The following is a 57,220-nucleotide window of genomic DNA, read 5'->3' as shown; positions in this document are numbered from 1 at the left end:
CTGATCGAGCCGTTGGCCGCCGTCCGGTACGCCCTCGGCCTGCTGGCCGCCGGCCGTCCCCGGACCCTGGTGGTGTACGGCGACGGGACGATCGGGCAGCTCGCCGTCCGGGCCGCCCGCCGCCGGCTCGGCGCCGACGTCCGCGTCCTGCTCGTCCACCACACCCCGGACGGGCTGGCCTGGAGCGCTGAACGGGCCTTCCCCGGAGCGGAGTTGACGCTCAACCCGGTGCCCCCGGTGGGCTCCGGGCCGGTCGCGGCCCTGCTCGCGACCCCGCGCGACGGGACCCTCGCCGCGCTCGCCGCCGCCCTGCGGCTCGGCGGCCCCGGACTCTCGGACCACCTCGACGACGACGCGACCGGCGACCTGACCGTCGACCTGTTCGGCGGCCTCCCGCCCGGCGCCGCCGTCACCGAACTGCCCGGCGTCGACCTGGCCGCCGTCCGGGCCGCCAACTGCGCCGGGCACCCCGTCCCGTACGCCTTCACCACCACCCGCACCGCCGACGGCCGACGCGTCCGGCTGACCGGCCACCGCGGCGTGGGCAACGACCACCTCGCCGAGGCCGCCGCCGAGCTGTGCCACCACCCGGAGGCCTACCGCGACCTGGTGACGCACGTCGTCGGGCCGCCGGAGGCCGCCCGGATCATGACCGGGCTCTCGGCCGGCGGCGGACGCAGCGTCGCCGGGAGCCGGCTCGTCAAACTCGCGGTGCGCTTCGCCCCGGCGCCGCCCACACCCCTGGAGGCCCAGTGACCGCGCCCGACCGCACCCGCCGCCGCGCCCTGGTCGTCGGCGGGTCCACCGGCATCGGCCGTGGCGTCGCGGACGCCTGGGCCGATGCCGGGCTGGACGTCACCGTGCTCAGCCGCTCGCGCCCGGCCGGCCCCGGGGCCGAGCGGCTGCGCTGGGCGGCCACCGACCTGACCGACACCGACCGGGTCGCCGAGAACCTGTCCCTGGCCGGCGCCGAACCGCTGCACGCCGTCTGCTACTCGGCCGTCCACTACGGCGACCGGCGGACCCTCTTCCGCGAGTGCACCGAGGCCGAGTGGCGCCGCCAACTCGACGTCAACCTGCACGGCCTCTGGCTCACCCTCTCCTGGACCGTCCCGGCCCTGCGCCGCCCCGACCGCCCCGGGGTGTTCCTCGGCATCTCCTCCGAGGTCGTCTACAACGCCGGGCCGGGCCGCTCCGGCTACGCCGCCACCAAGGCGGGCGCCGCCGCCCTGCTCGACTCCGTCGCCCAGGAGGAGGCCGCCGAACCGCCGGGCACCGAGGCGCTGCGGATCGTCCAGGCCCTGCCCGCCGGCATGGTCGACACCCCCGGGATCCGGCGCCGGCGCCCCGACGGCTTCGACTACACCGCGTACATGCGCCCGGCGAGCTTCGCCCCGCTGGCCCGCGAGCTCGCGGCGACGGCCGGCGCCGGACTGCACGGCGCCCACCTGGTGGTGGACCCCGAGGGCGGCTGGCGCCCGGTCGGCGAGGGGCTGCCGCTCTCCCAGAGCCGCCCCGTCCCGGCCACCGCCACCGCCACCGCGAGGGCCGCCGCCGGCGCCGCCTCGTGACCGCCGCCCCGCTCCTCGGGCTGGCCGGCTGGCGCCTGCCCGGCGACCACCTCGACGCGGTCCGGCTCACCCACCGGGCCGGCGCCGACGGCCTCCAGCTCGACCTCGGCGGCCCCGGCCGCGGGCCGTGGCTCGACGCGCCGGGCACCGTCGAGCGGATCCTGGAGCACTGCGCCCGGCTCCGGGTCCGACCGCTCGCCGTCGCGGGCAACACCCTCAACGACATCGGCCTGCACGCCCCGCCGGGCGGCCGGGACGCGCTGCGCGTCCGACGCGTCCTGATCCGGGTGCTGGACGCCGCCCACGCCCTCGGCGCCCCGCTGGCCTTCGTCCCCAGCTTCCGCCGCAGCGCCGTCACCGACCGCGCGGAACTGGACCGCACGGCCGCCGTACTGGCCTGGGCGGCGGCGGAGGCCCGGGCCCGCGGGCTGCTGCTGGCCAACGAGAACGACCTCGACCCGGCGCGCGCCCGCCGCCTGGTCGACCAGGTCGCGGCGGACGGCTTCCGGCTGCTGCTGGACACCTACAACCCGCGGGTCGCCGGGGTCGACGCGGTGGCCCTGGTCGAGGCCGTCCACCCCTGGCTCGCGCCCCACGTCCACCTCAAGGACGGCACCGGCGGCGTGGTGGCGCGGGACCTCCTCGGCGACGGGGACGGCCCGGTCCGGGAGTCCCTCGCCGCCCTCGCCGCGCACGGGTTCCGGCCCGAGGCGCTGGTCCTGGAGAACGACCACCGCGACGGCGACCCCGTCCGCCTCGCCCTCGACCTCGAACGCGCCCGCGACCTCGCCCGCACCCACCAGCCGTCCGCCCCCCACCAGCCGTCCGTCCCCCACGAGCCGTCCGCCTCCCGCCCCTGAGGAGCCCCCGTGCCCCAAGCGCCGAACCTCCCGGCCGAGTACGCCACCACCACCCTGCGGGACGGCGTGGTGAGCCTCGGCACCCGCCCCTTCCCCCACGACGCGCTCCGCGCCGACACCGTCCTCATCAAGCCCCACCACCTGGGCATCTGCCGCGCCGACGCCAAGGAGGTCGTCGGCTCGCGCGACGTCCCCGAGGACCGCGGCCCGCTCTTCGGCCACGAACTCGTCGGCACCGTCGCCTTCGCCGGCGCCCGGACCGGCTTCCGGGAGGGCGAACTCGTCACCCTCAACCCCAACATCACCCCCACCCGCACCACCGGCTTCGCCGAGTACGTCTTCGTCCACGGCACGGAGGCGCAGCTGGACCAGGCCGTGGTGCGCGTCCCCGAGACCGGCATCCGGGACGCCGTCTGGATGCCCGAGCCCTTCGCCTGCATCGTGCACGCGCTCCGCAGACTGCTCGAACTCACCGCTCTCACCGACCTCCGGGGCCGGCGCGTCGCCGTCCTCGGCGCCGGCTGCGCCGGCCTCACCTTCGCCCTGTACGCCCGCCACCTGGGCGCCTCGCCCACCGTCTTCAACCGCGGCGAGGCCCGGCGCGCCTTCGCCCGGCAGCAGGGCCTGCTCGCCGCCGAGGAGATCCACCCGCTGACCGACGCCAAGGCGCCGCAGCACCAGGACCGGTACCACGTGGTGATCGTGGCGACCACCGTATCGACCACCGAACTCCTGGACACCGCCAGCGACTTGGCCGCCGACGGCGCCGTCCTCTTCGTCTACGGCGGCACCCGCCGGGGCGACACCTACCCGCCCGGCCGGGCCGACGTCGACACCATCCGCCGCGCGGAGCTCATCGAGCCGGTCGAGCACCACGGCAAGCGGCTGCACCTCGCCGGCGCCTACGGCTGCCACCGCGAGGACTACGAGGAGGGCTTCCGGCTGCGCGCCGAACACCCGCTCGCCTTCCCCCTGGAGAAGCTGACCTCCCTGCGGATCGGCCTGGACGACTTCCCGCGCCGGGTGACCGACATCGCCGCCGAACGGGAGGACCACCCCGGCAAGGTGATCATCGACCTCGCGCCCTGACCCCGACCGGACGGGCGCGCGCACCGGCTTCGCACCCGGGGCCGGTGTACGCCTGGTGGCGTGACGCGGGGATCCGGCACCGCGTCGGACGGGCGCGGCGGGAAGCCGATCGGACACGATCCTCCCTGTCCCACCAGGCGATCCCGAGGAGCCGGCATGGCGGCGGAGCAGACCGCACCGATGACACCCCAAGTGGCGATGACCCTCGCCGCGATCGCGGCGACCGCCGCCACCCCGCGCCCGTCCGGGGAGACGGTGCCGGAGCAGTTGAACCGGGTGTTCCTGGGCATCACCCGGCAGTTGGCCGACACCGACCTCGCCACCGGCGCCGACTGGAGCCTCCGGTGGCTGGCGCTGGCCCCCGACAACGCCAACCTGGCGTACCTGGCGGCCGACCCCTCCTCCAGCAGCTTCGCCGTGGTCCTCCGCGGCACGGTCGGCAACGTGACCGACCTGCTGGAGGACCTCGACGTCGGCACGGTGGTGCCGTTCACCGCCGTCGGCGCACCGTCCGCCCCGGTGTCCGTGTCCCAGGGCGCGATGGCGGCCTTCACCCAGGTCGTGTCCATGAGCAGCGGGGGCGTGACCCTGGTGCAGGCGCTCACCGAAGCCCTCGCCGGGGCCGCGCAGACCCCCACGGTGTACGTGATCGGCCACAGCCTCGGCGGCTGCATCGCCACCATGGTCGCGCCCTACCTCCAGGCACGGTCCTGGCCCGGCGCCACCCCGCAGTTCGGCCTCTGCACCTTCGCCGCCCCCACCGCCGGCGGCCCGGACTTCGCCGACTACGTCGACTCCCTGCCGTGGATCGTCAACGCGCGCTACTACAACCCCTACGACGTCGTGCCGCTCGCCTGGACCTCGCTCGACGACGCCGAGGGCTGGTACCCGACTCCCCCCGGACCGGCGGCGAACGACGAGGTGGACGCCGTCATCTCGGTGATCGCCGGTCTGCCCGGTCCCCACCCATACGCCCAGCCCGGCCAGGCCGTGCCCCTGGCCATCGACTACGGCCGGACCCACGACCCGGACTTCGTCAAGAGCTCACTCGCGGACTTCCTGGGCCAGGTCGCCTTCCAGCACGCCAACTCCACCTACCTGGGCCTGCTCGGCGCCCCCGACGTCCTGGCCGGCCCGGTGGTGCGGGCCCTCTCCACGAACTCCGGGGAGGGCGGCACCGCACTGGCCGTCGCCGGCAGCGGCTTCGGCCCGGGCGCGGCCGTCGACTTCGGCCCCGTCCCCGGCCAGGACCTCGCGGTCAGCGGCGACGGCCTCGCGATCAGCCTCCACGCGCCTCCCGGAGTCGGCGTGGTCGACGTCCGGGTCACCACCGAGCTGGGCACCTCGGCGGCCGTCCCCTTCGGCCGGTTCGCCTACGGCGGCCCCCCACCGGTGATCACCACCGGCCTCTTCCCGGCCACCGGCCCCGAGGGCACCTCGGTGACCGTCACCGGCGTCAACTTCGGCGCCGACGCCCAGGTGTTCTTCGGTACCAACCCCGCGGCGTCGCCGCAGGTCCAGCCGCCCTACGAGATCGTCGTCGACGCGCCCGCCCCGAGCACCGGCTTCGGCAGGCCCAGCACCGTCAACGTGACCGTGGTGTCCAACGGCTACTCGTCCCCGGCCGGGCCGGCCAACGAGTTCACCTACCTGAAATCGTCCCCGGAGTCATGACGGCCGAGTCATGACCGCCGAGTCATGACCGCCGAGCCCTGATCACCCCGCCGGCGGCCTGGTCGCCGGCGGCTGCCCGTCCTCCCGCACCCAGGCGCCGACACCCAGCCGCCCGGTGGTGCCCAGGTCCAGCTCCGGCACGACCGTCACCGGCGCGGCGCCCGGCATCACCCGGACCCGCACGTACGGGGCGTTCACCGCGTCGCCCGCGCCCGCCTCGGTGGTGTTGCGCCACGCCAGCGTGGACCGTGCCCCCTCGCCCGGCTTCAACGCGAGCGGCCGCGGCGGGTCGTCCGCCCCGGTGCCGCTCGCGATCTGCGCACCCCCGTGCAGGAGCCGCACGCCGTCGACCGGCCGGTGCCCCACGTCGAGGAGTTGGAGGTCCGGGTAGCCGTTGAGGTTCACCGTGGCCGTCCCGCAGTTGCGCAGGTGCAGCGCCACCACCCGCAACCCCATCGCCGCATCCCCGTCGTCCGCGCTCACCCGCACCCCGGAGGCCGGGCACGGCCCGTCCGGGCGCGAGGCCTCGGCGCTCGGCACGCTCCGCACCTTGACGACCGTCAGCACCGAGCCCTTCCCGTCCAGTTCCACCCGCCCCTTCCCGGTCGCCCCCGGTGCGAGATCCCTGACCGTCCTCGTCTCGTTGCCCAGCACACCCCCGGCCGCCCCCGACCGGCCGAACACCACCGTCACATCGGCCGCCTCCGCGCCCGGGTTGGTCACCTCGTACTCCGCACAGGCCGCACTCGCCGCCGTGATCCGCACCCCGTCCTTCGCCACCGGCCCCGGCGAGGCCGACGCCACCCCGCACGGCCCCGCACTGCCGGAGCCGGCGACCGAAGGCCCCCCGCCCTCCCCGCCCGCCCCGGCCACCTGGCTCCCGCACCCCGCGAGCAGCACCACCGCCGCCGCCACCGCACCCACCGCACCGACCCCGCGCCTCACCGGCACCACCCCACCCGTCCCGAACTCACCCATCCGACCATCCGATCACGAACCACCCCACCCCACCGTGACCGCCGTCACTCCCCCTGCAACAGCCCCGCAACGCCGCCGCCGGTGGAGGATGATCTCCGGATGCCGGAACCCAGCCCTGCCCTCGAACGACTGGTCGCCAACGAGAACAGCTTGAGCGACCTGCTGGCCTTCCTGTTCGAGCGCGATCCCCAGCCCCTGATCGACCTGCTCGGCCTCGCCCCCGGCCCGTACCGGTGTCGACGCGAGGTCAAACAGCCTGCCGGCCGCCTGGACCTCGTGGTGTACCGGCGGTCGGACGACCGTCCCGTGGCCGTGCTGGAGATGAAGGGCGCCTCCGACGAGCACGGCGATCAGTTGAACCGCTACCGGGCCTGGGCCGAAACCCTCGACCCCGTACCGGCCCTGTTCTACTGCACCTTCGACGCCGCCCGGCCCACCGAGCCGTGGCGATCGCTGCGCCTCGTCACGCTCTTCCAGGCGTGGCACTCGGCCGCGGATCCGCACGCCGCGTGGCTCGCGCACGGGACCACCGACGTCCTGCACAGCTGGGAAACGGAGGCCGACGGTGCGATCGGGAGTTCCTCCGGCTGGTACGTGCCGGACGTGGTGAGCCGTCGTACGGCCCTCGCCCTCGACGACGCGCTGCGCCGCGACCATCCGGGCTCAGCCGAAGCGAGGGCCATGAGCACCAGCGGCGGCAACCCGATGGTGATGGCCTGGCGACACCACCCCTCCGGCTCCGACCACGCCTGGATCGCCGTGGACCTGCGCTGCCCCGGCCGTGGGATGCCCAGCCAGCCCTGGCTGTTCCGGCCGTGCGTCGACGTCCTCACCGGTGCCAGGCCGACGGTGGAAGCCGTGCTCGAAGCCCACGACCTGGCCGTGGAGCTGCAACCGGCGATGGCACTGTCCTCGATCCAGGAGGGCCTTCGCCGGCGGGGCCGTCCGGAACTGGCCGCGGCGCTCCGCGCCGACAAGCACGACGGCCTGAACGGCCCCGCCGATCCCGAGGTCCTGGCCGGCTGGCGCGACCGGCTCGCCAGCGGCGCGAGCACACCCCGGCTGCATCCGGTCTTCTTCCACGACCGGCAGCGGCGCCTGGCGACCCAGTTCCGGCTCGACGTCGGCTCGCTCACGCGGACCGACCTCGCGGACCTCACCCTCGCGGTTCTCGACCACCTCGTGGAACGGGCGGACGCTCTCCGGTCCGACCGGGCCGTCTCGGCTCACGCGACAACAGGGCCGCACGACTCAGGGGCAGGCGACCCAGGGGCGGGCGACTCAGGGGCGGGCGAGGATCTGCCGTAGTACGTCGAGGAGTTGGGTCGCTTCGGCGGCCGGGTGCGGGGCCTGCCAGGCGATGTGGCCGTCGGGGCGGACCAGGGTGGCGCCGGTGGGTGGGAGGGTGAGCGGCCGCGTCAGGTCGGCGGGGAGGAGGTGGAGGGTGACGGGGAGGCCGGCGGCCGTGGCGGTGTCGGCGTGGCGCTGCCAGGCGGCGTCGGCGGTGAGGAGGGCGAAGCCCGGGCCGACCAGGTCGAGGGTGGAGCCGGTGGGGAGCGGCAGGTGCGGGAGGCGGGTGCCGGGGGCGGGGTCGGGGTGGGCGCCGTCCGGGTCGAGGGGTGGGCGCGGCGCCGGGGTGGCGGGGAGGACGGCGGTGGAGGTGTAGGCCGCGGTGAGCAGCAGTTCGTCGTCCATCCGGTAGCTGGTGCGGGCACGGGAGTTGGCGAGGGAGATGTCGATGACCTGGCGGGCCACGGGGCGGCGTTCGGCCTCGTAGCTGTCGAGCAGCGCGTCGCCGGCCGTGCCGGCCGTGACGGCGGCCAGCTTCCAGGCCAGGTTGTCGGCGTCGCCGATGCCGGTGTTCATGCCGTGCCCGCCGGTCGGCGGCGTCACGTGGGCCGCGTCGCCGGCCAGGAGCACCCTGGACTTCCGGTAGCTGTCGGCGAGTTGGGCGTCCATCCGCCAGGTGGTGGTGTCCAGGACGGTCACGGCCAGGCCCGGCAGCCCGGCCGCTTCGCGGATCAGCCGGGCCAGCCGCGGGTGGTCGGCCCGCAGGGCGGTGGTGTCGTCGCGGCCGGGGTCGTACGGGTGCTGGTAGATCCAGCGCCGGTCGTTGTCGACGGCGAGGAAGCCGCCCCGGCCGGGCTCGGTGAGGAAGTAGGAGGCGCTGGCCCGGTCGGCGACGACCTCGCCGAGGGGCGCCTCGAAGCGGACGCCGAGGAAGTGGCCGAGGCCGGTCGGCCCGGCCATGGCGATCCCGGCGGCCGCGCGGACGGTGCTCGACGCGCCGTCGCAGCCGATCAGCCGGTCGGCGCGGACGGTGTGCCGCTCACCGCTGCCGCGATCCTCCAGGACGGCTTCCACGCCGTCGGCGTCCTCCGTGTACGCCACGAGCCGGGTCGCGAACCGGACGGCCTGCGGGGCGAGTTCCCGGGCGCTCCGGGCGAGGACGGCCTCCAGGGCGTCCTGGGAGCAGATCAGCCCGGGGGACGGGGTCCGCTCGGGGCCGTCCGGCACGGCGACCCCGGTGCGCACGAAGTCCGGGTCGACCAGGGTGCGGCCGCGGTAGAAGTACACCTGGGAGGGCGGGAGGCCGGCCCGCCGGATCTCCGGCTCCAGGCCGCAGCGCCGGAACACCTCCATCGAACGCGCCGACACGCCACGGGCCTTGGGGTGCCGGGAGGTGTCGGGGTGCGCCTCGACGAGCAGGTGGTCCACGCCGTGGCCGGACAGCAGGAGGGACAGCGTCAGGCCGACGGGGCCCGCGCCGACGATGAGCACGGAGGTCGTTGCCGGGAATCGCATGCCACTCCTTCGTAACGGCTATTCGAGATTTTTGACGTTACCATGGTGGCGGCAGAGAGCACCCAGGAGACGAGGACACCCCGACCCCATGCCCCGGACCCCCGACCCGACACCCGAAGCCCCCGGCCCCTCCCGAGGACCCGAGGACAACCCCCGCGGCCTCCACTTCCTCGCCGACCTCGCCAACACCGTCCGCGCGAACCCCGACACGGGCACCGCCGAACTCCAGGCCCTCCTGGACCGCCACGGCGGTCCGCCGTTCCACCTCACCGAGGCCGACGCCCGGGAACTGTGCGAGGCCACCGCCCCCGTGATCGCCGTCCTCGACACCGACGACCCCGACCACGCCGCCGAGGCGATCAACGCCCTCCTCGACCGCTACCCGCCCCGCCCGCACCTCGTCCGGCTCCCCGGCCGCCCCTGGTCCCTGCACACCCGGGCCCCCGCCGACGCCGGCCTCACCCACTGGCTGCTCTCCACCGCCGCCCTCGCCCTCGGCCTGTGGCTCAGCGAACGCGGCACCTGCGCCTGGGGCCGCTGCGCCGCCCCCGGCTGCGGCCGCCACTACATCGACACCGGCCGCCGCACCCCCCAGCGCTACTGCACCCCCCGCTGCGCCACCCGCGTCCGCGTCGCCACCCACCGGGCCACCCGACGGACCGGCGCCTGAGCCCGCGCATCAGGCCTGCGGGGGCGGGCAGGTATCAGGGGTCGTCCGGCTTCGGGGCGGGACGACCCGGCCCGGCCCCGGAGGCGGCCGGGAGGGCGTGGGAGGGACGGCGGGCATGGGCGAGCTGGACGGCAGGACGGCGCTGGTGACGGGTGGGTCCCGGGGGATCGGGCGGGCGGTCGCACGGCGGCTGGCCGAGGACGGGGCGCTGGTCGCGGTGCACTACGGCGGCAACGAGGAGGCCGCCGCGGAGACCGTGAAGCTGATCGAGGGGGCGGGCGGCCGGGCGTTCGCGGTACCGGCCCGGTTCGACCGGGGCGACGGGCCGGACCGGCTGTTCGAGGGCCTCACCGCCGGGTTGGCGGAGCGCGGTGAGGACGGCCTGGACATCCTGGTCAACAACGCGGGCGTGCACCTGGCCGGTTCGATCGGTGAGATCACCGAGGAGGACTTCGACCGGGTGATGGCGGTCAACGTCCGCGCGCCGCTCTTCGTGATCCAGCGGACCCTGCCGCTGCTGCGGGACGGCGGCCGGATCGTGAACGTGGCCTCGGCGGCCGCCCGGATCCCTCGCCGCTCCAGATCGGCTACACGGTCAGCAAGACGGCCCTGGAGGCGCTCGCCGCGCCGCTCGCCAACGACCTCGGCCGGCGCGGGATCACCGTCAACACCGTCAACCCGGGCGTGATCCTCACCGACATGACCTCCGCGTGGACCAGCGCCCACGAGGCGATGGCCGGGCTGGAGTCGATCACCGCCCTGGGCCGGATCGGCACGCCCGAGGACGTCGCGGACGTGGTCGGCTTCCTGGCGGGCCCGCACGGCCGCTGGGTGACCGGCCAGACCGTCGACGCCTCCGGCGGCACCTACCTGGGGCCGATCCCGCCGGGCGCGCCTCGCGCTGCCGAGACGGACGGGCCCGGTCCGGCGGAGGCCTGACGGGCCGCACGGGCCGGCACGACGACGTAGCGGGGGGCGCGGCGGGAACCGGAGGTCGGCCGGACGCGTGATCATGGGGCATGAGCACACATCTCCCCGAGGAGCCGGCGACCCCCGCGCTGGTCGTCGACGCCGATGTCATGGAGCGCAACATCGCCCGGATGAGCGCGGCGGCCCTCGACGGCGGCTTCGCGGTGCGCCCGCACGCCAAGACCCACAAGTGCCCGGAGATCGCGCGGCGCCAGCTCGACGCCGGTGCGGTGGGCCTGAGCGTGGCCACCGTCGGCGAGGCGGAGGTCTTCGCCGCGAACGGCGTGTCCGACCTCTTCATCGCCTACCCCCTGTGGGTCGACGACGCCAAGGCCCGTCGGCTGCGCGCCCTCGCGGACTCGGTCGCCCTGCGGGTGGGGGCGGACTCCGTGGAGGGTGTCCGGCGGCTGGGGCGGGCGCTGCGGGGAGCGGCGGCCCCGGTGCAGGTGATGATCGAGATCGACTCCGGCCACCACCGGACCGGAGTCGTTCCGGCCGACGCGACCGAGATCGGCCTCGCCGCCGTCGACGCCGGGCTGGAGGTGGCGGGCGTCTTCACCTTCCCCGGCCAGGGCTACGGCCACGACCCCCGCGCCCGCGAGCACGCGGCCCGCGACGAGGAACGGGCACTCGGCGAGGCCGCGGAGGCGCTGCGGGCCGTGGGCATCGCGGTGCCGGTGGTGAGCGGCGGGTCGACGCCGACGGCCGGGCAGTGGCGGTCCGGCGCGGTGAACGAACTGCGCCCGGGGGTGTACGTCTTCAACGACGCGACCCAGCTGGCCATCGGCAGCTGCACCGCGGACGACCTCGGGCTCTACGCACTCGCGACCGTGGTGAGCAGCCCGGGCCCCGGTCGTTTCGTACTCGACGCGGGCAGCAAGGTGCTGGGCTCCGACGCCTCGCCCTGGGTCCGCGGTCACGGCTACCTCCCGGACCACCCGGATGCGGTGGTGGCCTCCCTGTCCGAGCACCACGCCACCGTCGTGCTGCCCGAGGGCGGGCCCACTCCCCGCCTGGGCTCCCGGGTCGCCGTCGTCCCGGTCCACGTCTGCACGCCGGTGAACCTGGCCGACACCCTGGAGGTGGTCCGGGCCGGGGAGGTCGTCGACCGCTGGACGGTGGCCGCTCGGGGCGCCAACAGCTGAACGGCGGCTGACCGACGACCGGGCGGGCGGGTTCGGGCGGGTTCGGCACCCTCCCGCCCGAACCCGCCCGACCCCTGCCGACCGGCGCCGGGCCCGGGTCAGAGCTCGCCGTGGGCGAGCTGTTCCAGCGCCTCCCGGATCAGCGGTTCGTGCTGGTGCGCCGCGAGCCGACGGTGGTACTGCCGGGCCAGGCCCTGCGGAAGGGTGCCGGAGACGCCGATGGCGCAGGACGTGGCGCGGACGGCCTGCGCCGCCTCGCCGAGGGCGAGGTAGGTGTCGACGACGGACAGCAGCATCCGGCCGGTCAGCGGCGGGGCGAGCACCGGCTCGGGGCCGTCCAGCCAGTCGAGCAGCGCGGCGGCGTGGGGTTCGGCCCGTCGTGGATCGGCCGCGTGGAGCCAGGCGTCGGCCCGTACGGAGGTCAGGAAGCGGTCGTCGACGGTGAACGGGAACCCGGGCCGGTGCCGGTGCTTGTGGTCGGAGGCGACCGGGGTGTCGGCGGCGAGGGTGTCGGCGGCGAGGTCGAGCGCCCGCGCCGTGTCACCGGACCGGCCGAGGCGGGCGAGGGCCAGCGCCTCCCTGGTGTGCAGCACGACAGCCACGGCGGGGGCCGGCTCAGGATCGGCGGCCCTGGCGGCCCGCACGATCATCCGCGCGTCGGCCGCGTCACCCACGATGAGGTGCCGGGTGGCCAGTTGCGCCATCACGACGCCCGCTGCGGCCCGGTCACCGGTGGCGACGGCGGCACGGAGTGCGGCGAGGTTGTGCCGCTCGGCTCCGGTCTCCTCGCCGAGGGCGCTGCTGAGCCAGGTGCAGAGCAGGGCGGTGCGGGCCGCGAGCGGGAACAGCCGCCGTGGTCCCGGACTTTCGACGCCGCCGCTGGTCCCGGCGCCGGTTTCGGTGCCGGTGCGGGCACCGCTGAGCAGGTTGCCGACGACGAGCCGGTGTTCGGCGTACGCCACGCCGTACAGGGCCGCGGCGGGCATCAAGGTGCCGGCCTCCTGCTGTTCGAGAGCAGTGGTGCGGGCCTCGCTCCAGCGCAGGCGGTTCCCGACCAGGCCGGGAACGCACCCGGCGGCCGAGCGGGTGGTCCGGCGGGTCCAGCCGGTCCGGCCCGGGTCGGCGAGCTGTGTCAGGGCAGCACCCAGGTGGGATGCCAACTCACGCCCCCTCAGGGTGAGTTCAGGTGAATGCCGAGCCCCGGAGAGGTCCACGACGGCGCGCAGGGCGAGGACCGCACCGTGGTCCGTGTAGGGCTGGTCGAGCAGGGTGGCGTCCCCGGTGGCCAGGTGGAGCCAGTGCGGCCAGCCGAGTTGGCGGACCTCGCGGGCGGGGATCCCGTGGATGTGCGCCATGGCGAGCTGGGCGGTGTGCTCGGGGACGGAGCGGGCGGCCTCCCAGCGGGAGACCCTCTCCCGGCGGGCCGCCGTGTTCCCGAGCGCGAGCGCGGTGTGGGTGCGCGCGATGAGCTTGGCGTACTCGGACTGGGACAGGCCCATGCCCTCGCGCAGCCGGGTGAGGGGGTGGACGTGGACCATGTCGCCTCCGAAGGGGTCATCGCGTCATCGCCGTTACGGGATCGGCCGGTTGGAGCGGGAGCCCTCGTCCAGGCGCTCCAGGACCTGCCGGACGGCCGGCTCGTTCTCGTGCCGGGCCAGCCGCGCGCGGTACTGGAGGTCGAGTCCGGGCGGGAGCCTCCCGGTGACGTCGACGGCGCGGTGGACGGTGTCGGCGACACGGTCGAGCTCACCGAGCGCGAGGTGCGCGTCGGCCGCGTAGAGGAGCCAGACACCCGTCTGGGGCGACGGGACGGCGCTCTGCGGTGCCAGCAGGGAGTCGGCGAAAAGCTCGAAGTACGGCTTCGCGCCCTGCGGATCCCCGAGGAACAGCGCGGCCTGGGCCCGGCTGACGGTGACGCACCGCTCGACGACCCCGGGACCGACCCCGGCACCCACCCCCGTACCGGCCACTGGACCGGCACCCCCCGAGGCGGCGCTCGCGGCGGCCCGGTCCAGCGCCCTCGCGGCGCCGGTGGCGTTCCCCAGCCGGGCCAGGGCGAGGGCCTCCGCGCAGTGCAGGATGCTTTCCGGACCGTACGAGGACCCGCGCTGTCCGGACTGTCCGGACTGACCGGGCTGCCCTGCGCGGACGGCGGCGGCTGCCCGGACGAGCGCCAGCGCATCGGCCGGGGAGCCGGCGGTGAGGTGGCGACGGGCGAGGTGGGCCATGGCCGCCGAGGCCGTCCCGGGCGCGGCAGCAGCGGCGGCGGCCCGGATCGCGGTGAGGTTGTGGCGCTCCGCCCGGGTCTCCTCGCCGACGGCGCTGCTCAACCAGGTGCAGAGCAGCGCCGTGCGGGCAGCGAGCCGGAAGAGCGGGCGGGCGGCCGGGGCGTCGCGGTCACGGCCGTTGAACAGGCCGACGACCAGCCGGTGTTCGGCGTGCGCCGCCCGGTAGAGGGCCTCGGCGGGTATCAGCGAGCCGTCCTCGTGCCGTTCGAGCGCGCCGGTGCGGGCCTCGATCCAGTGCAGCTGCTCGGCGAGGGCCTGGGACCGGCCCGGCACGTCACCCCGGCCGGGGCAGGCGTCCCGGCCGGCGCGGATTCCCCCACCGTCCGCCGCGATCTGGGTGAGCGCGGACCGCAGTTGGGCGGTGAGCGCCGGCCCACGCAGCAGGAGCCGCGGGGAGCGTGGCGCCTTCGGCAGGTGGAGCGCGCTGTTCAGGGCGAGTTCGGCGCCGGCGGCCGTGTAGGGCTGCTCCAGCAGGGTGGTGTCGCCGATGACCAGGTGCAGCCAGTGGGGCCAGCCGAGACGGCGCACCTCGCGGGCGGCGACTCCGTGGATGTGCGCCATCGCCAGTTGCGCGGTGTGCTCGGGGACGGTCCGTCCCGATTCCCACCGGGAGACCTTCTCCCGACGGGCCGCCATCTGCCCGAGGCCGAGCTCGACATGGGTCCGGGCGACGAGACGGGCGTATTCGGGGTGGGAAAGGCCCTTCGCGGACCGCAACAGGATGAGTGGGTGCGCCATGGATGCAGTCTTGAGATGTCTCTGTAGATCGTGGGGGAACCGAGACCGGCTCCGGACCGGCTTCGGTACCGGATCCTAGAAAAACCGATACGGAATTCGCCAGACGGAGAGGCACTCCCCGAGGCACTGCCGACGGCATTGCCGGAACGGGAATTGACGCTTTCAGTCGGACCGGGGCTCGAAGCTGCGCCCGGGCCCGAACCCGCCCCCGGGTTCGCGGCCGCCCCCGGATTCGAACCCGGTCCGACGCTGCGCCACGGACCGATCGTCCAGGTGGTCGAGGAGCTCCCGCACGCCGGGGTGGTCGGCGTGCGGCGCGAGCCGGCTGCCGAACCAGTGGGCGAGCCCCGGCGGCAGGGTCCCGGCCCGGTCGACGGCGCCGCGGACGGTGGCGGCCGCCTCGTCGACCTGCCCGACCGCCAACTGGGCCTCCACCAGCGGGCGCAGCCGGGCCACGGCGTGCGGCGAGGGGGGCCGGGCCGTCGGCGCGCCGCCGGTGCGCAGGCTCCGGTAACTGTCCAGGGCCCGGGCCGGTTGCCCCAGACGCAGCCAGGTGTGACCGCGGGCGAGGTCGAGGTACTCCTCGTCGATGTTGCTGCCGGTGGGGTCGGCCTGTGCGTCCCAGCCCGGCGCGGCCGCCGACAGGGCGCTCTCGGCGTGCTCCAGCGCACGCAGGCCGGCGGCGGGTTCGCCGAGCCGGGCCAGGGCGCGGGCCTGCCGGGTGTGCAGGATGACGGCCAGCCTGGGGGTGGGGTGCGGGTCGACGGCCCGGGCGGCCCGGAGCAGGGCGAGGGCGTCCCGGGGGTCGCCGCGGCGCAGGTGCCTGATCGAGAGCAGCGAGAGGTAGGCGGCGGTGTGCCGGGGCGCCCCGGCGGCGGCCGCGGCCCGGATCGCGGCCAGGGCGTAGCGCTCGGCGCGGCCCTCCTCCCCCAGGGCGCCGCTGGTCCAGGTGCACAGGGCCGCGCTGCGTGCCGCGAGCAGGAACAGCCGGGTGCCGGTGGTCCGGTCGTACCGGTGGCGCGCCAGGAGGTCACCGACGAGCCGGTACTCGGCCCGGGCGGCGGCGTGGAGCGCGTCCTGCGGGATCGGGCTGCCGGCCTCCAGTTCTTCCAGGGTGCGGATGCGGGTCTCGGCCCAGCCGAGCGTTCCGGGGCCGATCCGGGGGCCTTCGTGCACGGGCGGGCACGGGCCGTCGGCGAGTGCCGCCACGGCGCCGCGGATCTGGGCGGTGAGCGTGGCACCGGTGGCGATCAGTGCAGGGCCCGGGCCGGGATTCCCCGGCCCGCCCGCGGCGGCCCAGGTGATGTCGACGGCGGCCTGCGGATTCCACGGCTGCCGCAGCAGTGCACCGTCGCCGCCGGCGACGAACAGCCACTGCGGCCAGCCCAGGCGCAGCACGATCTCCCGGTCCACCTGGTGGATACGGGCGATGGCGAGCTGGGCGCCGAGTTCCGGAGCGATCCGGCCCGATTCCCAGCGGGAGACCTTCTCGCGCCGCGCGGCCATCGGCCCGTAGCCGAGTTCCGCGTGCGTACGGGCGATCAGCTGGGCGTACGCGGACTGGGAAAGGCCGATCGCGATTCTCAGCACGGCCAGGGGGTGCGTCGTCATGTCATGGCTTCGATTCCTCCCAGCGGCCTTCCGTCGTTCTTCGCGACGGCATTCGCGGCGGTGGGGGGTTTTGTCGAATGATCAATCAAGACTCATTTGATCGTAACAGCGCGACTTCGCAGCGTCAAAGCCGGAAGCGAATTCCGCAGTTCCTGAATTCCGGCGGAATGGCATTTCCGCGAAGCCTCCCGCCACCCCGGGCGTGTGCAGGCATGCGTGCTACGGCGCGAGGTGGTCCGGCAGCGGCACCGCGTGCAGGCAGGGGTGCCGCCCCATGCCGTCCGGGGCGGACAGGACGGTGGCGACCTCGCCGATGATCTCCACCCGGAGGTCGCCGGCGCGGTTCGTCCAGACCGGTCCGCCGCCGGGGCCCACGGCCTCGGTGACGCGGACCACGACGACTGGCGGCGGAGCGTGCCCGCCGATCGACCCGGGCAGGGTCACCGCGTAGCGGCGTTCAAGGCTCTTCATGGCCGGCCTCCTCGTCGGACTCCCCGCCCGGTGGCGTCGATTCTCCTCCGAGGTCGGGCCGTCGCATACGAACGGTGACCGTCTTCGCAGCACCCTTCGGCCCGGCACGGTGCCGGGCCCCGGAATCGATGGTTACCCGGGCACCTACCCGGCCGGGGCCGATGCACACGCCCGCACGCACCCGACGGACCGGGCGGACGGACCGGCCGGGCGCAGGCCCTGGTGCGAGCGGTCCGGACCGGGCAGGCTGCTCCTGCCCGCTCCGGTCGTCCGGACCGGGCGCAGCCGCCCGGCCTCCCAGCCGTACAGCCGCGCCACCGCCCCTCCGCCGCACCGCCCCGCCGCCCCGCCGTACGAAAGCGAGACCGTGACCGTGACCATGAGCGACGACCCCCGAGCCGGCACCGTCGACGGGCTGCTGCGCCGGAGCGCCCGCCGGGCCCCCGACCGCGTCGCCCTCACGTTCGCCGACCGCAGCTGGACCTACCGGCAGCTCGACGAGGCGGTCAGCCGTGCCGCCGGGCACCTGCTCGGGCTCGGGCTGCGGCCCGGCGACCGGGTCGCCGCGTACGGGCGCAACTCCGACGCCTACGCGATCGCCTTCCTCGCCTGTGCCCGGGCCGGACTGGTGCACGTCCCGGTCAACCACGCCCTCACCGGCGAGGAACTGCGCTACCTGCTCGGCCAGTCCGGCACCCGCGCGGTGCTCAGCGACCCGGCGCTCGCGCCGGAGGTCGAGCGGATCCGGGACGGCCTGGCCGTCGAACACGTGCTACCGCTGCGGGAGGACCCGGCCGGGCTGCCGGGGAGCGGGTCCTCGGGCACCGGACTACTGGGAACCGGCCTGCTGGAGGCCGCGTCGGCCGGCCCCGTGCCCGAACTCGGCACCGGTCCGGCCGACACCGAGCTCGCCCAGCTGCTCTACACCTCCGGCACCACCTCCCGCCCCAAAGGCGCGATGATGCCCCACCGCGCCCTGGTGCACGCCTACCTGTCCGCCCTCCACGCCCTCGACCTGCGCGAGGACGACCGGCCGCTGATCTGCATGCCGCTCTACCACTCGGCGGCCCTGCACGTCTTCCTGCTCCCGTACCTCGCCGTCGGCGCCTCCGTCCTGCTGCTGGAGTCGCCCGACATCCCCGAGCTGCTCCGCCGGATCGAGGCCGACCGGATCGCCTCGCTGTTCCTGGCACCGACCGTGTGGGTTCCGCTGGCCAACCACCCGGACCTCGACCGGCACGACCTGTCCTCCCTGCGCAAGGCCCAGTACGGCGCCTCGATCATGCCGGTGGCGGTGCTCGACCGGCTCCGTGCCCGCTACCCGCAGGTCGGCTTCTACAACTGCTTCGGCCAGTCCGAGATCGGCCCGCTGTCCACGGTGCTCCGGCCGGAGGAGCACCTCGACCGCCCGGCCTCCTGCGGACGCCCGGTGCTGTTCGTGGAGACCCGCGTCGTGGACCGGACCGGCACCGAGGTGCCGCCCGGCACCCCGGGCGAAGTCGTCTACCGCTCACCGCAGTTGTGCCTCGGCTACTGGGACTCGCCCGAGCAGACCGCCGAGGCCTTCAAGGACGGCTGGTTCCACTCCGGGGACCTGGTGGTCGCCGACGAGGCCGGCTACCTGACCGTGGTCGACCGGATCAAGGACGTCATCAACACCGGCGGGGTGCTGGTCGCCTCCCGGGAGGTCGAGGAGGCCGTCTACAGCCACCCCGCCGTGGCCGAGGTCGCGGTGATCGGCGTCCCCGACGACAAGTGGATCGAGGCGGTCACCGCCTTCGTCGTGCTCCGCCCCGGCAGTCCCGCCCCCACCGCGGCGGAACTGATCGCCCACGTCAGGAGCCGGCTCGCACCGTTCAAGGTGCCGAAGAAGGTCCTCTTCGTCACCGAACTGCCCCGCAACCAGAGCGGCAAGCTCCTCAAGCGCGAACTCCGGGCCCGGGCCTCCGGGATCCGCTAGCCCGGCCGGCCCAGACGGCCGGGACGGCTGGGACGACGACGGTCACGGAGTGGTCCGGACCGGGAAGCCGGTGGCGCGACCCTGGCTCTTCAACCAGGTGAGCACCTGGCCGAGGGCCTCGACGGTCTGCTGCCGGTCGCCGCCACCGTCGTGGAACAGGACGGTCGGGCCGAGCCCGAGTTCCTTCTTCACCGTCTCGACGATGGCCGCCGTGCCGGGCTTCTCGAAGTCCTTCGAGTCGACGTTCCAGCCGAGCGGGCGCATGCCGTTCGCGGCGGCGATCCGCCGGCTGTCGGGGGTGAACGAGCCGCCGGGGGCCCGGTAGTACATGACCTCGGCGCCGCCCGCGGCCTGCTCGATCATCTTCTTCGCGTCCAGGATCTCCCGCTCCTGGTAGGCCACGGGCTTCTTGTCCATCGTGGTGTCGTGGTCCACGGTGTGGTCGCAGAGCCGGTGACCGGCCGCCACCACCTGCTTGACCAGGTCCGGGTGGGCCTTGGCCTGCGGTCCGATCATGCAGAAGGTCGCCTTCACCCCGTACCGCTTGAGCACGTCGAGGACCTTCGGGGTCCACACCGGGTCGGGCCCGTCGTCGATGGTGATGTTGACGGCATTGCCCCCGGCCTCCGAGGCGTGGGCTATGCCCTCGGGTATGCCGCCGGACTGCGCACCGCCGCCGCTGCCCTGGGCACCGTCCTGGCCGCCCTGCCCTTCGGCGGACCCGTCCTGCGCCTGGGCGACGTTCCGGTCATGGCCGGGGACCGTCGCGGTGACCGCGGGAGCCGCCCAAGCCGTCGCCGCGGCGACGACGACCGCCACCGCGACGGCCGCCCGCGACCGGTTGCCCACGGTCCCCATGCGCGCCTTGATGTCCATCAACGACCCCTCCCCCGACTCCACCTGCGTGTTCTCCGAGGTCGAGGACGTCAACCACCCCACCGGGGTTCCCCGCTTCGACGCGCGTAGCAGACCGGTGACATTTCCCGCCGGAACGCGCTGACGCTCAGTGGAGCGACGAGGCCGAGGTAGTACGCGGGGCGTTGCGCGACTCCGGCGGGCCTGCCGTCACGAAGTTCCCACTGCCGTCGATGAAGAGCAGCACCCCGACGTCCTGCTCGCGGTCGACCCCGACCTGGAAGTCGTGGTCAGGGACCGCCGGAAAGTCGTGGCCCGGAACTCTCGGCTTGACGACCCCCCTGGCCAGGTGGGTCAACTGAGCCAGGTTCTCGTACGCCGAGCCGTCGAGGAGTTCGTCGATCAGGCGATCGACGTCCTCGACGGAGGTGAGACGGCCGGGATCCGCCATCTGGTCCGCCCGGTACCGGACCTCGACCAGTGCCGGTAGTGCCACCGATCCCCTCCAGACCCGGCGGCGACCGCCGGCGACGTTCCTACCAGCGGTCGTGCACCTGCGGCCGGATGCGGCGGTCGTACAGCTCCCGTACGGCGTCGAGCGTGGCTGCGGGCAGCGGGGCCCGCTCGGCGGCCGCGGCGTTGGAGCGGGCCTGCGCCACGTTGCGGGCGCCGGGGATCACCGTCGTGACCCCGGGCTGCTGGATGATCCACCGCAGGGCCGTCTGCGCCGCCGTGGCGCCCTCGGGTGCGAGCGCGGCGAACTCCCGGGCCGCCTCGACGCCCGTGGCGAAGTCCACGCCGGAGAAGGTCTCGCCCTGGTCGAAGGCCTCGCCGTGGCGGTTGTAGGTGCGGTGGTCGTCCGGGCCGAAGACGGTCCGCTCGCTGTAGCGGCCCGAGAGCAGCCCCGAGGCGAGCGGCACACGCGCCAGGATCCCCACCCCGGCCGCCTCCGCCGCGGGCAGCACCCGCTCCAGCGGCTTGAGCCGGAAGGCGTTCAGGATGATCTGCACACTGGCGACGCCCGGACGCGCGATCGCGGTCAGCGCCTCCGCGCAGGTTTCCACGCTCACCCCGTAGGCCGCGATCCGCTCCTCTGCCACCAGGGTGTCCAGGGCGTCGAACACCTCGTCCGAGGAGTAGACCGGCGTCGGCGGGCAGTGCAGCTGCACCAGGTCCAGCCGCTCCACGCCCAGGTTCTCCCGCGAACGGTCCGCCCAGGCACGGAAGTTGGCGAGGCGGTAGTGCTCGGGCCGCTGCTCGACCCGGCGGCCGAACTTGGTCGCGACGAACACCTCCGCGTCCGGCCGCTCCTTCCGGAACCGGCCGATCAGCCGCTCACTGCGACCGTCCCCGTAGACGTCCGCGGTGTCGAAGAGCGTGACCCCCGCCTCCACCGACGCCTCCAACACGGCCAGGGCGTCCTCCTCCCGGACGTCACCCCAGTCCGCACCGAGCTGCCAAGTGCCGAGTCCGACCACCGAAACGGGACGGCCGGTCCGGCCGAGTACGCGCTGTTCCATACCAGGAGCCTCTCACGCCACCCCACCCGACGCCGCCCGGGCCCGGCAGCAGCCGAAGGCGACCCCGCCGGGACCTGGTCCGGTTGCCGTTCCGACTCCCCGGACCGGGCGCCGTGTCCGCTCTCGGTGAGCCTTGGTCAGGCCGGCGCTACCGCGGCTGCGCGCTCGGATTGTCGGGCGGTGAGGCGAGGTGGGCGAGCAGGGGGGCGGCGCCGTCCTCGGTGGCGAGTCCGCGGGCGAGGTGGGTGGCGCGGTGGTGGTGGGTCGGGTCGGTCAGGCAGGTGGTGATCGCGTCGGCGAGGGCTTCGGCGGTGAGGTCCTGGAACGGGACGGGGCGGGGGGCGACGCCCAGGGTGTGCAGCCGGGCCGCCCAGAACGGCTGGTCGGCCATGACGGGCACGGCGACGGCGGGCACCCCGGCCCGTAGGGCGGCCGCCGTGGTGCCCGCTCCGGCGTGGTGGACGACGGCGGCGGTGCGGGGGAACAGCCAGTCGTGCGGGACGTCACCGACGGTCAGGACGTCGTCGCCGCAGCCGTTCAGCCCGGCCCAGCCCGCCTGCACCACCGCCCGTACGCCCGCCCGCTCGACCGCCGTGGCGACCAGCCCGCTGAGCCGCTCCCCCTCCCCGACCGCCATGCTGCCGAACCCGATGAACACCGGGGGCGGGCCGGCCCGGAGGAAGTCGAGCAGGTCGGCCGGGGGCTGCCAGCCGGCCGGGCGCGCGGGCCACCAGTAGCCCGCCACCCGGGCCCGGGACGGCCAGTCGGCGGGGCGCGGCAGCACCAGCGGACTGTAGCCGTGGAAGGCCGGCCGGATGTCGGCCGCCGCCGTGGGCGGGTCGGCGGGCAGCCCGAGCCGGGCGCGCAGCCTGGTGACGGCGTCCACGAAGAGCCCTTCCGCGCGCCTCAGCACGTCCCGGCCCGCCGCGAGGTTGCCCTCCGGCCCCAGGTCGTCCGCGTTCCGGGCGTTGGGCAGCGCGAACTCCCGGGTGGCGAACGACGGGGCCAGGTAGGTGCCGACGACGGGGACACCGAGCGCCTCGCCCGCCGCCCGGCTCAGCGGTGCCGGGCCGAAGGCGGTGAGCACCACGTCGGCTCCGCCCGCCGCCGCCTCCGCGACCCCGTCGGCCAGCCCGTCCGTGTAGGCCCGCAGCGCCGCCCGGGAGAACTCCCGGACCAGCTCGTTCGGGTCTCCCGGCACGGGCCGGTGTTCGAGCCCGCAGTCGGCCAGGAGCCCGGCGAAGGACGCGTGGGCGGCCACGGCGACCTGGTGGCCCGCCTCCAGCAGCCGCCGCCCGAGCCCGGTGAAGGGCGCGACGTCTCCGCGTGAACCGGCTGTGACGATCAGAATGCGCATGGCACGATTCTGCCGCCTCCCGCCGCAACTCCGTGCCCACGCGCTGCCGTTGCTCCTGACTCGCGGACACCGGCCGGTCGAGGGATCAGAACGGGGGTGCCTGCGCGGTTGCGCCGACACCGGCCCAAGGGTCGTCCTGCTCCCCCTGCTCGGTCAGTTCACGCTCCCGCCGTTCGGCGGCCGCGCGTGCCTCCGCGATCGTCGGGACGGCGGCGAGGGCCTCCTCCGGGCGGCCCAGTCTGATCAGCGTCTCGGTCAGGTCGAAGTCGACCCCCTGCTGGGCGGACGCCCGGAGCAGCGCGAGGGCCTCCTCCGGGCGGCCGTCCCGCTCCAGCAGCCGCGCCACCACGGTGTCCCACTCCCCGGGCTCCCGCTCGTTGAGGGCGGTGGCCTCCGTGAGACCCTCGGCACAGCGGCCCGCCTCGCCCAACAGCCAGAACCGCAGCTGGAGGATGCTCTCCGGATGCCCCTCGGCATACGCACCGGTGAGCCCCTCCAGCAGTTCGAGCGCCCGGTCGGGGCGGCTGTCGTCGACGAGCAGTTCCAGCGCCCAGTGGAGGAGGTTCCCGCAGTCGTAGTAGTCGTACGTGGGCCGGCCGGTCTCCACGGCTTCGTCGACCCTCCCCTGCCCGACGAGGAGGCGCATCAGCGCCGCACGGTCGTTCGGGTGGTCGTGGGCCTCGATCGCCTCGCGCAGCAGGCTCTCGGCCTCGCCGGCCCGCCCGGCGTCCTCCAGTGCCTTCGCGTACACGGCGAAGGCGGAGTAGCGCTCGCTGACGGCGAGCGCCGCCAACTCTTCGATCAGGCCCTGCCGGGCGAGGAGCTCCGCGTAGTACTGCGGAAAGTTGACGGGGTGACGGCGGCCCGAGGCGATCTCGGTGCGCAGGACCTCGACGGCCTCGTCCGTGCGCCCAGCGCGTTCCAGGACCCGAGAGATCAGGAGCAGCACGTGCCACCGCTCGCTCCGGTCCGCCCCGCACGACTGACCGCAGCTCGCGCACGGCACGCCCTCCGTGCCCTCCATGCGCGCCGCAGCTTGCGTGAGGACGTCCAGGACCCGGTCGTCACGGCCCTGGCCCTCGGTCACCTCGACCAGGTGCGACCGGAGCCAGTGCTCCCCGAGGTGCGGTACCAGCAGGTCGACGGCCTCGTCCGCCCGCCCGGCCCGCACCAGCAGTTCCGCGTAGCGTGCGCTCACGTGGCCGTCGCCCTGTTCGGCCGCGTCCGGGCGCACCATCGCGAGCGCCTCGTCGCCCTCGCCGCGCCGGATCATCAGCTCCGCGGTGAGCCACTCGGCGGCCCGCCAGCCGATGTCGGTGAACGGGTCCATCAGTGCCAGCGCCCGGTCGAACTCCCCGGCCGCGCAGAGCTCCCGCGCCGCCGCCTCCGCGCAGTTCCAGTCGCCGCGTTCCTGCGCCGCCCGGATCACCAGGTCCAGCCGCCCCAGGTCGAGGAGACTGCGCACCATCCGCGGGTAGACGCCGCCGTGGCGTCGCTTTTGCCAGAGAAGATCATCGATGTTCACGAGGGCAACCTACGAACCGCCACTGACACCCCCGCGCCGGTGGGGGTGTGCTGGGATGGTGCGGCGGGGTGTCGGGGCAGACGGAGGGACAGTTGCAGGGGCGGGGGACGGTGCGGGAGATCGTGGTGGACGAGGGGCGGGTGCGGGGACTGGTGCTCGGAGCGGCCTGGCTGGTGTCCCGCTGCCTCGCCGAGGACGACCCCTTCCGGCTGGTGACGGCCGGGCCGCGGCCCTACGGGTGAGGTGTCAGGGGGTGGCTGTGAGGAGGGCCGTCTGGAAGACGAAGCGGTTCCACGGGGTGCGGGGGTCGCGGCCGGTGGTGGTGGCGAGGCGGCGGAGGCGGTAGCGGACGGTTTGGGGGTGGAGGTGGAGGCGGGCGGCCGCGCCGGCGGCGCCGTCGGCGTAGATGACCGCGTCGAGGGTCCGACGGGTGTCGTCGTCCTGGGCGAGGTGGCCGAGTACGGCCTCGGTGACCCGGGCGGGGGCGGCGTCCGGGTGTCCGGTGACCAGGGCCACCACCTCCAGGTCGCCGCGGTCGAGCACCCGGCGTTCGGTCCGCGCCGGTGGTGGGGCGTGCCGGAGGCCGTGGAGGGCCAGGCGGTAGTCGCGTGGGGCGGTGGCGGCGGTGACGCCGGTGAGCCGGGCGCCGGTGAGGGCGTGCGCGCCGGTCAGGCGGTCCAGCGCCGCCGGGTCGACGGCCTTGAGCAGGGCGACCCCGACGCCGTCCATGACGGTGTGCAGCGAGGTGAGTTCGAGGTCGCCGGCCCGGTCGGCTGCGGTTCGGGCGTCGAGGGCCGTGGCCGCCAGTGCGGCCGCCCGTGCCGCGTCGTCGGCGGCACCGGCGGCACCGGCGGCCGTGGAGACCACCAACAGGTCGAAGGTGGCGGGCAGTTCGGCGTCGAGTTCGCGCAACCGCGCGCGCAGGGTGCCGGCGTGGCTCTGCCGGCCGAGCAGCAGGTCCGCGAGGAGGCCGCGGAGTGCGCGTTCGCGGTCCTCGCTGAGGATGCGGCCGGTGGACTCGTAGCCGTCGAAGACCGCCTCCGAGGACTGGTCGAGCACCGTCAGCCAGACCCGGGCCAGCGCGCTGAGGTCGCGCGACGGGACGGTGTCGGGGAAGCGTTCGCCGATCCGGTCGAAGAAGGCCAGCGCCGCCACCCGGTAGGCGCGCAGTACGGCCGCCAGCGGGCGGGCGTCCCGGGCCCGGACGGCGCCGACGCCGCGGAACATCCGGAGGTCGTCGGCGTCCAGGGCGCCGTCCACCGACCACAGTTCGAGCACCCGGCGGAGGGTCCAGACGATCAGGGAGCGGACCTCTTCGAGCTGGCGGGCGTCGAGGTTGGCGTAGGCGGGGATCTCCCGGGTGACGGCGGCCAGGGCGGCCTCGACCATGCCCGGCTCGTCCGCCAGGATCCGCGCCACGGCGGCGGAGCGGTCGGCGGCGGACCGGGCGGCCGACGACGCGCCCCCTACCCGGGTGCCGTGCTCCGGTGGCACAGTCTTCTTCATCACCATCTGACAAACCTAGCGCCCGCCCCCGCGGCCCGCCCGAGCATGGGGACCGTACGGCCATGGGGACCGTACGGCCGTCGCGCCCGGGCGACGGCGGATTCCCCCGAGGGAGAGCTGCATGCCGTTCCAGCCTGAGGTGATCGTGGTCGGGGCCGGCCTGGCCGGACTGGTGGCGACGCACGAGCTGGCCAAGGCCGGCCGGCGGGTGCTGGTCGTCGAGCAGGAGAACCGGCGCAACCTCGGCGGCCAGGCGTTCTGGTCGCTCGGTGGGCTCTTCTTCGTCGACAGTCCGGAGCAGCGGCGGGCCGGGATCAAGGACTCCCTGGAGCTGGCCCGGCAGGACTGGCTCGGTTCGGCGGGCTTCGACCGCCCGGACGACGAGGACGTCTGGGGCCGGCGGTGGGCCGAGGCGTACCTGGCGTGGGCGGCGGGCGGCAAGCGCGGCTACCTGCGGGAGCTGGGCCACCGGGTGGTGCCGCTGGTGGGGTGGGCGGAGCGGGGTGCCGGTTCGGCCACCGGCCACGGCAACTCGGTGCCGCGCTTCCACATCACCTGGGGCACCGGGCCCGGTGTGGTGGAGGCCTTCCTGCGCCCGGTGCTGCGGGCGGAGCGCGCCGGGCTGGTGCGGTTCGCCTTCCGGCACCAGGTGGACGAGCTGCTGACGGAGGAGCGCGGGGGCGGCGCGGTGGTCGGCGTCCGGGGCTCGGTGCTGGCGCCGGACGACTCGGCGCGCGGGGTCAAGTCCTCGCGCGAGGTGACCGGCCCGTTCGAGGAGCGGGCGGCGGCGGTCGTGGTGACCTCCGGCGGCATCGGGCACAACCACGCGCTGATGCGCGCCAACTGGCCGACCGAGCGGGTCGGTCCGGCGCCCGAGCACCTGATCTCCGGCGTGCCCGCCCACGTCGACGGGCGGATGCTGGCCATCACCGAGCGGGCGGGCGGCCGGGTGGTCAACCGCGACCGGATGTGGGCGTACACCGAGGGCGTGCACAACTGGGACCCGGTCTGGCCGGACCACGCCATCCGGATCCTGCCCGGCCCGTCCTCGATGTGGTTCGACGCCGAGGGGCGCCGGCTGACCGGGATGTCCGGCGTGCCGGGGGCCGACTCTATCGGCGCGATGAAGCAGATCCTGGCCACCGGCCACGACTACTCCTGGTTCGTCCTGACCCAGTCGATCATCGAGAAGGAGTTCGCACTCTCCGGCTCGGAGCAGAACCCCGATCTGACCGGCCGCGACCTGGGGTTCGCGCTGCGGAGCCGGTTGGCGAAGGGCGCTCCGGGCCCGGTGGAGCGGTTCAAGCAGCACGGCGAGGACTTCGTCGTCGCCCGGACCCTGCCCGAGCTGGTCGCGGCGATGAACGGGATCGCCCGCGGCCCGAAGCTCGACGCCGCCATGATCGAGCGTCAGATCGTCGCGAGGGACAGGGAGTTGGACAACAATTTCAGCAAGGACGTGCAGGTGATGGCGATCCGCAACGCCCGCCGGTCGCTGACCGACCGGATCGCCCGGGTCGCCAGGCCGCACCGGATCCTCGACCCGGCGCACGGCCCGCTGATCGGCGTACGGCTCAACATCCTGTCCCGCAAGACCCTCGGCGGCCTGCAGACCGACCTGGAATCGCGGGTGGTCGGCGCCGACGGGGCACCCGTCCCCGGTCTGTACGCCGCCGGGGAGGTGGCCGGCTTCGGCGGCGGGGGCGTGCACGGGTACAACGCCCTGGAGGGCACCTTCCTCGGCGGGTGCATCTTCTCGGGGCGGGCGGCCGGCCTCGCCATCTCCCGTACCCGCTAGCGGACTTGATGTTTCGTCAGCTGGTCAGCCAGGGCGCCTCGGGGAGCTTGGCGTCGGCGTTGCGGCCGGCGAACTCCACGGTGGCCGGCGTGCCCAGGCCCGCCATCCGCATGGTGACCCGGCGCAGCGAGCCGTCGCCGTCCACCCAGTAGGTGAGCGGCGAGCGGTTGCCGTCCGGTGCGGCGCCCTGGGCGCGCGGGCCGGAGAAGCGGTCGTAGCTGCGGCCGTCGATCCGGTCCTGGCCGAGCCAGCGGGCGCCGGACTGGGCGAGCAGCACCGGGTTGTCGGGGCGGTCGGCGCCGAGCTGGGTGAGCAGTTGGAGGCCGGCGTCCAGCGGGTCGGCGGTGTACGAGCGCGGCGACCAGCCGGAACGGGGGACGTGTTCGGCCTGCTGCCAGGGCGGGCTCTGGTCGCCCGCGGGTTCGGGGGCGAGGCCGAGGCCGCCGGTGTCCCAGACCACCAGCCCGTGGTCGAGCGGTCCGCCCGCTCCGGTGGACGTGTAGCGGCCGGCGCCCCGGTGGGTGCGGTAGTCGACGACCCCCTCGACCCGGATCCGCACTCCCCCGCCCTCGTCCGCGGTGAGCACCACGTTGACGGGGCTGGCCTGGTAGAGGTTCAGCCGGGACAGTGCCAGCCGGGCGGCCTCGTCGCTGCTGACCGGCCGTTCCGAGGCCTGGTCGGAGGTCGTCCGGTACGCGGCGACGCCGCCCGCGACGGCGGCGCACACCGCGCAAGCGACCAGCGCCGTCAACCAGCGGGGGCGGCGGCGCCGGGGCGGTTCGACGGCGGGGGCCTTCGTCTTCCGGGCCATGCGGGGGTGTGCTCCGATCGGTCGTTGCGGGCGGACGGCAGGAAGCCGGCGGGTGAGAAGGCGAGCCGGCCGGGTACGGGAACCGGGCGGGTCCGCGGTCCTCTCGGTCCGCGTACCCGCCCGGTCCGGGCCTCACCCCGTCAGGCCGGGGTGGGTGGCCGACAGCAGGGCTACTGGTGCTGGCCCCGGCGTCGGCGCACCACCAGGAACAGTCCCGCGCCGAGGGCGATCAGCACCGCGCCGCCGGCCGCGATCAGCGGCATGCCGCTGCTGGCTCCGGTGTGCGGGAGTTCGCCGCCGGGAGCGGGCGCCGGTGGGAGCGGCGTGCTCGGCGGGGTCGTCGTCGGCGTCGGGGTCGGCGTCGACGAGGCGGTGGGCGTCGGGGTGGGGATCAGCTTGTTGACGGCCGTGACGCCGACCCCGTCCTCCAGGTTGTCGGCGGTGAGCACCAGCGGTCCGAAGACCGTGTTGTCGGGCGCCGAGTAGCCGTCGGGCGGGCTCAACTCCTGCCAGTAGTACGTCCCGGGCACGCCGGTGCCCTGGCAGATGCCGTCCTTGCCGGTGGTGCACGGGTCACCGACGGGCGTGTCCGGCTTGGCCCCGGTGGCCTGGAGGCCGTCGGTGCCGTTGGTCTCGTGCCAGAGCTGGAACTTGGCGCCGGCGAGCGGCTTGCCGTCCTGGTCGTTCTTGACCAGCTTGAGCGCGCCCTCCTGCTGGCGGTAGCCGAAGTCGAAGGTGTGGTCGTTCTCGCCCGGTCCGCCGGTGGTCAGCGCCCGTTCGGGGAACTTGGCGCCGGCGGGGACGATGCCCTTCGAGTCGATGAAGTGGTTGTCGCCGACGTCGTGGTCGGTGGGCACCCAGTGGTACAGCGGGCCGCCCTTGGCGTAGTCGGCGGGGTTGTCGATCCGGATGGTGTACTTGGTGTGGGGCTTGAGGCCTCCGGGGACGTTGCTGTTGTCGAAGTAGTACTCGCCGCGCGCCGTGGTCTTCGTGGTGCCGAGGACCTTCCCCGACTCGTCGTAGAGGTTCACGGTGGCGCCCTTGACCGGGGTCTGGCCCGGGTTCTGGATGCCCTTGCGCTCGGGGTCGTACCAGACCCGGTTGCCGATCTGCAGCGGCGCTTGGTCGCAGAGCACTTCCAGGTCACCCATGGCCGCGCCCTTGCCGAACGGGGAGCCGGTCCCCGCCGGGGTCAGCCGCAGGCCGAACTTCGGGTCGTGGCTGCCGTCCGCGCGCTCCATGAAGGAGGTGCCGTAGCCGACCGCGGTGTGGTCCGGGTCGAAGGCGGAGCCCGCCACGGTGCTCTCGACCTTCGAGAGCGCGATGCCGGCGAACACCGTGTTGTGGTGGCCGACCGCGTCCCAGCCGGTGGAGAAGAACCGGGCACCGCGGACGGTCTTGCCACAGCCGAGGTTGACGTCCATCACGTACGTGCCGTTCGACGGGCAGGCCTTGTTCAGGTCGCCGCCGGACATCACGGTGGCCGAGTTGGGCGCCGGGGCGCCCGGTCCGCGGTCGGCGAAGCGGTCCTTGAAGGCCAGCAGCATCGAGCCGTCGGTCTCGAACAGGATCTCGCCGAGCTCGGGCTCGGGGAACGCGATGGTGCTGTTGCCGCAGACCTTGCCGTTCTGCGAGGCCGGGAAGGTGCTGGTCCAGGCGAACCAGCCGGCGCCGTCGCACGGGCCGCTGCCGACCGTGGACTGCCGCGGGTAGTCCATCGGCTGGTCGAGCACCGGCTTGCCGAACGCCCCGGTGCCCAGGTCGAACGGCAGCACCAGGGCGCGCACGTCCGTGAGCTTGCCGGTGGACTCGCCGGAGCAGACCCCGCCGAGGAAGCCGGTGCCGTCCTGCAGCCCCAGACCGTAGGGGCGCCAGTCCGCAGCCGACGGGCAGCCCGGGTCCGGGATCGGGTAGGCGGCCTTCGGCGCCGAGGCCGTCGGCGCGGTGGCGTCGTAGCGGTAGAGCTTGCGGTCGTTCAGGTTGACGACGAACAGGTCCTTGCCGTCGTCGGTGATCTTGATGCCGCCCAGGCTCTCCTTCCCGGGGACGTCGAGGAAGGCGTCGTCCGTCCCGGCCCCGTGCGCGGTGCCACCCGCGTTCGGGACGGTGGTGAAGACGCTGGTCCTCCCCGGCTTGGCGGGGTCGCTCATGTCGGTGACGTAGATCCCGCCGGAGCCGGCGGGGCCGTAGTCGGTGGTGCGCTTGGCCGTCGCCGCGGAGAACACCCGCTTGTCGGCCTTGTTCCAGGCGATGCCGAAGATCGTCCCGGTGTCGGCGTCGGTGGCGACGTTCGTCGCGACGACGTCCTTGCCCGGGCCCTCCTGACCGCGCGAGTCGTACGGGAAGGAGACCAGGGTGCGCTGGGACTTGCCCTGGTAGGTGGGCGTCTGGCAGGCGGTCACCAGCGGCGCGTTCTTCTGGCAGTAGTCCGCCGGGTTCCACAGCCCGGTGGTGTAGGAGACGCTCTTGCCCCCGCTGAGGTCGACGAACTCCTCGTTGGAGCTGAGCTGGTTGGGCGCGCCGTCCAGGCCCTGGCGGGAGGCGAAGGCCGGGAACAGCACGCCCGGCTTCGGATTCACCACCTGGACGCGGTACTTGCCGCCGGTGGCCTTGCTGGTCGCGGGCGCCAGGGTGACCGTGCCGTCCGCCGCCGTGGTGCCGTCGATCGACACCCCGGCGTCGTCGGTGAGCGTCACCTTGACGCCCGCCATGTTCGGCTCCAGCGCGGGCGTCCAGGTGCCGGAGTCGTCCACGGCCCGGATCACCCGGACCGTGACCGTCCCGTCGCCGGTCTGCGAGACCGCCGCCGGGACCGCCGCCAGCGAGCTGCTGCCGACGACGACGGCGAGCGCCGCGATCCGGCCCACGACGCGGCGTCCGGAGCGGCCCGGCCGTGACCGGTCCGGGCCGCGCGCGGCGCCGTTCATCAGTTCATTCGTTGTGTTCATCCCTGCTCTCATCGTCCAAAGAGCCCAAATGGCCCGACTTCATGAGGGAGCCCACAGCGTGGCCTGAATCCGCCGTGGTTAACGTGAGCTTAAAGGGAATTCACCCAACCGGGTGGTCGATCGTGGAACTTTGATGACCTGTCAGACGTATCCACCACGACTCCCATGACGGCTCGTCATGTCTCACCCTCTCCCACCAGCGGGAATCCGGACCCGGACAAGCTCTCGACACGGAATGAGCGCCATGTCGACAAAGCCGCTCGACCACGGAGGGTGACCGAACCTCGAACGGCACTACGAATGCCCCGGGAATTCGGCACGGCCCGCACAGAACTGTCCACGATTCATTCCAACCCACCAGTCCCAGGAGCAACGTTTGCCCGCGCTCGACCTCCCCCACGGTCCGGCCGCGAACGGCACCGTCCACCCCTGTCCTGCGTCAACACCGCTGACATAACCTGCGGGGCATGAGCGAACGCGTGGTCCCCGAGCCCCAGCGCCGTCGACGGCGACCCACCAAGCAGGGCGTCGTGCTCTCCCGGGAGCTGATCATCGACACCGCGCTGCGGCTGGTCGGGCAGCACGGCGCCGAGGCGCTCACCGTCCGCCGGCTCGGCACCGCGCTCGGCGCCGACCCCAGCGCCGTCTACCGCTACTTCCACAGCACCGACGACCTGCTGCTGGCCATCGCCGACGAACTCATCGGCCGCGCCCAGGCCGGCTGGCGCCCCACCGGAGACTGGCGCACCGACCTGCGCGCCATCGGCCTGCGGATCCACACCGCCTACCTCGCCCACCCCCAGGCCGCCCTGCTCGCCGCCCACCGCACCACCGGACGCGGCCACGAGACGGCCGCCGTCGAGACGATCCTCGGCGTGCTGCGCACCGCCGGCTTCCCCGACCCGGAGGCCGTCGCGATCTACCACGCCTTCGTCGACCAGAGCCTCGGCTTCGCCGCCCTGGACGCCGCCGCCCTCGCCCTCCCCGCCGCCGCGGCCACGGCCGACCTCCAGGTCTGGCAGGCCTCCTACGCCCGCCTCGACGCCGCCACCCACCCCCACATCGCCGCCACCGCCCACCTGCTCTCCACCGACATGCGCCGCACCGGCTACCCGTACGCCCTCGACCTGCTGCTCGACGCCGCGGCGGCCCGGCTGGCGGCCGACTGAGGGAGCACGAGGCCGACGGCCGGCCCGGCGGGCACCGTCAAAGCGCCCGGCCGGTGCCGGTCAGCCGAACCAGCGGGCGAGGGCCGTGTCCAGCGGCGTGCCGTCCCGGTCGGTCCAGGCGAGGTAGCCGTCGGGGCGGATCAGGAGGGCCCCGGCCCCGTCGACGTCCTCGTCGGTCTTCGCCAGGACGTGCTCGACCCGGTCGGCCCGGTCGCCGACCGACCGCCGGGTGCCGTCCAGGGACAGCAGCAGGCCGCGGCCGGAGCCCATCAGGGAGCTCGCCCGCACCGGCCCGGCCTCGGTGGTCAGCTCCAGGTCGATCAGCCGGGGGCCGACCCCCGGGTACTGGAGGTCCAGGCCGGACATCATGCCCGAGACGTACCGGTGGGCGTCGGGCAGCCGCAGCAGCTCGGTGACGAACTCGCGGACCGTGGCGAGCTCCTCGTCCCGCCCCGGGTTCATGATCACGTTCTGCGCCCGGGTGTGGCGCAGCACCCGCGCGGCGACCGGGTGCCGCTCCTCGTGGTAGCTGTCGAGCAGCCCGGCGGGGGCCCAGCCGTTGATCGTGCCGGCGAGCTTCCAGCCCAGGTTGACGGCGTCCTGGACGCCCAGGTTGACGCCCTGTCCGCCGATCGGCATGTGGATGTGCGCCGCGTCCCCGGCGAAGAACACCCGGCCCTCGCGGTAGCGCTCGACCTGGCGCACGGCATCGCCGAAGCGGGAGGCCGCGCGCAGTTCGCCGAGCTGCGTCCCGGGCCCGTAGACGGCGTGCAGGGCCTCCTGGACCTCGTCCGCGGAGACCGGTGACGCGTGGTCCGGGCCGTCGCCGGAGAGCTTGCCGAACAGCATCCGGTACAGGTCCGGGCCGATGGGGTGCAGGATCGAGTGGAAGCCGTTGGCCGACTTCGCGAACGCGCTGAAGTGCCCGGGCTCGGTGCGGACTTCCGCCGAGTGCGCGGCGAGCGTGAGGTCCGCGGCCACGGCGGACATCCGCCGCTCCCGGCCGGGGAAGTCCACGCCCAGCAGTCGGCGGACGGAGCTGTGCCCGCCGTCGCAGGCGACGAGGTAGCGGCCCCGGAGCTCGCCGCTGCCGCCGTCCTCGGCCCGCCACCCGACGGTCACGCCGTCCGCGTCCTGGGCGATCGCCGTCACCTCGCGGCCGCGCAGCACGGGTACGCCCCGCTCGGTGAGGAGCCCTTCGAGGAGGGCCTCCAGCGCGGCCTGCGGGACGGCGACCGGGTGCGGGTAGCGGGTGCGCCACGGCGTGCAGTCCAGCTCCACCGGCAGGGTGGCGAAGTGCCCGCCCGAGCTCTTCCGGGGCGGCAGCTCCGCGAGCAGCGGCTCCAGCAGCCCCCGCAGGTCCAGCACTTCGGCGGTGCGCGGCTGGAGGCTGCCGGCCCGGGACTGGCTGCTCCGGGTGAGCAGCTTCTCCGTGACGACGACCGGGATCCCGGCCAGCGTCAGCTCGTTCGCCAGCATCAGCCCGGTCGGGCCCGCCCCCACGACGATGACTTCGGTCTGCACAGCAACCTCCGCAAGAAGAACCAGGTGCAATTCTGCACTCAGTCTACCACGAGGTAGACTGAGTGCATGAATCAGCAGATGGGCCTGCGGGAACGCAAGAAGGAACGCACCCGGGAGACGATCGGCGCGACGGCGATCCGGCTCTTCCTCGACAAGGGCTTCGACCAGGTGTCGATCACCGAGATCGCCGAGGCGGCGGACGTCTCCCGGCGCACCCTCTTCGCCTACTTCCCCACGAAGGAGGACCTCGTCCTCCAGCGCTTCGCCGACCACGAGGACGAGGCGGCCCGCACCGTCCGCGCCCGCCCGGACGGCCTCCCCCCGCTGGAGGCGCTGCGCGCCGCCCACCTCGACGCCCTGGCCCGGCGCGATCCGAACACCGGCCTGTGCGACGACCCCGAGGTGATGGCCTTCCTCCACCTGATCAGCGACACCGAGAGCCTGGCCGCACGGCTGGCGCGCTACTCGGGACGCGGCGCCGAAGCCCTGGGCGCGGCCCTGCGGGAGGCGGGCGTCGACCCGCTCGCCGCCCGCCTGGTGGCCGCCCAGGTGATCGTGGTGCAGCGGGAGCTCGCCACCGTGAACCAGGAGCACCTGGCCGCCGGCACCTCCGCCGACGACCACTACCCGGCGGCGGTCCGGGCGGCGGAGCTCGCCTTCGACCTGCTGAGCGGCGGGCTAGTAGTGCTTTGTTAGGTCGGGGCGTCGACCCGGCCTGAGCGGGCGGCCGCCCGCGCTCACTCGGCCGCGTGGACGAGTTCACCCCCCACGTAGGTGCGCAGCACCCGGGCCTCGGCGATCTCCTCCGGAGGGCCGGTGAGGATGTCGCGGTCGAGCACGACCAGGTCGGCGAGGTGCCCGACGGCGAGGGTGCCGGCGTCGTCGTGGCCGTTCACGTGGGCGGATCCGGCGGTGTAGGCGGCGAGGGCGGAGGCGAGGTCGAGGCGCTGCTCGGGCAGGAAGACCCGGCCGTGGGTGGCGCCGGGCTCCATCCGGTGGACGGCGACGTGCAGGCCCGCCAGCGGGTCGGGGCTGCTCACCGGCCAGTCGCTGCCCGCCGCGAGGGTGGCGCCCGCCCGCTGGAGCCCGCCGAACGGGTACTGCCGGGCGGCGCGTTCGGGGCCGAGGAAGGGGATGGTGAGTTCGTCCATCTGCGGTTCGTGCGCGGCCCACAGCGGCTGGATGTTGGCGACGGCGCCGAGCCGGGCGAAGCGGGGCAGGTCGTCCGGGTGGACCACCTGGAGGTGGGCGAGGTGGTGCCGGGTGTCGCGTCGGCCGTTCTTCGCCCGGGCGGCCTCGACGGCGTCCAGCGCCTCGCGGACGGCCCGGTCGCCGAGGGCGTGGAAGTGCACCTGGAAGCCGAGCGCGTCGAGTTCGGTGACGTATCCGCACAGCGCGGCCGGATCGACGAAGCTGAGGCCGGAGTTGGCGGTGGCGCAGCCGCAGCCGTCCAGGTAGGGGCTGGTCATCGCGGCGGTGAAGTTCTCCGCGATGCCGTCCTGCATGATCTTCACCGAGCCGGCCCGGAACCGGCCGTGGCTCAACTCGGCGCGGCGCCGGACGAGTTCGGGGATCTGTTCGGCGCCGCGGGCGCGGTCCCACCAGAGCGCGCCGGTGACCCGGGCGGTCAGTTCGCCGGAGCGGGCGGCGGCGAGGTAGGCGTCGGACGGGTCCGGCTGGCCGTTGAACTCGCCGAGCAGGGCGTCCTGCCAGCCGGTGATGCCGAGCGAGTGCAGCAGGCGCTGGGCCCGGAGCAGGCCGGCCAGCCGCTGGGCGGCGGTGGCCGGCGGCACCAGGCGGGCGACCAGCGTGGTGGCGCCCTCCTGGAGGGTGCCCGCCGGGGTGCCGTCGGGTTCGCGTTCGATCCGGCCGTCGGCCGGGTCGGGGGTGTCCCGGGTGAGGCCGGCCAGCTCCAGGGCCCGGGTGTTGGCCCAGGCGCCGTGGTGGTCCCGGTTGGTCAGGTAGACCGGGCGGTCGGGGACGGCGGAGTCGAGCAACTGCCGGGTGGGCAGGCCGCCTTCGAAGCTCTCCAGGGACCAGCCGCTGCCGGTGATCCACTCCTGGTCGGGGTTGGCCCCGGCGTAGGCGCGGATCCGGTCCAGGTACTCGGCCACGCCGACCGTGCCGGTGAGGTCGCAGGCGGCCAACTCGACGCCGCCGTAGACCGCGTGGACGTGGGCGTCCTGGAAGCCGGGCAGCAGCAGCCTGCCGGTGAGGTCCACGACCTCGGTGCGCGGCCCGATCAGTTGGTGGACCTCGTCGTGGCCGACGGCGGTGATCCGCCCTCCGGTCACGGCCAGGCTGCTCGCCCGGGTGCGGGCGGCGTCGCCGGTGTGGACGGGGCCGTGGGTGAGGACGAGGTCGGCCTCGGTCATGGGTGGTGCTCCTTCGTGCCGGTGCGGCAGGGCTGTCGGGTCGGGCGGTGGGGTCGGGCGGCCGGGTCGGGCAGCCGGGTCAGACGGTACGGCTCAGGCGGCCGGGTCGAGGAAGTACGGCGAGCGGCGCCGCCAGCGGGCCCAGGCCGCCGACGGGAGGCCGGTGACGATCATCAGCGCCACCACGGTCAGTTCGAACCAGCCGTTGTCCGCGGCGAGTTCGAAGTGGTCGGTGGAGTCGTAGAAGGTCCAGGCCAGGTAGCCGCCCACGGCGAGCAGTGTCGCCGCGCCGAGCAGCGGGCCGACCACCGCGCGCAGGCCCTGCACCGGGTCGGTGCGCAGCAGGCCGCGGAAACGGACGGCGGAGGCGACGGCGGTGAGCGCGTAGTAGAGGGCGACGATGATGCCGATCGCGTTGACGGCGGCCGAGATCAGGTCGTTGACGGTCGGAATGGCGATCGAGGCGAGGGCGAGCAGCGCGGCGAAGCCGGTGACCAGCAGGGTGCCGACGGCGGGGGTGGCGTGCCGGGGGTGCAGCCTGGTCCAGACCGGGCCGAGCACGCCGTCGCGCCCCATCGCGTACATCCCGCGCGCGGTCGGGATCACCGAGGCCTGGAGCGAGGCCACCGCGGAGAAGGTGAGCGCGATCAACGGCAGTGCGGCGAGCGGCTGGTGGGCGAGGGCGGCGCCGAAGTAGGTGAGTCCGTGGGCGCCGTTGTCGGCCAACTCGCCGAGCGGGAGCACTCGTTGGAAGGCCGTCCCGGCGAGCAGGAAGAGCAGCATCATGACCACCAGGGCCAGGAAGCCGCCGCGCGAGGCGTCCCGCGGGTCGCGGACCTCCTCGCCGACGCTGAACACCGACTCGAACCCCCAGTAGCAGAACACCGCGAGCACCATGCCCTGGGCCAGGGCGCCGAAGGAGGGCAGGTCGAAGGGGTTGAACCAGTGGAGCGAGAAGGGCTGGTCGCCGGCGAACAGGCCGTAGCCGCAGAAGCCGAGCAGCACGGCGTACTCGAAGACCAGCAGGGCCTTCTGGAGCCGGGCGGCGAGGTCGAGGCCGCGGACGGCGACCAGGGCGGCGCCGATCAGGACGGCCAGGCCGAGCAGGGTGCACTGGACGGTGGAGTCGGCGTCCAGGCGCAGCCCGGCGATGCTGCGCAGGTGGGCCTGGTCGAGGAGCTGGATGACGGCCGAGCCGGTGACGGTGGTGGTGTAGGCCATGAAGACCACGGTGCCGAAGGTGTTCACCCAGCCGGTGAGGAAGCCCAGCCAGGGGCTGAGCGTGCGGCCGACCCAGCGGTAGCTGCTGCCGGCGTCGGGTTCGACGGCGTTCAGGCGTCCGTAGCCGCCCGCGATGGCGAGCACGGGGAGGAAGGCCAGCAGCATGATCGCGGGCAGGTGGAGGCCGACGACGCCCGCCATCAGGCCGAGGCCGATCCCGATGCTGCTGGTGGCGGCCGTGCTGGAGGCGGCGATGGCCGCGCCGTCCAGCAGGCCGATGGACCTGTGCATGGCGCCGTGCTGCGCGCCGGTTCTCGGGCCGCTGCCCGTGTCGTCCCTCAGCGTCGATGCCAACGGATCACCGCCTTGCTCGTGGGGGGTGGGGGCGGGCGCGGATGTTCGGGGGGCGCCCGGGGGTGGGGGAAGCGCGAGCCATGAAACCGGCGGTGTCGTTTCACGTCAATGCTGTTGTCATAAGCGCTCGGGCCCGACTCCTCGAACGGAGTCGGGCCGGGAACGGTGGGTGCCTACCAGTAGTGGCGGCGGCCGCCGACCTCGCGACCGACCGTGCCCATGACCAGCAGGACGAGGCCGATGAGGAGCAGGATGACGCCGACGGTCCACAGGATGGAGATGCCGCTGACGAATCCGATGACGAGGAGGATGACTCCGAGGACGATCACGACGAGCTCCGTTCTTTCGCCCTCCCGGTGGGTTCCTCCGCTGGTGCGGAGGCATGCTGCGCCTTCCCCGTTCTCGGGTTTCGATTCAGGAATCCCGGAATTTCCTCGGCGACCACCGCCGGACGCCCACGGGCCGGGTTGGCCGGGTGGGCCGGGGCGACGAGATCGACCGGGTCGACCGGGTCGACCGGCGCACGGTGCGTGGTCGCCCCCCGCTCCACCCTGCGCCCGCTCCACGCTGCGACCGATCCCCCTGCGACCGGCCCACGGGCCTCGTCCCGGACGGTGGTCTTGACGTACCGTCAACAAGCCCTGCCCCCGTCACCCTCACCGGAGCATCCGTGACACCCCTTCGAAAGGCCCGCACCGCCGTGCTCGCGGTGGCCGGCCTGCTGGCCGCACTCCTCAACGCCGCCCCACCCGCACAGGCGGCCGCCCCCGCCGCCCCGACCGCCTCCGCCGCCGCCGCGCCCGCGTCGAGCGGCGCCCGGCTGGCCGCCTCCTGGACCGGCCCGCTCAGCACCCGGGGGCGGTACGTGGTCGACGCCAACGGCGACCGGTTCAAGCTCAAGGCCGGCAACTGGGCCGGAGCACAGGGGACTTGGGAGGGCAGCGGCTCGACCACGGACCCCGCGGACAACCAGGCCGGCCAGGTCTCGTACAACATCCCGCTCGGGCTGGACCGGGCCCCGATCGACCGGATCCTGGCGGGCTTCCACGGCCTGGGCCTGAACGCCGTCCGGCTGCCGTTCGCCAACGCGATGATCCACGACACCGCCGCCGTCCCGGACGCCGCCGTCGCGGCCAACCCGCAGCTCCGGGGCAGCACCCCGCTGCAGGTCTACGACGCCGTGGTGGCCGCACTGACCGCCGACGGGTTCGCGGTCGTCCTCAACAACCACACCACCAGCTACCGCTTCTGCTGCGGCCTGGACGGCAACGAGCGCTGGAACAGCGGTCAGAGCACCCAGCAGTGGGAGGACGACTGGGTGTTCATGGCGAACCGCTACAAGGCCGACAAGCGGGTGGTCGGCGCGGACCTGCGCAACGAGGTGCGCCGCGACACCTGGGACGACCCCAACTGGGGCCTGGGCGACGCCCACGACGAGTACGCGGCCTTCGAGGAGGCGGGCAACCGGATCCTCCAGGCCGACCCTGACCTGCTGGTCGTCATGGAGGGCATCAACTGGTACGGCATCCCCGCCGCCGGGTTCTCCCACGGCCGGCCGATGCTCACCCCGGTGGCGAACCTGTCCAACACCCTGATCCGGTCCGACAAGCTGGTCTACGCGGCGCACTTCTACGCCTACACCGGCCCGGCCAACACCGGCGCGGGCAGCGGCCCGGGCTCGACCTCCGACCCGCGCTACGAGGACTTCACCCCCGAGCAGCTCGCCCAGGTGGTGAACCAGGAGGCGCTGTTCGTCACCCAGGACGGCCAGCACTTCACCGCCCCGGTCTGGGTCAGCGAGTTCGGCGCCGGCGGGCGCGGCTCCACCGACGCCAAGGAACAGGCCTGGTTCGACCGCTTCACCGACGTGCTGGCCGCCAACGACACCGACTTCGCGGTCTGGCCGCTGGTCGGCTGGCAGCACGACGGCGTCCCGAACGACAGCTGGGCACTGCTCTCCTACGACACCGGCGGCCGGGAGCTCGGCCTGAACGACCCGGGCGACTGGCGGGCCGCGGACTGGAACAAGCTGGTGAACGCCCCGTCGTACACCGGTCCGGTCGCCCCGGTCGCCCGCTGGAACATGCTCGACCTCGACCACGGTGACCAGAACGTCTCGGCCCGGATGCTGGCCCGGCCCGACTGGAGCCCCGGCAACCGCAAGGGCGACTGCCCCGACGGCCAGCGGCTGGCCGGCCTCGGCCGCGGCAGCAGCCGGGGCCTGTGCACCGACGCGGGGCAGCCGCCGCTCGGCACCGGGGACTGGGTGACCGTCACCGACCAGCGCTACGTCACCGGCGGCGACTGGGCCTCCGGCTACGACAAGCTCCAGTGCCCGGACAACACCTTCGCCGTGGGCTACGGCGTCCACGACAACGCGATGTCCGCACTGCTCTGCGCCCCGGCCACCACCGCGCTGCCGAGCACCGGTCGCACGGTCTGGTTCGACCGCGGCGACAACCGGCCGGCGAACGGCGGCTCGCTCGCCGGTGACTGGGCGCCCGGCTCCTACAAGGGCCAGTGCGCCGACGGCGAGTACGTCGCCGGTGTCGCCGACACCTGGCGCGGGCTCCAGTACGGCGTCCCGGACGCGCTGCTCTGCCGCCCGCTGCGCTGACCACCGCGGCGGGGGGCACGTGCCCGGCGGATGCGCCATCCGCCGGGCACGTGCAAGGTGGTGGAGTACGAAACGCCCGGCCGGCGACCGTCCGTGGCCCCGCGGACACCGTCCGCCGGGCGAGCGGCCCCCAGCCGCCCCTCGACCGAAGGAGGCGCCATGCCGTCCAGGACGATCCCCCGTCGGGCTCTGGTGCTGACCGCCGCCGCCCTCGCCGTCCTGCCCGCCACGGCGCTCACGGCGCCCGCGCGGGCGGCCTCCGGGCCCTCCGCGCCCCCGGCGGCCACGGTAGCGGCATCCGGTCCGGCCGCTGCCGTGCCGGTGCGCTTCGTGGACCTGCCGGACTCCGCGCTGCCGACCGACCGGGCACCGCACCGGATCACCTTCCGCTACCGCAACGACACCCCGAAGGATCAGACGGTCGCCCCGCAGATCCTGGTCGAGTCACCCCAGCGGGGCCCGTTCCTCAGCCCCTCCGACGTCCGGCTGGAGATGCGCGGGACGGACGGCAGCTGGCGCACCGTGCCGCTGGCCAGCCAGACCGGCACGCTGTACACCGCGCTGGTCCCGGCGAAGATCGTCCTGCACTCCGGCCACACCCTCACCGAGAGCTACCGGCTCACCGTCCTGCACGCGCCCGCCCGGGGCACCGTCGAGCCGCGGATCGCGGTCTACGCCTGAGCGCCCCCCCGAGGGTCGCTCCGGATCGGGCCGGTCCGGGGTGCCCCGGCTGTGCGCCTCCGACCGCCCCCCGTGCTTCCAAGCCGTGCTTGGGGAAGCATCGGTGCCCGTTATAGGAAACTCACTCGATCGAGTGAGTTTGGCGGCCATGAGTCGCTCATTCGTGCAGCGGCGTGTCCGCTATCCGGTGCCCTCAAACGTGCCCACGGCACTCCGTTGCAGCGGCAAGAATCGGCGAGGCGGTCCGGCACCGGTCGGACCCCGTCCTCCCACACCTGCCGCAGAGGGGACCAGCCGTGACCACCGAGGCCGTTCCGCAGAACCAGCCCAGCCAGCAGAGCCTGAGTACCTCCGCCGCCCGCAACCTCGCCACCACCACCAAGACCGTGCCGCAGATGCTCGGGATCACCCCGCGCTACCTGCTGCGGGTGCTGCCCTGGGTCGACCTGGAGGCAGGCGTCTTCCGGGTCAACCGCCGCCGGGGCTTCATCCTCGGCGACGGCCTGGTCGGCACGTACGTCGACGGCTCCGGCGCCGCCCGGGTCATCCCCGAGGACCTGCGCGAACTGGCCTTCCTCAGCCAGGTCGACGGCCCGGTGCTCACCGCCCTGGCCGCCGGGTTCACCGAGCGCGAGGTCGCGCCCGGCGAGCTGATCGTCGACGCCGACGCCCCGGCCGAGCAGCTGCACATCATCTCCTCCGGGCGGGCCGAGAAGCGCGCCACCGGCGAGTACGGCCAGGACGCCCTGCTGGGCATGCTCGGCGACGGCGACTTCTTCGACGCCGCCGCCTGGGCGGCCGGCACCGCGATGCCGTACCGGGTGAAGGCCGTCAGCTCCTGTACCGTGCTCACCCTGGACCGCCGCCTGCTCACCGAACTCGCCGCCCGGGAGCCCTCGTTGCGCGCCCAGCTGGACGAGTTCGCGGCCGCCCGGGGCCAGGTCGACGCCGAGCACCCGATCGACCTCAGCTCGGGCCACTCCGGCGAGCCGTACCTGCCGGAGACCTTCGTCGACTACGACGAGGCCCCGCGCGAGTACGAGCTGAGCATCGCCCAGACCGTGCTCAAGGTGCACACCCGCGTCGCGGACATCTACAACTCCGACATGGACCAGGTCCAGGCCCAACTCCGGCTGACCGTCGAGGCGTTGCGCGAGCGCCAGGAGTGGGAGATGCTCAACCACCCCGAGTACGGCCTGCTCAACAACGTGGTGCCCACCCAGCGGGTGCGCACCCGCGGCGGCGCGCCCACCCCGGACGACCTGGACGAGCTGCTCGCCCGGGTCTGGAAGCAGCCCGCCTTCTTCCTGGCCCACCCGCGGGCGATCGCCGCGTTCGGCCGCGAGTGCACCCGGCGCGGGGTGCCGCCGCAGATCGTCGAGCTGTTCGGCAGCCCGTTCCTGACCTGGCGCGGCGTGCCGCTGCTGCCCTCCGACAAGCTGGACCTCAAGGGCTCGGCCAACTCGGCGCCCGGCACCACCAACATCCTGCTGATGCGGGTCGGCGAGGAGCGCCAGGGCGTGGTGGGCCTGCGGCCGGCCAAGGTCCCGGACGAGGTCGAGCCCGGGCTGGCGGTGCGCGCGATGGGCGTCGACCGGCAGGCCATCACCTCCTACCTGGTGACCAGCTACTTCTCGACCGCCGCGCTGGTGGACGACGCCGTCGCCGTGCTGCAGAACGTCGAGGTGTCCAACTACCATGACTACTCCTGACGGATTCGGGCGCGGCACCGGCGTCAACGCGGCCCCGGGCGCACCGGCCGTTCCGGGAGCCCGGACCGCGCCGGGGGCCCCGGCCGCACCGGGAGCCCAGGCCGCACCCGCCGCGCCGGGCGGACTGACCGCCTCCCCCGCCGCCGCGCCCCCGTTCCCGCTCCCCGAGGCCCTCGCCCACGCCGCCGGCGGCCCGCGCTACTGGCTTCCCACCCGGGCCGACCGGACGTCACCGCCCACCGCCCCCGCCGCGGGCTTCGACGTCGAGGCCGTCCGCCGCGACTTCCCCCAGCTGCACCGCGAGGTGCACGGCCGCCCGCTGGTCTGGCTGGACAACGGCGCCACCACCCTCAAGCCCCGCCAGGTGGTCGAGGCGGTCGGCGAGCACTACTCGGCGGGCACCTCCAACGTCCACCGCGGGGCGCACACCCTCGCCAAGCAGGCCACCCAGATCTACGAGGAGGGCCGCGCCGAGGCCGCCAAGCTGCTCGGCGCCCCGGACCCGGACGAGATCGTCTTCGTCCGGGGCACCACCGAGGCCGTCAACCTGGTGGCCCAGACCTGGGGCCGGGCCAACCTCGGCGTCGGCGACGAGATCCTGGTCTCCGCCGCCGAGCACCACTCCAACCTGGTGCCCTGGCAGCTGATCGCCAAGGAGCGCCGGGCCCGGGTCGTCCCGATCCCGCTGCTGCCGGACGGGCGGCTGGACCAGGACGCCTACCGGGACCTGCTCGGCTTCCGGACCAAGCTGGTGGCCCTCACCCACGCCTCCAACGTGCTGGGGACGGTGCCGCCGGTGGCCGAGATGACGGCGCTGGCCCACCGCTACGGCGCCAAGGTGCTGATCGACGGCGCCCAGGCGGTGGCCCACTTCCCGGTGGACGTCACCGCGCTGGACGCCGACTTCTACGCCTTCTCGGGGCACAAGATCTTCGCCCCGACCGGGATCGGCGCGCTCTACGGGAAGCGGGAACTGCTGGAGGCCATGCCCCCGTGGCAGGGCGGCGGCAACATGATCGACTCGGTGAGCTTCGAGGAGACCAGCTACGCCCCCGTCCCGCACCGCCTGGAGGCCGGCACCGGCCACATCGGCGGGGTCGCCGGACTGCGGGCCGCCCTGCGGTACGTCGCCGGACTGGACCGCGCGGCCGCCACCGCGCACGAGGAGCAGCTCACCGCGTACGCCACCGCGGCGCTGCGCACGGTGCCCGGGCTGCGGCTGATCGGCGAGGCCCCGGGCAAGATCGGGGTGCTCACCTTCCTGCTCGCCGGGACGGACCCGATCGCCCTCGCCGGGGCCCTCGACCAGCAGGGCATCGCCATCCGGGCCGGCCACCACTGCGCCCAACCCGCCCTCGCCGCCTACGGGTTGCAGAGCGCGGCCCGGGCCTCGCTGGCCCTGTACAACACCGTGCAGGACGTCGACGCCCTGGTCGCCGCGCTCCAGGGCGTCCAGGCGGAGTCCGCGGCGGCCGGAGCCTGACCCGACCGGGGGCGGGCGCCCCGACCACCCCCGCCCCCGGAACGGTCCCGGCCCCATCCCGATCCCCGGCCCCCCTCGCGCCGCGGGGCCGGGGCCGGGGCCGTTCCGTGAGATCGACCACGGTTTCGTGCCGGGCCCGTCAGCGGCCCCGGCCGGGACGGAAGCGACATTTCTGGCCGGAAACCGTCGGAAGACGTCCCGTATTCGTCGGATTCGGGGGGCATTCAACGGACTTGTCTTCCCGACGGCAGTCCGGGCGAAGAGTTCCGTACCTCGGCGATTTACCGCGTGTTCACATGCACTCGTCAACCGTGTTCACCGCTACGCTCTAGCGTCTAGCCGCCGCGCCGCTCGTGCTACGCGCGTCACGGCCCCTACTTCTGACACACATGACGATGACGTCGAGGATCCGACCATGCCCGCAGTTCCCTCCCGCAACAGGTGGCTCCGCTACGGTGCCGGCCTGATCGGCGCTGCCTCGCTGACCGCCTTCGGCGGTGCCCCCGCGGCCTTCGCCGCCGACGACCCGCAGACCGCCACCCCGGTCAAGCACCTGGTGGTGATATTCCAGGAGAACGTCTCCTTCGACCACTACTTCGGCACCTACCCGAACGCGGCCAACACCGCCGACGACAAGGTGAAGTTCACCGCCAAGCCCGACACCCCCAAGGTGGACGGCCTGAGCGACGACCTGCTGCACAAGAACCCGAACCGCAACAACCCGGTCCGGCTGAGCCCGTCCCAGGCGGTCACCTGCGACCAGGACCACACCTACAAGGACGAGCAGCTCGCCTTCGACGGCGGCAAGATGGACAAGTTCGTCGAGCACACCGACATCGAGAACTGCAAGGCTCCGATGTACACCGCGCCCGGCCTGGTGATGGACTACTACGACGGCAACACCGTCACCGGCTACTGGAACTACGCCCAGCACTTCGCGATGAGCGACAACTCCTTCGGGACCAACTACGGGCCCTCCACCCCCGGCGCGATCAACCTGGTCACCGGCAACACCCACGGCGGCTACCCGGTCGACCCGAAGACCGGCCAGCAGACCACCGACGCCTACGTGGTGGCCTCCCCGGACGCCAAGGGCATCGGCACCGTCATCAACGACCCGGACCCGGGCTACGACGACTGCTCCAGCCCCGCGCACAACCAGCTGGTGATGACCGGCAAGAACGTCGGCGACCTGCTCAACGACAAGGGCGTCAGCTGGGGCTGGTTCCAGGGCGGCTTCAAGCCGACCGGCACCAAGGACGGCAAGGCGGCCTGCGACTCCGCGCACAAGAACATCGTGGGCGCCTCGCAGACCGACTACAACCCGCACCACGAGCCCTTCCAGTACTACAAGTCCACGGCCAACCCGAAGCACCTCGCTCCGAAGGACGTCGAGGAGATCGGCCACGCCGGCCAGGCCAACCACCAGTACGACCTGACCGACTTCGACGCCGCCCTCCAGCACGGCAACCTGCCCGCCGTCAGCTACCTCAAGGCCGCCAACTACCAGGACGGCCACGCCGGTTACTCCGACCCGCTGGACGAGCAGCACTTCGTGGTCGACACCGTCAACAAGCTGCAGAAGTCCAAGGACTGGGCCTCCACCGCCGTCGTCATCGCCTACGACGACTCGGACGGCTGGTACGACCACAAGTTCGCCGAGCCGGTCAACGGCTCCAAGGACCCGGCCAACGACAGCCTGAGCGGCGCCGGCCAGTGCGGCAAGGACGCCGGCTGGGGCGGCTACGCCGACCGCTGCGGCTTCGGCCCGCGCCTGCCGCTGCTGGTCGTCTCCCCGTACGCCAAGGCCAACTTCGTCGACCACACCCAGACCGACCAGACCTCGGTCCTGCGCTTCGTCGAGGACAACTGGAAGACCGGCCGGATCGGCGACTCCTCCTTCGACGAGCACGCCGGCTCCATCGAGGGCATGTTCGACTTCAAGAACCCGCAGTCGGCCACCCTGATCCTGGACCCGACCACCGGCGCCCCGGTCGGCGGCGACAGCCCGAGCGGACAGCCCACCGGCGGCTCCTCCGCCACCACCCCGGCCGGCTCGGCGACCTCGGCCAACGGCTCCACCGCCGTCGCCGGGGCCACCAGCAGCGTCTCCGGCCCGCCGCTGGCCGAGACCGGCGCCGACTCCCACACCGGGCCGATCGCGGCCGCGGCCGTCGCCCTGCTGGCGGTCGGCGGCGGAGCGGTCTTCCTGGCCCGTCGCAAGCGCGGCCGCCGCGCCTGACGCACGGCCCACCCGCGCAACACCCCCGGCACCGCCGGGTCCTGCTCCCAGGGCCCGGCGGTGTCCGCGTTCCCGGGCCGATCTGCCGCCGCGTCCCGGGCCCGGCTACCCTTCCCGCCATGACCGCCAGCGCTCCCCACCGCCGCACCCTGCTGGGCGCGGCCCTGGTGGCGGCCCTCACCGCGGGCGGCGCGACCGGCTGCTCCGCCGAGGACGCACCGCCCCGCGCGCTGCGGCTGGCCACCGGGCCCGAGGGCGGGCCGTACAACGCCTTCGGGCACTCCTTCACCGAGGCCGTGAACGCGAGCGGCCGACTCACCCTCACCCCGGTGGGCAGCGCGGCCAGCGTCGACAACCTGCGACAGCTCACCGACGGCGCGGTGGACCTCGCGCTCACCACCGCCGACGTCGCCGAGGACGCCGTCCTGGGCCGGGACACCTTCGACCGTCCGCTCGGCCTGACGGCGCTGGCCCGGGTGTACGTCAACTACCTCCACCTGCTCGCCCCCACCGACGGGCCGGTGCGCGAGCTGGCCGACCTGGCGGGCCGCCGGGTGGCCACCGGCGCGGTCGGCTCCGGCAACCAGGTGACGGCCGGGCGGCTGCTGCGCCGGGCGGGGATCTCCGTAGAGCAGCGGTCCCTCGGACTGGCCGAGTCGCTGGACGCGCTGCGCGCGGGCACGCTGGACGCGGTGTTCTGGTCCGGCGGCGTGCCGACCCCCGCGGTGGCCGCGCTGGCCCGTGAACTGCCGCTGCGCTTCGTGCCGTTGGACGCCGTCGCCGCGCTGCTGCGGGAGCGCTACGGCCCGGTGTACACCGCCGTCACCCTGCCCGCCGGGGCCTACGGCCTGGCCGGCCCCGTCCCCACCCTCGGCGTCGGCAACTACCTGACCGCCCGCCCGGGCGTCCCCGAGGACGCCGTACGGCGGCTGCTCGGCATCCTCTTCGACCGGTGGGCCACCCTGCTGCGCTCGGTCACGGCCGGCGCCCGGCTGGAACCCCGGTTCGCCGTCTCCACCGGGGCCGTCCCCCTGCACCCGGGGGCGGCGGCCTACTACCGCTCGGTGTACGGGTAGCAGCACGCCGTCAGGCCCGCGCCGGCCTGACGGCGTGCGGCCGACGCCCACCCTCCGACGGCTGGCTCACCCCGCCGAAGCCCGGTCAGCGGCCAGGTCCGTGGAGCGCGCTGAACACGCGCCCGGCTATCTGCTCGTGCGTACCGGCGGCATCGACCGTGACGACGAGGTCCTGACCGGCGTAGTGCTGGATGACGGACTCCGCTGTCGCGTCATGGAACCTGAATCGGTCGCGGATGCGCTCCTCCTTAGCTCGGCGACCTGCACTACGTCGGCAAGCTCGTCAACGGCGGCCAGGTGCTCGGCACGATCGAGGCGGACGGCCGGGACACCGGGCTCGACGCCAACGGCATGTTCGTGGTGCTCGCGATGGACGGCACGGTGCACGCCTGGACGGGCGGCGCCCACCGGGGCCCGGGCACCTTCCAGTTGGCGGGCGGGTGGACGGCCAAGGTCACCAAGGTCGGCGAACTCCACTACCGCGCCGACATCATCGGCCACGGGAACGCCGTGATGGGCACCGTCGAGTCCGACCAGCACGACGCCGGGCTCGACGCCAACGGCGTGTACATCGTGCTCAGCACCGGCGGGGTGATCAGCTCCCACGAGTGAGCCCGGGGCCGCTGCCGAGGCGCCGTCAAGCCCGTTTGGTAGCGGCCGCTACGGCTGGCTACGCTGCACCTCATGCGGTTGAACGTCCGGCCGGGGCAGCGGCGCCGGCTCCACCAGGCCCCCGAACAGCACGCGCGCCGACGGCGCGGACCCGCCCTGGACGCGGCGTGATCCTGCGCATCGACCGGGCCTGGCTGCTCGACATCGCCCACCGCTTCCTGCCCACCGACCCCGACATCACGGACTACGGCACCCTCAGCGCCGCCGTCGCCCGGCACGCCGACGAGGTCATGGACGTCCCCGTGTACGAGGGCCCGCACCAGCGCGCGGCCGCGCTCATGCACCAGCTCATCCGGGTCCCGGCGTTGGAGTCCGGCAACGAGCACTTCGCCGCGGTCGTCGCCGCCGCCTACCTCACCGCCTCCGGCGTCACCGTCACCGTCGGGCCGAAGGCCGCAACCGAGCTCGCCGCCCGCATCCGGGACGGGCGCGCCGACGTCCGGGAGACCGCGACGGCCCTCCGCGCCTGGTACCGCTGAACCGCTGCGGAGCTCAGGGCTCAGGGCGCGGCCAGCCGGAACTCGACGGTCAGTCCGTGGGGGCTCGTCGCGGCGACGGTGAGCGTTCCGCCGCCGGCCCGGGCGAGTTCGTCCGCGATGGCCAGGCCGAGGCCGGTGCCGGGGAGGTTCTGGTGCTCCGGAGCGCGGGCGAAGCGCCCCAGCAGCAGGGGGAGTTGGGCGGTCGGGACACCGGGGCCGGTGTCCCGGACCCGGACCACCGCGCCGCCGTCCGGGCCGGGCCGGGCGGTCACCCGGACGCGGGCGCCCGGCGGAACGAACTTGCCGGCGTTGTCCAGCAGGGCGTCCAGGATCCGCCCGGCCGCGTCGGGCAGGGTGCGGGCGCGCAGCCCGGGGGCGACGTCGGCGGTCAGCTCCGGGCCGCCCGCCTCGAACACCGGGGCCCAGGCCGCCACCCGCTCGGCCACGGCCGCGGAGACGTCCTGCTCCTCGACCGGAGCGGCGGCCGCCTCCAACCGGGCGAGGGCCAGCAGGCCGTCCAGCAGCTCGCCCAGCCGGTCCGCCTCGTCCAGGGCGAGGGCGTGCGCCGTACGGCCGGGGCCCGGTTCGACGTACGGCTCGGCGTTCTCCAGTTGCAGCACCAGGGTGGCCAGCGGGTTGCGCAGCTGGTGCGAGGCGTCGGCGACGAAGTCCCGCCGGCGGCGCAGCGATTCACCGACCGCCGCCGCCATGCCGTCGAAGTGCTCGCGCAGCCGCCGCAGTTCGGGCGGGCCGGTGTCGGCGGCGGCAGCGACGGCGGCGCGCGCTTCGAAGCGGCCGTCGGCCATGGTGGCGACCGCGCGGTCGAGTTCGTGGACGGGCCGCAGCAGCCAGCGGGCGATGCCGGCCGCGACCAGCGCGGCGGCACCGAAGGCGGTGACGGCGCCGGCCGCGATCAGCGTCCAGCGGACCAGCACGTCGTGCCGCGCCGCGCCGGTGGGGACGGTCAACAGGACGGCGCCGCCGACCCGTTCGTCCTGGCCGACCGGTTCGGCCAGCACCACGGTGTCCGGCCCCCAGGGCAGGACGGTGGGCAGGGCCTCGGTGGAGCGGCCGGTCAGGGCGCGGTCCTCGGCCTGCCGGGCGGCCGGGCCGACCGGGGCCGGGCCGGCCCGGCCGACGGTGTGCCCGACGGTGTCGACCACGGTCACGGCGGCGCCGTAGAGCTGGGCGTAGCGGGTGAGTTCGGCGTCGAGTTCGCGGCGGTCGGCGTCGGTGCGGATCCGGTCGGCGAGTTCGGCGAAGCGGACGCCGTCGGCCCGGCGTTGCAGCAGCAGGTGCTCGGTGCGGCCGCGGGCGTAGGAGTCGGCCAGCGGCAGGGCGAGCAGCAGCACGGCCGTACCGATGAGCGCGGTGAGCACGGCCAGCAGCCGGCGCCTCACCGGCCGTCCAGGGCGCCGAGTTGGTAGCCGTAGCCGCGGATGGTGCGGAGCAGGGCGGCCCGGCCGGTCTTGGCCCGGATGCCGGCCACGTGCACGTCGAGCGAGCGGGAGGAGGCGAGGAAGGCGTCGCCCCAGATCCGGTCGAGGATCTCCTCGCGGGAGCGGACGTCGCCGGGTTGCGCGGCGAGCAGCGCGAGCACGTCGAACTCGCGCCGCGTGAGCCGGACTTCGGCGCCGTCCACGGTCACGCTGCGGGCCGCCAGGTCGATCGTGACGTCCCCGGTGCGCACCTGCCGCCGCCCGTCGGCCGGTTCGGGGGCGGCGCCGCCGGTGCGGCGGCGCACGGTGTCGATCCGGGCGATGAGTTCGGCCATCCGGAACGGCTTGACCACGTAGTCGTCGGCGCCGGCCCGCAGGCCCTGGAGGACGTCCCGCTCCTCGCTGCGCGCGGTGACCACGATCAGCGGCACCGCGCAGACCGTGCGCAGCTTGCGGAGCAGGTCGAGGCCGTCCAGGTCGGGCAGGCCGAGGTCGAGCAGGACGAACTCGGCCTCCCGGGCGTGCCGCAGCGCCTCGGCGGCGCGGACCACCCGGCGCACGGTGTGGCCGCGCCGGGCGAGCGCGGTGGCGAGGGCCTGCGCCATCCGGTCGTCGTCCTCGACCAGCAGCATGTGCACGGAGCCCTCCCCGGGATTGAGGTGACTACCGTACGGGCTCCGCCGCGGCGGCCACCGCCGGGGCCTCCCGGGGGTCGAGCACGGCGTGCCGGGTGTCGGGCATCAGCACGTAGACGACCAGGGAGACCAGCGCGCAGCCGGAGACGTACCAGAAGAAGCCGGACTCGTGGCCGCTGTTCTTGAACCAGAGCGCGATGTACTCGGCGGTGCCGCCGAACAGCGCGTTGGCGAGGGCGTACGGGAGCGCGACGCCGAGCGCGCGGATCCGGGTGGGGAAGAGCTCGGCCTTCACGGCCGCGTTGATCGAGGTGTAGCCGGTGACGACGAGCAGGGCGACGAGCGAGAGGCCGAGCGCGGACCAGTAGCCGGAGGCCGAGCCGAGGGCGGTCATCAGCGGGTAGGTGCCGACGGTGCAGCCGAGCGCGAAGGTGATCAGCAGCGGGCGGCGGCCGATCCGGTCGGAGAGCAGTCCGGCCAGCGGCTGGACGGCGGCGAACACGGCGAGCGCGGTGAAGCTGACCAGGGTCGCGGTGTTCTTGGCGAGCCCGGCGCTGCCGATCAGGTACTTGGTCAGGTAGGTGGTGTACGTGTAGTAGGCGACGGTGCCGCCGAGGGTCAGGGCCATCACCAGGGCGGCCTGGCGCCGGTGCTCCCACAGGCTGCGCAGGGTGCCGCGGGCGTCGGCCCGTTCCCGGCCGGCGGACTCGGCGGTGAAGGCCTCGGTCTCCGGCAGCCGGCGGCGCAGCCAGAGCACCACGACGGCCAGCACGGCGCCGAGCAGGAACGGCAACCGCCAGCCCCAGGCGTGCAGTTGGGCGCTGGTCAGGGTGTGCTGCAGGACGATCAGGATGCCCAGGCCGAGGAGTTGGCCGCAGGTCATCGAGACGTACTGGAAGGAGGAGCCGAGGCCGCGCCGGTTCGGTGCGGAGGCCTCGGTGAGGTAGGTGGCGCTGGCCGCGTACTCGCCGCCGATGCTCAGGCCCTGGAGCAGCCGGGCGAGCAGCAGCACGGCGGCGCCGAGGTAGCCGGCCCGCGCGTAGGTCGGGGCGACGGCGATCAGTACGGCGGCCGCGGACATCATGGTGACGGTCAGGGTGAGCGCGCTCTTGCGGCCGTGCCGGTCGGCGGCCCGGCCGAGCAGCCAGCCGCCGACCGGGCGCATCAGGAAGCCGACCGCGAAGATGCCGGCGGTGTTCATCAGCTTGGCGGTGGAGTCGCTGCCGGGGAAGAAGTCGTCGGCGAAGTAGACGGCGAAGCTGGCGTAGACGAACCAGTCGTACCACTCCACCAGGTTGCCCAGCGACCCGCCGATCAGGGCGCGCCGCCGCCGGGCGCGGTCCCCGCCGGGCGGCTGCGGGCGGGGAGCGGGGGCGGCCGGGACGGCGGCGGACGGGGACATGGCGGCTCCGGGGACTGGTACGGCGGGTGGGTGTCCCAGAGCGTGCCGCCGCCCGCGGGGCGGCGGCAAGGAGCGCCGCGCAGATCTTACGTTCCGCTAAGGAAGCCGCCCCCGGTGCCCACCCGCCGGGGGCGGGCCCGGGGCCTCCGCCGGGGGCCGGCCCGGGCCTCCACCAGGGGCTGGTCGGGGGACAAGCGTTACATTGGGGCGGAAAGCGGACCGATCACCGGCGAGGTGCGGCGGATGCACGCGATCACCGACTGGCTGCGCGGACTGTCCGGCCCGGTCGTGTACGCGGTGGTCGGCGCCATGGTCTTCACCGAGGACGCGCTGTTCTTCAGCTTCTTCATCCCGGGCGAGACGGCCGCCGTCCTCGGCGGCTTCATCGCCCACCAGGGCAGCGTCTCGCTCGGCTGGATGATCCTGGTGGTGGTCTGCGCGGCCGTCCTCGGGGACTCCGCCGGCTACGAGATCGGCCGCCACCTCGGCCCGGCGATCCTGCGCACCCGCCCGCTGCAGCGGCACGCGAAGCGGGTCGGGACGGCGCAGGACCTGATCCGCCGGCGCGGGCCGGCCGCCGTGTTCGTCGGCCGCTTCATCGCCTTCTTCCGCCCGCTGGTGCCCTCGCTGGCCGGGATGTCCCGGATGCCGTACCGCCGGTTCCTGCTCTACAACGCCCTCGGCGGGCTGGCCTGGGCCTTCGGCTTCACCCTGCTGGGCTACTTCGCCGGGGCCGCGTACACCAGGGTGGAGGGCACCGTCGGCCGGGTCGCCGCCATCACGATCGCCGGTCTCGTCGCCGTCGCGCTGCTGGTCTGGTTCCTGCGGCGCCACCACGCGCGCGGCCACGAGCCGTCGGACGAGGACGGCGGCGGGGAGCGCTGAACGGGGGCGTGCCCGGACCGTCACCGATCCGGGCACGCCCCATCGGGCAGGCCCGCCGGTCACCGAGCGCTACCGGAACGGCGGCGCGTCCGGCGCGCAGACCCGGCCGCGCGGCGGCAGGTCGCCGTCCACCAGGTAGCGCGCCTCGTAGCCGGCGGCGCAGCCGCTCGGGTTGCCGAGCACGCTGTGGCCAGGGCCGTCGACGGTCAGCAGCCGGCCGCGGGCCAGGGTGTCGGCCAGCGCGCGGGAGCCCTCGTACGGCCAGGCCGGGTCGCCGGTGTTGGCGACGACCAGCACGGGCGCGGCGGTGTAGCGGTCCCAGGGCCCGGTGTAGCGGTCCCGGGCGGCCTCGGCCGGCCAGGCGGCGCAGCGCTGGGTCTGCCAGACCCAGTACGGGCCGAGGGCGCCGGAGCGCTCCCGGGCGAGGTCGGCGAGCGCCGGGTAGTCGGCGCCGGCGGGCGGGTTGACGGTGTCGGCGCACAGCACGCCGAGGACCTGCGTCTGGCCGGGCTGCGCGCCGGTCGGCAGGGGTGCCGCCGGGGTGTCGGCGGCGGTCCACAGGCTCTGCAACTGCCCGCCCAGGGCGGCCCAGCCGGGGCTCCCGAGCTGCGGCAGCGGCTGGGCCGAGTAGAGCAGCAGCGCGACGGCCGAGACGGCGCTCGCCTCGTCGTAGGTGACGGCCTGCGCCCCGGTGCCGACGGTGAGCGGTCCGTGCGCCAGGCGGTCCGTCAGCGCGGCGTACTTGGCCCTGGTCGCCTCCGGGCTGCCCGCGGAGAAGGCGCAGGCGGCCGGGGAGGCGGCGCCGCAGCGGTCGAGGAAGTCGTCCAGGGCGCGGGCCGAGCCGAGGTCGCTGCCGGTGCGCAGGAACGGCGGCAGCGCGCGGTCCTGCGGGGTGCGGCCGGTGGACCAGGCCACCGGGTCGGCGGCGCTGTCCAGGACCATGGCGCGGACCCGGCCGGGGAAGAGGTTGGCGTAGGTGGCGCCGAGGTACGTCCCGTAGGAGGTGCCGAGGTAGCTGAGCCTGCGGTCGCCGACGGCCTGGCGCAGCAGGTCGAGGTCGCGGGCGACGTCCGCGGTGGACAGGTGGGCGAGCAGGCCGGTGTCGTCGTTGTCGGCGCAGTGGCGGCCCAGTTGCGCGTAGGTGTCGGCCCAGCGTGACTGCTGTTCGGCGCCGATCGGGTAGCCGGCGGGGAGTCCGCCGAGCAGGGCCTGTTCGCCGCCCGGGTCGGGGAAGCACCGCAGGGTGGTGGAGGCGCCGACGCCGCGCGGGTCGAAGCTGACGATGTCGAAGCGCCGGCGGACGTCCTCGGGGAACAGCTGGGTGGTGGAGGGCAGCGCCAGGGTGCCGGGGATCGCCGGGCCGCCCGGGTTGTAGAACAGGGTGCCGATCCGGTGCGCCCGGTCGTCGGCGGGGCGGCGGATGAGCGCCAGGTCGATGGAGCGGCCGCGCGGGTCGCGGTAGTCCAGCGGTACCTGGGCGGTGTCGCACTGGAAGCCCGGGGTGCAGGGCTTGGTCCAGGTCAGGGCCGGCACCGGCGGGGCGGGCGCGGCGGCCGAGGCGGCGGCCGGGGTGAGGGCGGCCAGCAGCAGGCCGGCGGCGGTGGCCGCGGCGGCACGGAGGGTGGTGGTGCGGAGGGCGGTGAGGGGGCGGGGTCGGGGCACGGGCGGGCTCTCTCCGTTGTTGATCATGTGATCGGGCGCCACGGAGTCTTCCGGCCCCCACTGTCAGGGCACTGACATCCTGCTCTCCGATCACTGACAGCTCGCCGGCAGGCCCGGTCCGCCACTGTTGACGAATCGTCAGCAAGTTCTCCGCCGCGCCTTGACGGCCCACCGACACGGTCCTACAACGGAGTCAGCTCCCCCGCTCCCCGCCCCTCGGAAGTCCCTTGGGAGCAGCGGACGTTCGCCTTCTCGCCCCTCACCGAGGAAGAGGCTTTCCCATGCGCGCACCCCTCCACCGCACCGCGCCCCTGGCCCTCACCGTACTCGCCGCGCTCGCCCTGGCCGCCGCGGCCCCCGCCTCCGCGGTTCCGGCAGACGACGCCGGCCCCGTGCTCACCACCGGCAGCACGGGCGGCGCCGCCGTCGCCGCGGGCGACGCCCTCGCCGCGACGCTCGCCGGCGGCTCCGCCACCTTCTACTCCACCGCCACCAGCACCACCGGCGTCACCTGCGCGACCTCCCAGCTGTCCGCCACCGTGCTGACCAACCCGACCGCCCCCGGCACCGCCACCGAGTCGATGACCGGCCTCACCTTCGGCTCCTGCACCGCCAACGTCACCGGCGTCACCTCGGTACAGAGCCTGACGGTCGACACCCGGCCGTACGGCGTCTCGATCGACGACGGCACCGGCCTGCCCGTCACCCTGACCGGTGGCAGCGCCGGGCAGATCCAGGCCACCGCCGTCCTGAACAGCTGGTTCGGCACCATCACCTGCACCTACCGGCTCAGCGGAGCCTTCACCGGCACCGCCGACAACGGCGGCCAGAGCCTGACCTTCACCAACGAGCACTTCGCCAAGAGCGGCGGCTCCGGCCTCTGCCCCGGCGACGGCTACTTCTCGGCGAGCTACGGCCCGGTCGCCGACACCAGCCAGTCCGGCGCCCCGGCGGTCTACGTGAACTGATCCCCGGGCCAGCGGCAGCCCGACGGCGGCGGCACGAAACGATCAGACCAGGGCAGATTCGGACCCAAGCGGGCGGGATGGGACGATACCTGCCATGTCTAGCAAGTCTCCGCCGGTCCGGGGCAACGAGGCCCCCGCCGACCCGCTCCGCCGCCTGCTGCTCGAACTGGGCGACGCCCTGCTGGGCGGGGGCCTTCCCGTCCATGAGGTCGAGGAGGAACTCCGCGGGCTCGGACGGGCACTGGGGGCTCCCGAGGTGCGGGTCGCCGCGCTCACCAACGGCCTGTTCGTCGCCCTCGACGCGGTGGAGGCCACCAGCTTCGCGCCGGTCGGCGCCGCGCTGCGGTTCGAGCAGACCGCGGACGTCCTGCACCTGGTGCACCGGCTGCGTGCCGGCGAGCTGGACGGCCCCCGGGCGCTGGCCGAGCTGGACGCCATCCGGCTCGCCCCCGCCCGCTGGCCCGCCTGGGTGGCGGACCTGGGGGCGCTGCCGGTCGGGGTGGGCGTCTGCCTGTTCCTCCAGCCGGTGACGGCGAACGTGCTGGCCGCCGGGGCCGGCTCGCTGATCGTGGCGGGCCTGACCGTCCTGGCCCGTCGGCTGCCCCGGCTGCGCCCGCTGCTGCCGGTCACCGCCGGGTTCCTGGTGGCCCTGCTCGTCCTGTCGCTCACCCGGGCCGGCCTGCTGGAGGGCCCGCTGCGCACGATCGTGGCCACCCTGGCGATCCTGCTGCCGGGCGGACTGCTGGTCACCGGGCTGTCGGAGGTCGCGGCGGGCGCCGCCAGCGCCGGGACGGCCCGGCTGGTGTCCGGCGCGGTGCAGCTGGCGCTGTTCCTCGCCGGGGTGGCGGCGGCCACCACCGCGCTCGGCGTTCCGGCCAGTGCGCTGGCCAACATCCAGGTGGCCAAGCCGAGTTGGTGGGTGATCGCGGTGGGGCTGGCGATCGCCGTGGCCGGCGTCGTGGTCAATGTGAACACCCCTCCCCCGGCGATCCCGTGGATCGTCGCGGTGATCGCGGTCAGCGTCACCGTGCAGGTGGTGGTCGGATCGGTCCACGGCGCGGCGATAGGCGGGCTGGCGGGCGCCGTCAGCGCCGCGGTCGCGGCCACCGTGGTGCACTGGCTGCCCGGCGGACCGCTCTGGCAGGTGCTCTACCTGCCCGCGTTCTGGATCGTGGTGCCCGGCTCCTTCGGCCTGCTGAACACCGCGCAGATCGAGGTCGGCAACGGCGCCCAGTCGGTGCTGGCCGCCGTGTCCGCGGTGTTCGGGGTGTCGATCGGCACCCTGATCGGCTCGGTGATCAGCCGGATCCCGCGCCCCTCACTCGCCGTCGCCCAGCTCCGGGCCTGACCCCCACCGCACGCCCGACCGGCGCGGCCCCCCCCGCCCCCCGCCGCCGCGCGCCCGCCGCGGCGCCCCGCCCGCGGGGCCGCCGCCGGGGGCGCGCGCGCCCGGCCGGCGCGCGCGCCCGCCGGCC

At 74.5% G+C, this 57,220-nt stretch carries 46 protein-coding genes and 2 pseudogenes (1 of these 48 cut by a window edge); 26 read left to right on the top strand and 22 right to left on the bottom strand.

Features of this window, described 5'->3' with window-relative positions:
* The 5 genes from ACFWXO_RS09245 to ACFWXO_RS09225 form a co-directional block, all read left to right on the top strand.
* On the top strand, positions 1-756 hold the 3' portion of the coding sequence (locus ACFWXO_RS09245) for an alcohol dehydrogenase catalytic domain-containing protein (RefSeq protein WP_380522966.1). Its footprint begins 420 nt before the window's first position; only the last 756 of its 1,176 coding nucleotides appear in the window; the start codon falls outside the window, past its left edge; its stop codon occupies positions 754-756.
* Positions 753-1,571 carry an SDR family NAD(P)-dependent oxidoreductase gene (locus tag ACFWXO_RS09240; RefSeq protein WP_380522965.1) on the top strand — a complete coding sequence of 273 codons (819 nt, stop codon included), beginning with the start codon at positions 753-755 and terminating at the stop codon, positions 1,569-1,571. Before ACFWXO_RS09245 ends, ACFWXO_RS09240 begins: the two co-directional genes overlap by 4 nt.
* On the top strand, positions 1,568-2,431 hold the full coding sequence (locus ACFWXO_RS09235; protein WP_380522964.1) for a sugar phosphate isomerase/epimerase family protein: 864 nt from the start codon (positions 1,568-1,570) through the stop codon (positions 2,429-2,431). Before ACFWXO_RS09240 ends, ACFWXO_RS09235 begins: the two co-directional genes overlap by 4 nt.
* A 9-nt stretch (positions 2,432-2,440) precedes the next feature.
* Complete coding sequence (locus tag ACFWXO_RS09230) at positions 2,441-3,520, top strand: alcohol dehydrogenase catalytic domain-containing protein (RefSeq protein ID WP_380522963.1); 1,080 nt, start codon at positions 2,441-2,443, stop codon at positions 3,518-3,520.
* Positions 3,521-3,676: 156 nt separating this feature from the next.
* The gene (locus ACFWXO_RS09225; protein WP_380522962.1) at positions 3,677-5,194 is read left to right on the top strand and encodes an IPT/TIG domain-containing protein; all 1,518 of its coding nucleotides are present in this window, start codon (positions 3,677-3,679) and stop codon (positions 5,192-5,194) included.
* Positions 5,195-5,236: 42 nt separating this feature from the next.
* On the opposite strand, the gene ACFWXO_RS09220 is transcribed toward ACFWXO_RS09225, so the two are convergent.
* On the bottom strand, positions 5,237-6,172 hold the full coding sequence (locus ACFWXO_RS09220) for a DUF4232 domain-containing protein (protein ID WP_380522961.1): 936 nt from the start codon (positions 6,170-6,172) through the stop codon (positions 5,237-5,239).
* A gap of 99 nt (positions 6,173-6,271) precedes the next feature.
* Here ACFWXO_RS09220 and ACFWXO_RS09215 point away from each other — a divergent pair, with 99 nt between their 5' ends.
* The gene (locus ACFWXO_RS09215; RefSeq protein ID WP_380522960.1) at positions 6,272-7,480 is read left to right on the top strand and encodes a hypothetical protein; all 1,209 of its coding nucleotides are present in this window, start codon (positions 6,272-6,274) and stop codon (positions 7,478-7,480) included.
* Here the strand turns inward: ACFWXO_RS09215 and ACFWXO_RS09210 are convergent.
* Complete coding sequence (locus ACFWXO_RS09210) at positions 7,454-8,977, bottom strand: FAD-dependent monooxygenase (protein WP_380522959.1); 1,524 nt, start codon at positions 8,975-8,977, stop codon at positions 7,454-7,456. The two genes, ACFWXO_RS09215 and ACFWXO_RS09210, sit on opposite strands and share 27 nt — an antisense overlap.
* A gap of 88 nt (positions 8,978-9,065) precedes the next feature.
* Between ACFWXO_RS09210 and ACFWXO_RS09205 the strand changes: the two genes are divergently transcribed.
* The 3 genes and pseudogenes from ACFWXO_RS09205 (at position 9,066) to ACFWXO_RS09195 (ending at position 11,761) form a co-directional block, all read left to right on the top strand.
* The gene (locus ACFWXO_RS09205) at positions 9,066-9,647 is read left to right on the top strand and encodes a CGNR zinc finger domain-containing protein (RefSeq protein WP_380522958.1); all 582 of its coding nucleotides are present in this window, start codon (positions 9,066-9,068) and stop codon (positions 9,645-9,647) included.
* A gap of 115 nt (positions 9,648-9,762) precedes the next feature.
* Positions 9,763-10,586 (top strand): annotated as a pseudogene (locus tag ACFWXO_RS09200) (SDR family oxidoreductase).
* Between the two features lie 80 nt (positions 10,587-10,666).
* On the top strand, positions 10,667-11,761 hold the full coding sequence (locus tag ACFWXO_RS09195; RefSeq protein ID WP_380522957.1) for an alanine racemase: 1,095 nt from the start codon (positions 10,667-10,669) through the stop codon (positions 11,759-11,761).
* A 98-nt stretch (positions 11,762-11,859) separates the two neighbouring features.
* Here the strand turns inward: ACFWXO_RS09195 and ACFWXO_RS09190 are convergent, their stop codons facing one another.
* The 4 genes from ACFWXO_RS09190 to ACFWXO_RS09175 form a co-directional block, all read right to left on the bottom strand.
* Positions 11,860-13,299, bottom strand: coding sequence for a hypothetical protein (locus ACFWXO_RS09190; RefSeq protein WP_380522956.1), 1,440 nt, complete (start codon positions 13,297-13,299; stop codon positions 11,860-11,862).
* A 33-nt stretch (positions 13,300-13,332) separates the two neighbouring features.
* A complete protein-coding gene (locus ACFWXO_RS09185; RefSeq protein ID WP_380522954.1) occupies positions 13,333-14,787 on the bottom strand; it encodes a hypothetical protein in 1,455 nt (484 codons plus the stop codon).
* Between the two features lie 162 nt (positions 14,788-14,949).
* Entirely contained in the window at positions 14,950-16,398 is a 1,449-nt protein-coding gene (locus tag ACFWXO_RS09180; RefSeq protein ID WP_380522953.1) for a hypothetical protein, read from the bottom strand.
* A 219-nt stretch (positions 16,399-16,617) separates the two neighbouring features.
* Positions 16,618-16,869, bottom strand: coding sequence for a DUF6296 family protein (locus tag ACFWXO_RS09175; RefSeq protein ID WP_380522952.1), 252 nt, complete (start codon positions 16,867-16,869; stop codon positions 16,618-16,620).
* Between the two features lie 379 nt (positions 16,870-17,248).
* On the opposite strand from ACFWXO_RS09175, the gene ACFWXO_RS09170 reads away from it, so the two are divergent.
* Entirely contained in the window at positions 17,249-18,829 is a 1,581-nt protein-coding gene (locus tag ACFWXO_RS09170; protein ID WP_380522951.1) for an acyl-CoA synthetase, read from the top strand.
* Positions 18,830-18,871: 42 nt separating this feature from the next.
* On the opposite strand, the gene ACFWXO_RS09165 is transcribed toward ACFWXO_RS09170, so the two are convergent.
* The gene (locus ACFWXO_RS09165) at positions 18,872-19,705 is read right to left on the bottom strand and encodes a polysaccharide deacetylase family protein (RefSeq protein WP_380522950.1); all 834 of its coding nucleotides are present in this window, start codon (positions 19,703-19,705) and stop codon (positions 18,872-18,874) included.
* Between ACFWXO_RS09165 and ACFWXO_RS09160 the strand changes: the two genes are divergently transcribed.
* The gene (locus tag ACFWXO_RS09160) at positions 19,698-19,829 is read left to right on the top strand and encodes a hypothetical protein (RefSeq protein ID WP_380522949.1); all 132 of its coding nucleotides are present in this window, start codon (positions 19,698-19,700) and stop codon (positions 19,827-19,829) included. The genes ACFWXO_RS09165 and ACFWXO_RS09160 overlap by 8 nt on opposite strands.
* A 3-nt stretch (positions 19,830-19,832) precedes the next feature.
* On the opposite strand, the gene ACFWXO_RS09155 is transcribed toward ACFWXO_RS09160, so the two are convergent.
* The 4 genes from ACFWXO_RS09155 to ACFWXO_RS09140 form a co-directional block, all read right to left on the bottom strand.
* Entirely contained in the window at positions 19,833-20,180 is a 348-nt protein-coding gene (locus ACFWXO_RS09155) for a hypothetical protein (protein ID WP_380522948.1), read from the bottom strand.
* A 40-nt stretch (positions 20,181-20,220) separates the two neighbouring features.
* Complete coding sequence (locus tag ACFWXO_RS09150) at positions 20,221-21,204, bottom strand: aldo/keto reductase (RefSeq protein ID WP_380522947.1); 984 nt, start codon at positions 21,202-21,204, stop codon at positions 20,221-20,223.
* Between the two features lie 148 nt (positions 21,205-21,352).
* Positions 21,353-22,561, bottom strand: coding sequence for a glycosyltransferase (locus ACFWXO_RS09145; RefSeq protein ID WP_380522946.1), 1,209 nt, complete (start codon positions 22,559-22,561; stop codon positions 21,353-21,355).
* 85 nt (positions 22,562-22,646) lie between these two features.
* A complete protein-coding gene (locus tag ACFWXO_RS09140) occupies positions 22,647-24,086 on the bottom strand; it encodes a hypothetical protein (protein ID WP_380522945.1) in 1,440 nt (479 codons plus the stop codon).
* A gap of 68 nt (positions 24,087-24,154) precedes the next feature.
* On the opposite strand from ACFWXO_RS09140, the gene ACFWXO_RS09135 reads away from it, so the two are divergent.
* Complete coding sequence (locus ACFWXO_RS09135; protein ID WP_380522944.1) at positions 24,155-24,328, top strand: hypothetical protein; 174 nt, start codon at positions 24,155-24,157, stop codon at positions 24,326-24,328.
* 4 nt (positions 24,329-24,332) lie between these two features.
* Here ACFWXO_RS09135 and ACFWXO_RS09130 read toward each other — a convergent pair whose 3' ends face one another.
* The gene (locus tag ACFWXO_RS09130) at positions 24,333-25,598 is read right to left on the bottom strand and encodes a helix-turn-helix domain-containing protein (RefSeq protein WP_380522943.1); all 1,266 of its coding nucleotides are present in this window, start codon (positions 25,596-25,598) and stop codon (positions 24,333-24,335) included.
* 115 nt (positions 25,599-25,713) lie between these two features.
* Between ACFWXO_RS09130 and ACFWXO_RS09125 the strand changes: the two genes are divergently transcribed.
* A complete protein-coding gene (locus ACFWXO_RS09125) occupies positions 25,714-27,390 on the top strand; it encodes an FAD-binding dehydrogenase (protein ID WP_380522942.1) in 1,677 nt (558 codons plus the stop codon).
* A 16-nt stretch (positions 27,391-27,406) separates the two neighbouring features.
* Here the strand turns inward: ACFWXO_RS09125 and ACFWXO_RS09120 are convergent, their stop codons facing one another.
* Entirely contained in the window at positions 27,407-28,201 is a 795-nt protein-coding gene (locus tag ACFWXO_RS09120) for a hypothetical protein (RefSeq protein WP_380522941.1), read from the bottom strand.
* A 170-nt stretch (positions 28,202-28,371) separates the two neighbouring features.
* Positions 28,372-31,149 carry an SdrD B-like domain-containing protein gene (locus ACFWXO_RS09115; protein WP_380522940.1) on the bottom strand — a complete coding sequence of 926 codons (2,778 nt, stop codon included), beginning with the start codon at positions 31,147-31,149 and terminating at the stop codon, positions 28,372-28,374.
* A 467-nt stretch (positions 31,150-31,616) separates the two neighbouring features.
* On the opposite strand from ACFWXO_RS09115, the gene ACFWXO_RS09110 reads away from it, so the two are divergent.
* A complete protein-coding gene (locus tag ACFWXO_RS09110; protein ID WP_380522938.1) occupies positions 31,617-32,318 on the top strand; it encodes a TetR/AcrR family transcriptional regulator in 702 nt (233 codons plus the stop codon).
* A 60-nt stretch (positions 32,319-32,378) separates the two neighbouring features.
* On the opposite strand, the gene ACFWXO_RS09105 is transcribed toward ACFWXO_RS09110, so the two are convergent.
* On the bottom strand, positions 32,379-33,842 hold the full coding sequence (locus ACFWXO_RS09105) for an FAD-dependent monooxygenase (RefSeq protein ID WP_380522937.1): 1,464 nt from the start codon (positions 33,840-33,842) through the stop codon (positions 32,379-32,381).
* A gap of 66 nt (positions 33,843-33,908) precedes the next feature.
* Here ACFWXO_RS09105 and ACFWXO_RS09100 point away from each other — a divergent pair, with 66 nt between their 5' ends.
* Entirely contained in the window at positions 33,909-34,538 is a 630-nt protein-coding gene (locus ACFWXO_RS09100; RefSeq protein WP_380522936.1) for a TetR family transcriptional regulator, read from the top strand.
* Positions 34,539-34,579: 41 nt separating this feature from the next.
* On the opposite strand, the gene ACFWXO_RS09095 is transcribed toward ACFWXO_RS09100, so the two are convergent.
* From ACFWXO_RS09095 to ACFWXO_RS09085, 3 genes are all read right to left on the bottom strand, one after another.
* Positions 34,580-36,217, bottom strand: a complete 1,638-nt coding sequence (locus ACFWXO_RS09095) for an amidohydrolase (RefSeq protein WP_380522935.1) — start codon at positions 36,215-36,217, stop codon at positions 34,580-34,582.
* A gap of 93 nt (positions 36,218-36,310) precedes the next feature.
* On the bottom strand, positions 36,311-37,729 hold the full coding sequence (locus ACFWXO_RS09090; protein ID WP_380522934.1) for an APC family permease: 1,419 nt from the start codon (positions 37,727-37,729) through the stop codon (positions 36,311-36,313).
* A 236-nt stretch (positions 37,730-37,965) separates the two neighbouring features.
* Positions 37,966-38,121: a DUF6131 family protein gene (locus tag ACFWXO_RS09085; RefSeq protein WP_380522933.1), complete on the bottom strand. Its 156-nt coding sequence runs from the start codon at positions 38,119-38,121 to the stop codon at positions 37,966-37,968.
* Positions 38,122-38,462: 341 nt separating this feature from the next.
* Between ACFWXO_RS09085 and ACFWXO_RS09080 the strand changes: the two genes are divergently transcribed.
* The 8 genes and pseudogenes from ACFWXO_RS09080 to ACFWXO_RS09045 all read left to right on the top strand — a co-directional run bounded on the left by ACFWXO_RS09080 (position 38,463) and on the right by ACFWXO_RS09045 (position 48,754).
* On the top strand, positions 38,463-40,409 hold the full coding sequence (locus ACFWXO_RS09080; protein ID WP_380522932.1) for a glycoside hydrolase family 5 protein: 1,947 nt from the start codon (positions 38,463-38,465) through the stop codon (positions 40,407-40,409).
* Positions 40,410-40,568: 159 nt separating this feature from the next.
* Positions 40,569-41,090 (top strand): signal peptide protein, encoded by a 522-nt coding sequence (locus ACFWXO_RS09075; protein WP_380522931.1) that lies wholly within the window; start codon positions 40,569-40,571, stop codon positions 41,088-41,090.
* Positions 41,091-41,386: 296 nt separating this feature from the next.
* Entirely contained in the window at positions 41,387-42,802 is a 1,416-nt protein-coding gene (locus tag ACFWXO_RS09070; protein WP_380522930.1) for a family 2B encapsulin nanocompartment shell protein, read from the top strand.
* Positions 42,789-44,285, top strand: coding sequence for a SufS family cysteine desulfurase (locus ACFWXO_RS09065; protein WP_380522929.1), 1,497 nt, complete (start codon positions 42,789-42,791; stop codon positions 44,283-44,285). Before ACFWXO_RS09070 ends, ACFWXO_RS09065 begins: the two co-directional genes overlap by 14 nt.
* Before the next feature lie 415 nt (positions 44,286-44,700).
* Positions 44,701-46,527 carry a phospholipase C gene (locus tag ACFWXO_RS09060; RefSeq protein WP_380522928.1) on the top strand — a complete coding sequence of 609 codons (1,827 nt, stop codon included), beginning with the start codon at positions 44,701-44,703 and terminating at the stop codon, positions 46,525-46,527.
* Between the two features lie 119 nt (positions 46,528-46,646).
* Positions 46,647-47,603, top strand: a complete 957-nt coding sequence (locus ACFWXO_RS09055; protein ID WP_380522927.1) for a TAXI family TRAP transporter solute-binding subunit — start codon at positions 46,647-46,649, stop codon at positions 47,601-47,603.
* A 252-nt stretch (positions 47,604-47,855) separates the two neighbouring features.
* Positions 47,856-48,215, top strand: a pseudogene (locus ACFWXO_RS09050) (hypothetical protein); the annotation flags it as partial.
* A 167-nt stretch (positions 48,216-48,382) separates the two neighbouring features.
* The gene (locus tag ACFWXO_RS09045; protein WP_380522926.1) at positions 48,383-48,754 is read left to right on the top strand and encodes a fic family toxin-antitoxin system, toxin component; all 372 of its coding nucleotides are present in this window, start codon (positions 48,383-48,385) and stop codon (positions 48,752-48,754) included.
* A 20-nt stretch (positions 48,755-48,774) separates the two neighbouring features.
* Here the strand turns inward: ACFWXO_RS09045 and ACFWXO_RS09040 are convergent, their stop codons facing one another.
* From ACFWXO_RS09040 to ACFWXO_RS09030, 3 genes are read right to left on the bottom strand one after another with little or no spacing between them, the layout of a single operon-like run.
* Positions 48,775-50,154: a sensor histidine kinase gene (locus ACFWXO_RS09040; protein ID WP_380522925.1), complete on the bottom strand. Its 1,380-nt coding sequence runs from the start codon at positions 50,152-50,154 to the stop codon at positions 48,775-48,777.
* Positions 50,151-50,831, bottom strand: a complete 681-nt coding sequence (locus ACFWXO_RS09035) for a response regulator transcription factor (protein ID WP_380522924.1) — start codon at positions 50,829-50,831, stop codon at positions 50,151-50,153. The genes ACFWXO_RS09040 and ACFWXO_RS09035 overlap by 4 nt, the downstream gene beginning before the upstream one ends.
* 25 nt (positions 50,832-50,856) lie before the next feature.
* Complete coding sequence (locus tag ACFWXO_RS09030; protein ID WP_380522923.1) at positions 50,857-52,230, bottom strand: MFS transporter; 1,374 nt, start codon at positions 52,228-52,230, stop codon at positions 50,857-50,859.
* A 243-nt stretch (positions 52,231-52,473) separates the two neighbouring features.
* Here ACFWXO_RS09030 and ACFWXO_RS09025 point away from each other — a divergent pair, with 243 nt between their 5' ends.
* Positions 52,474-53,115: a DedA family protein gene (locus tag ACFWXO_RS09025; RefSeq protein ID WP_380522922.1), complete on the top strand. Its 642-nt coding sequence runs from the start codon at positions 52,474-52,476 to the stop codon at positions 53,113-53,115.
* A gap of 69 nt (positions 53,116-53,184) precedes the next feature.
* On the opposite strand, the gene ACFWXO_RS09020 is transcribed toward ACFWXO_RS09025, so the two are convergent.
* Positions 53,185-54,777, bottom strand: coding sequence for an alpha/beta fold hydrolase (locus tag ACFWXO_RS09020; RefSeq protein ID WP_380522921.1), 1,593 nt, complete (start codon positions 54,775-54,777; stop codon positions 53,185-53,187).
* 281 nt (positions 54,778-55,058) lie between these two features.
* Here ACFWXO_RS09020 and ACFWXO_RS09015 point away from each other — a divergent pair, with 281 nt between their 5' ends.
* A complete protein-coding gene (locus tag ACFWXO_RS09015; RefSeq protein ID WP_380522920.1) occupies positions 55,059-55,745 on the top strand; it encodes a Tat pathway signal sequence domain protein in 687 nt (228 codons plus the stop codon).
* A gap of 94 nt (positions 55,746-55,839) precedes the next feature.
* Positions 55,840-57,093, top strand: a complete 1,254-nt coding sequence (locus tag ACFWXO_RS09010) for a threonine/serine exporter family protein (RefSeq protein WP_380399374.1) — start codon at positions 55,840-55,842, stop codon at positions 57,091-57,093.
* Positions 57,094-57,220: the final 127 nt, after the last annotated feature.

The organism is Kitasatospora sp. NPDC059088 (assembly GCF_042738155.1).
Taxonomy (GTDB): Bacteria; Actinomycetota; Actinomycetes; order Streptomycetales; family Streptomycetaceae; genus Kitasatospora.
The sequence above is the reverse complement of the archived record's forward strand: the minus strand, read 5'-3'. Positions and strand labels throughout refer to the sequence as shown.

Coding starts and splice junctions, on each gene's coding strand:
- ACFWXO_RS09055 (WP_380522927.1), top strand. CDS start 46,647: ATGACCGCCAGCGCTCCCCACCGCCGCACCCTGCTGGGCGCGGCCCTG.
- ACFWXO_RS09215 (WP_380522960.1), top strand. CDS start 6,272: ATGCCGGAACCCAGCCCTGCCCTCGAACGACTGGTCGCCAACGAGAAC.
- ACFWXO_RS09160 (WP_380522949.1), top strand. CDS start 19,698: ATGTCCATCAACGACCCCTCCCCCGACTCCACCTGCGTGTTCTCCGAG.
- ACFWXO_RS09095 (WP_380522935.1), bottom strand. CDS start 36,217: ATGACCGAGGCCGACCTCGTCCTCACCCACGGCCCCGTCCACACCGGC.
- ACFWXO_RS09165 (WP_380522950.1), bottom strand. CDS start 19,705: ATGGACATCAAGGCGCGCATGGGGACCGTGGGCAACCGGTCGCGGGCG.
- ACFWXO_RS09170 (WP_380522951.1), top strand. CDS start 17,249: ATGAGCGACGACCCCCGAGCCGGCACCGTCGACGGGCTGCTGCGCCGG.
- ACFWXO_RS09190 (WP_380522956.1), bottom strand. CDS start 13,299: ATGGTCCACGTCCACCCCCTCACCCGGCTGCGCGAGGGCATGGGCCTG.
- ACFWXO_RS09090 (WP_380522934.1), bottom strand. CDS start 37,729: ATGCACAGGTCCATCGGCCTGCTGGACGGCGCGGCCATCGCCGCCTCC.
- ACFWXO_RS09030 (WP_380522923.1), bottom strand. CDS start 52,230: ATGTCCCCGTCCGCCGCCGTCCCGGCCGCCCCCGCTCCCCGCCCGCAG.
- ACFWXO_RS09210 (WP_380522959.1), bottom strand. CDS start 8,977: ATGCGATTCCCGGCAACGACCTCCGTGCTCATCGTCGGCGCGGGCCCC.
- ACFWXO_RS09220 (WP_380522961.1), bottom strand. CDS start 6,172: ATGGGTGAGTTCGGGACGGGTGGGGTGGTGCCGGTGAGGCGCGGGGTC.
- ACFWXO_RS09205 (WP_380522958.1), top strand. CDS start 9,066: ATGCCCCGGACCCCCGACCCGACACCCGAAGCCCCCGGCCCCTCCCGA.
- ACFWXO_RS09145 (WP_380522946.1), bottom strand. CDS start 22,561: ATGCGCATTCTGATCGTCACAGCCGGTTCACGCGGAGACGTCGCGCCC.
- ACFWXO_RS09060 (WP_380522928.1), top strand. CDS start 44,701: ATGCCCGCAGTTCCCTCCCGCAACAGGTGGCTCCGCTACGGTGCCGGC.
- ACFWXO_RS09185 (WP_380522954.1), bottom strand. CDS start 14,787: ATGGCGCACCCACTCATCCTGTTGCGGTCCGCGAAGGGCCTTTCCCAC.
- ACFWXO_RS09120 (WP_380522941.1), bottom strand. CDS start 28,201: ATGGCCCGGAAGACGAAGGCCCCCGCCGTCGAACCGCCCCGGCGCCGC.
- ACFWXO_RS09175 (WP_380522952.1), bottom strand. CDS start 16,869: ATGAAGAGCCTTGAACGCCGCTACGCGGTGACCCTGCCCGGGTCGATC.
- ACFWXO_RS09010 (WP_380399374.1), top strand. CDS start 55,840: ATGTCTAGCAAGTCTCCGCCGGTCCGGGGCAACGAGGCCCCCGCCGAC.
- ACFWXO_RS09025 (WP_380522922.1), top strand. CDS start 52,474: ATGCACGCGATCACCGACTGGCTGCGCGGACTGTCCGGCCCGGTCGTG.
- ACFWXO_RS09015 (WP_380522920.1), top strand. CDS start 55,059: ATGCGCGCACCCCTCCACCGCACCGCGCCCCTGGCCCTCACCGTACTC.
- ACFWXO_RS09130 (WP_380522943.1), bottom strand. CDS start 25,598: ATGGTGATGAAGAAGACTGTGCCACCGGAGCACGGCACCCGGGTAGGG.
- ACFWXO_RS09100 (WP_380522936.1), top strand. CDS start 33,909: ATGAATCAGCAGATGGGCCTGCGGGAACGCAAGAAGGAACGCACCCGG.
- ACFWXO_RS09125 (WP_380522942.1), top strand. CDS start 25,714: ATGCCGTTCCAGCCTGAGGTGATCGTGGTCGGGGCCGGCCTGGCCGGA.
- ACFWXO_RS09115 (WP_380522940.1), bottom strand. CDS start 31,149: ATGAACACAACGAATGAACTGATGAACGGCGCCGCGCGCGGCCCGGAC.
- ACFWXO_RS09225 (WP_380522962.1), top strand. CDS start 3,677: ATGGCGGCGGAGCAGACCGCACCGATGACACCCCAAGTGGCGATGACC.
- ACFWXO_RS09195 (WP_380522957.1), top strand. CDS start 10,667: ATGAGCACACATCTCCCCGAGGAGCCGGCGACCCCCGCGCTGGTCGTC.
- ACFWXO_RS09075 (WP_380522931.1), top strand. CDS start 40,569: ATGCCGTCCAGGACGATCCCCCGTCGGGCTCTGGTGCTGACCGCCGCC.
- ACFWXO_RS09180 (WP_380522953.1), bottom strand. CDS start 16,398: ATGACGACGCACCCCCTGGCCGTGCTGAGAATCGCGATCGGCCTTTCC.
- ACFWXO_RS09150 (WP_380522947.1), bottom strand. CDS start 21,204: ATGGAACAGCGCGTACTCGGCCGGACCGGCCGTCCCGTTTCGGTGGTC.
- ACFWXO_RS09110 (WP_380522938.1), top strand. CDS start 31,617: ATGAGCGAACGCGTGGTCCCCGAGCCCCAGCGCCGTCGACGGCGACCC.
- ACFWXO_RS09065 (WP_380522929.1), top strand. CDS start 42,789: ATGACTACTCCTGACGGATTCGGGCGCGGCACCGGCGTCAACGCGGCC.